Below are 54,503 nucleotides of genomic sequence, written 5' to 3'. Positions count from 1 at the left end.
ATCATGGCAGCCGTATCCCACGTCATGCGCATGCAGGACATGCCGCCGTAATGGTCCCAGACGGCGGCGGCAACCGTGCCGCCCGGACGCACGACGCGGGCCATCTCGGCCACCGCCTTGCCGGCCTCCGGCACGAAATGCAGCACCAGCAGGCAGAGCGCCCGGTCGAAGCTAGCATCCGCAAAGGGCAGCGCGCAGGCATCCGCCTGCCGGATCGTGACGCGCGGGTCCCGGTTGCGCCGGCTTGCCGCCTCCACGAAGACAGGCGAAAAATCGATGGCCGAAATCGCCTTCAGGCCGGCATGCCCGGCCAGCGTGAAGGTCAGGCTTCCCGTGCCGCAGCCGACGTCGAGAACGCTTTCGCCATCGCCGAGTCCGGCAAAATCGATGAAACCGGGCGCGAGCCTCCTGCTCCAGCGCCCCATCAGCTGCTCGTAACCCTCGGCACTTCCGACATTGAAACTCGACGGCATCGCAGTCTCTCCCTTCGAACGGGACAATGTCTGGCCCGAGTTTACGACCGCCCGACCGGCGCCGCAAGCTTTCGCTGGCCGGAAGCATTTGCCGGCGAGGCTCCGGTTTCGACGGCGGACTGCGCAAAGCAGGTCGCGCCGCAGACCGGACTGGCGCAAGCTATGGAATTTCGCGGCAGAATCTCATATCGGCAGCTCAAGATGGTATCGCGCGCATGGTTGCAATCGCACGACACCCGAATAATTAACTTGCCGATTTGTACCTTATACGGCACAAGAAGTGGCAATCAAGCGCTGGAAAGAGCATCAGGAACGGTCGAAACGCCGAAAGAAGTCGCAGAAGAGGAAAAACAAATGAGTGACCTGAATTCTTCCGTTGGCGGCACGCTTGAAGACTTCCTCGCAGAGCTCGGCGAAAAGGAAGAGGTCTATGGTGAGGCGATCAAGCGGGTTTTGACATGGCAGATCGAGGAAGCCCGGAAGGCACAATCGATCACCCAGTCGGAAATGGCCGCCAAAATGGGCACGAGCCGAACTCAGGTGAAAAGAGTGCTCGACCCTCGCAATGTGGCCGTTTCGCTTGAAACACTCGACCGGGCTGCCCGTTCGGTGGGAAAAAGGCTAAAGGTTGAACTCGTCGACGCCTGAAAGAGCTTGCCCCGGATGAAGCGCCGGATCGCAGATCTGCGATCCAACGATGACGATCCGGTCACGTCGAAGCTGCGCCGCATGGACGACCATCTTTTGCCTGATGGCGGTTCCCGCATAATTGCGCACTTTTGCTGGAATTGCTCTTTGTCTCACGCAATTCCGGACGCAAAACCGCTTCACACTTTTGCTGGAATTGCTTTTGCCTCCACGCAATTCCGGACGCAAAACCGCTTCACACTTTTGCTGGAATTGCTTTAGTTCATGAAGACGATGGCGCCGTTCAGCGCCGCGGCATAGGCGACCCACAGGCCGTAGGGCACGAACAGGGCCGACGACAGCCGGTCGCGTTTCCACGACAGGCCGATGAAGGCAAGGATGGTGAGCAGCAGCGGGAGGATGACCATCAGCCCCAGGCCTGGCGAGCGCAGGCCGAAAAAGGCCGGCGACCAGGCGAAGTTCAGCACAAGCTGGGCGATCCACGCGGTCATGACGGGCGAGCGCCGGCTGCGCGCATAGCTGCGCGCCCCGGCAATGCCGACGAGGATGTAGAGCACCGTCCAGACCGGGCCGAACAGCCGCTCGGGCGGGGTGAACCAGGGCTTGGCGAGCGACTGGTACCATTCGTCCGGCAGGTTGATGAGGCCGACGAGCAGCCCGCCGCCGAGCGACAGCAGAACGAAGAGCAGATAGGGGTCGAACCGGTGCAAGGAAAACCCCGTCATGCGTGACGGTTGAAGTGGCGTCCTGCGGCCGGCCGTCAAGGGCGCCGGCGAACGGCGGCGGCACGGGGCGGATGCGAAAAACGGCCTGCCGGGCGGCGTTCAGGCCGCCCGGCCTCTATTGGCCTCCCGGAGCCGAAAGCTGCTGCATGACCTGATCGAGGTTGAAGGTCGCCGGCCTCTGCCGGATCGGAAACTCATTGAAGCTTTCCAGCCATTTGGCGACGATCGCCTGCGACGGCACGACGAGAAAGGCGCGGTCGAACAGCCAGGTATCATATTCGATGGAACTGTCGCCGCGCTCGAACGGGTCGGAGCGCATGTTGAAGATCTTCGGCACCCGCAGGTTGGTGAATTCGTTGCGCCAGACGCCGATGCCCTCATGGTCCTGTTCCTTGAAGACCATTTTCCAGTCCATGACGCGCACGGCCACCAGCTCGCCGTCATCGTTCCAGAACAGGAATTCGCGGCGCGGCCCCTCGTTCACCTCGCCCCGGAAATAAGGCATCAGGTTATTGCCGTCGAGATGCACCTTGAAGGTCTTGGCGCCGGCCTGATAGCCGGCCTTGCACTTCCCGACGATATCGGGCTCGCCGGCGGCCGCGCAGAAAGTCGGGATCAGGTCGTAATGCGAGAACATGTCGTTATAGACCGTGCCGGGCTTGATGACGCCGGGCCAGCGGATGACCGTCGGTACCCGGTAGCCGCCCTCCCAGTTCGTCGCCTTCTCGCCGCGAAACGGCGTATTGCCGCCGTCTGGCCAGGTCATGACTTCCGCGCCGTTATCCGTCGTGTAGATGACGATCGTGTTTTCGCTAACGCCGAGATCGTCGAGCTTTTTCAGGAGCTGGCCGACGATGCCGTCGTGCTCCACCATGCCGTCGGCGTAGAGGCCCTTGCCGGTGACGCCTTGCGAGGACGCCTTCAGATGCGTGTTCACATGCATGCGGGTGGAATTGAAATAACAGAACCAGGGCTTGCCGCTCCTGTTCTGCCGGTCCAGGAAATCGAGCGCCGCATCGCAGAATTCCTGGTCCACGGTTTCCATGCGCTTTCTCGTCAGCGCGCCGGTATCCTCGATGCGGCCGTCGGCGAAGGAATGGATGACCCCGCGCGGGCCGAAGCGTTTGCGGAATTCCGGGTTCTTCGGGTAGTCGGGATTTTCCGGCTCCTCCTCCGCATTGAGGTGGTAGAGATTGCCGAAGAACTCGTCGAAGCCGTGATTGGTGGGCAGGAACTCGTCCTTGTCGCCCAGATGGTTCTTGCCGAACTGGCCCGTATTGTAGCCGAGCGATTTCATCAATTCGGCAACCGTCGGGTCTTCCGGCCGGATGCCGACATCGGCGCCGGGCAGGCCGACCTTGGTGAGCCCGGTGCGGATCGGCGACTGGCCGGTGATGAAGGCGGCGCGGCCCGCCGTGCAGCTCTGCTCGCCGTACCAGTCGGTAAACAGCGCGCCCTCCGCGCCGATGCGGTCGATATTGGGCGTCTTGTAGCCCATCATGCCGCGATGGTAGATGCTCGGGTTGAACCAGCCGATATCGTCGCCCATGATGACGAGGATATTCGGCTTGCCGCCGGCAGCGCCCGTCGCGGCCTGCTGCGCGCTCGCCGCCGGCGCGGTCGCCGAAACGGCGAGCGCCGCAAGCGCCAGCGAACTGCCGCCGAGCAGGATGTCGCGCCGGCGCACCGCGCCTGTCTCCTCCCTGCCGTCGTTGATGATTTCGTCCCTGCCGTCTTCGCTCATGGCGGTTCCTCCCTCGCCTGTTGCGGCCGTCCGGCCGGCACCCGAAGATGCGACTTGAGGGCACAGCAAGACAGATCGTTCGCCCGGCCGGAAGTACGTTACCGTAAACGGCCGGCGTAAACGCCGTTGCCAAACGGCCCGGACTGGCGGAAGCTCTGCCTGCAACGGGGCATCACGGCCATGACGACAGCGGCGAGCGCAAGGCATCAGGCAAGGCCCGGCAGCGCCGGCATCTGCCGCGGCTGCTGGGACCAGATGCATATGCCGATCCCGATCGGCGGCCCGCTTTCGCTGCCGCTGCGCGCCTTCGGCATCACCCGGAGCAAGATGAACCCGGATATCTGCACGATCTGCGAGCGCTCCTTCCAATATGTGAAGAAAAAGCGCCACATCACCTCCGGCGCCACCATCCTCTTTGCCGATATCCGCGATTATACCGGCCTTTCCGAGCGCACGGACGCCGCCGAACTCGGCCGCATCGTCAGCCTCTTCCAGACCCGCGCGGCAGAGGCGATCTGGGCCAATGACGGCATCGTCAACAAGCAGATGGGCGACGGGCTGATGGCGATCTTCAACTTTCCGATCAGGCGCCAGGACCATGCCGCCGCCGCCATCCAGGCCGGCAGGGATATCCAGCGATTCTGCGGCGAAGCGCTTGCCGAAATCGACCCCGGCCAGCCGCTCGGCATCGGCGTCGGCATCCATACCGGCGACGTGCAGATCGGCGAATTCTCAAGCTTCCACAGCGATTTCACCGCCATCGGCGGCGTCGTCAACCAGGCCGCAAGGCTGGAATCGCAGGCGGCGGCGGGCGAGATGGTGATCTCGTCCGAGGCAGCCCGCCAGGCGCCGGCGCTGGTGGCCGGAAGCGAGCCGCGCATGCTTTCGCTGAAAGGCATCGCGCAGCCGGTGGAGGCACGGGTTCTGCGGGCGGGCTGAGCGCGCAAAGCATCGCATGCCCTGCCCGTCCCCTCGCTTGCGAATGCCACAAAGCTCACCAAGCCTGCTGCGTCGGCATCACGAATACTTCGGCAATATCCATGTGCGACGGCGATTGCAGCGCAAACAGCACCGTATCGGCAATATCCCCCGCCTTCAGAAACTCCATCTGCGTCTTCAGCTCCTCCATCTGCCGGCGCACGGCCGGGTCCGAGATCTGCTCGAGAAGCTCGGTCTCGACGGCACCCGGCTGTACGCAGGTGACGCGGATATTGTGCTTTTTGCCGAGTTCGATGCGCATGCCATCAGACAGCGCGGTAATGGCGTGCTTGGTCGCGCAATAGACCGTGAGCCCCGCAAAGACCTTGCGGCCGGCAATCGACGATGTGTTGACGATATGGCCGGATTTCGCGGCAATCATGTGCGGCAGCACGGCGGCGGTGGTGTGGAGCACGCCCTTGATATTGACGTCCACCATCCGGTGCCATTCCTCCACTTTCAGCGCCTCGACATCCGAAAGCGGCATCAGGCCGGCATTGTTGAAGAGGATATCGATCGTGCCGAAGGCCTCAGCGAGCTTGGCGACGCCTGACGCAACCGAGGCGCTATCGACGACATCCATTTCAAGCGCAACCGCCTGCCCGCCATCGCGCTCGATCTCGGCAACCAGCGCTGCCAGCCGGTCTGCGCGCCGCGCCGCAAGCCCGACCTTGACGCCATTCTTCGCAAGCTTCAGCGCGGTCGCAGCGCCGATGCCGCTCGATGCGCCGGTGATGAGAGCCGTCTTTCCCTGGATTGACATGGTTTCATTCCCTTATCTGCCGCCCTTGAGACGGCTGGTTTCGACGGGAACAGGCTAGAAAGATCGCCGCGCGCCTTCGCTCGGCCGGTTGCTGAAACTGTCGGGGATTTGCTGTGAACGAGAGCCAGTCCGGCAAAACCGGGCAGCGCCCCGCGCCCGCAATGGCCTAGCCGCGATAATCGCGCGGGCTGACGCCGACCTGCCGGCGGAAGACCTGCGCGAAATGGCTGGGGCTGGAATAGCCGAGATCGAGCGCGATCTGGATGATGCTTTCATCCGTTTCGCGCAACAGCCGCCGCGCCTCGGCCATCTTGAGCTGGATGAAATAATCCGATGGCGAAAAACCGGTCGATTGCTTGAAGACGCGGGAAAAATGAAAGGCGCTGAGCTCGGCCGCAGCCGCGAGGCTTTCGAGACTGAAGGCCTGATCGAGCCCCGCCTCCATCATCCGCACCACCTTCTGCAGCTTGAAGGCCGGCAGCGCCCCGCGCCGGGCAGGCGCCGCGCTGTCCCGCTTGCCGTAGTGCCGCACCAGATGCACGGCGAGCGCCTGCGCAAGGCCCTGCACGACCATTTCGCTGGGCTCGGCAGCCTCCGTCAGCTCTTTCAGGACCATCTCCATCAACCCCGAAATCGCCTCGTCCCGCGCCCCCGAGACATCCGCCAGCCGAAACCGCTCCGCGCCCTCGCCGCCCAAGACCTCCGCTATCGCCCGCTGGTAGATCGGCAGCCCGAGATAGAGATGCATGACACAAAGCGCCTCGCCCGCACTCGTCTCCCATCGCAATTCATAGGGCGTCTCACTCTGCGTCAGATAAAAATCCCCCGCCGAAACCTCCACCGCCATCCACTCCCCGCCGATATCGCGCTCCTCGACGCGAGCCGAGCCGGAGACGATCCAGACCACAAGCGGCTCGGCAACGGCGGGTATGAGGAGATTGGTTTCGAGTGGCTGATGGGAGAGAAGCTGGACGGAAATGGTGCTCCATGCCGGGCCGTGGCTGCTGGCGAGAAGGCGGGCATGGATACGCTGGCTCAGGGCTTCGGGGGTGGATTTATGGGGCATTGCGAATTTCGGCTTCTGTATGCATCTTTGGATAAGACGACGTAGCACGTCTGCGAGCGAAACCTCCAACTGACAAGTAAGCGATACCGCACGCCCGCTAGATAGTCAGTCAATTGCTGCCCTGACGACAGCCGATCCTGATCCAGATGTACTTTAAAATTGTGTATTTTCCCACTTTGGCACTTAGGCGCGAAAAAGGTTGTGTGTCGGCAACCTGCAGATATTGTGAACTCAGTTTTTGCAGCTTACCAAAACAGTATTGGCGTTGAAGGTGAGCTTATGTCCAAGAAATTCTTTGATGAGCGGACCGATCAGTCCGAAGTGAAGGCGCGTATCGTACAGAAATATCTGTTCGTTTGGGCTAACGTTGTTATGGGCGCCGCAGAGCGAATGGGCACACCTATCGCCTATATCGATTTGTATGCCGGACCGGGACGATACAAGGATGGCGCAGCTTCAACTCCTCTTCTTATTCTTGAGCAAGCAATTGCAAATCCCCGAATTGCCAAGATGTTGGTTACTTACTTCAACGATGGCGACAGTGACAAAACACAGACATTGCAAGAGGAAATCGCAAAGCTCCCCGGCATTTCATCGTTGAAACACGCACCGACTGTCACTTGTGGTCCCGTGGATCAAGAGGCGGAAGTCTATTTCAACAAGACGAAGCTAGTGCCGTCGTTTTCTTTCATCGACCCGTTCGGTTACAAAGGCTTATCGCTGAAGATCGTCAATGGCGTAATCAAAGACTGGGGCTGCGATTGCGTTTTCTTCTTTAACTACAACAGGGTGAATGCTGGTATTTCAAATCCGGCGGTTTCTGGCCACATAGATGCGCTGTTCACCAAAGGAAGAGCTGATCGTTTGAGAGAAATGTTGCCCGGCAAGTCGCCAGAGTTGCGCGAAGCTCTCATACTGGAAGAACTCGCAGCTGAGATTAAGGCGTTAGGCGGAAAATTCGTACTGCCATTTACATTTAAGAATTCGAAGGGAACTCGGACTTCTCATAAATTGATATTCGTCTCAAAGAGCTTCAAAGGGTATGGGATCATGAAAGATATCATGGCGAAGGAAAGCTCAACAACCGATCAGGGTGTGCCCTCGCTGACTTATTCTCCAGCTGACGCAGATATGCCTCTGTTGTTTTCCCTGCAACGACCTATTGATGCATTACGCGGTGATTTATTGAAGAGTTTTGCAGGAAAAGAGGCGTCGCTCGATCAGATTTATGAGCGGCATTCCGTAGATACGCCGTACATCCGCAAAAATTACAGCGACCTTCTAACTGACCTCGAAAATGAAAAACTGATTGAGGTTTTTTCCACCACGGGTAAAAGGCGAAAGGGAACATTCCCAGAACATGTTCATGTAAGGTTCCCGAAGGACAAATAGATGGCCACCAATTCAGCGATTGAATGGACCGAGGCGACGTGGAACCCGGTCGCTGGTTGCACGATCATATCGCCCGGCTGCACGCATTGCTACGCTATGAGAATGGCTAGGCGCCTTGAAGCAATGGGACAGCCGAAGTACGCAGGCACCACTCGGATGTCTGGTGGACGAGCAAAATGGAACGGTGTCGTTCGAATTGACGAAACTTCGCTGGCGTTACCGAAAAGTTGGAAGACAGGCAGAATGATATTCGTCAATTCGATGTCTGACCTTTTCCATGAGAGCGTGCCTATAGATTTCATTAGACGTGTCTTTGATACTATGGTGGATGCGTCACAGCATACGTTCCAAATCCTCACTAAGCGCGCGGAGCGGCTGGAAGAATTATCCGAAGTGCTGAAATGGCCGGACAACGTTTGGATGGGTGTAAGTGTAGAGAGTGCAGATTATCAGTATCGGATTGATCATCTTCGCAGGACCGGCGCCAAAACGAAGTTTTTGAGCCTAGAGCCCTTGCTAGGACCGCTGGACAACTTGAACCTTCTAGGCATTCATTGGGCTATTGTAGGGGGAGAGAGCGGACCAAACGCGAGAGCGATGAGCCCTGAGTGGGTGCGCTCTATTCGGGATCAGTGCTTGGACGCTGACGTTGCTTTCCATTTTAAGCAATGGGGTGGCGTCAATAAGAAGAAAACCGGAAGAACGCTGGACAATCGAACATGGGACGAGTTTCCACGGCCTGCGCCTAGTGAATTTCACGAACGTACGACGATGTACACCTAGGACTGGAATTCCACACCTTTCTCTTGTCAGCGATTGCGTGTTGAGGTGCGACATTGGGGGGGCACAATACAGCTGCAGAAGCGCTAATTTTTAACTGCTTTGATCTCTCCAACCGCTTCCCTTTTTCGACACGCTTTCCACCCCCGAAAGTCCGTTTTCTAAGGTTTTTGAGCGATGGTGGGCGCCTCCTCCTACGCCGCTTTTGTCCGCGGCGTCTGCTTTTTGGGTAGCGAGTTACTGACCACTGCCACTGCCACTGCCACTGCCACTCTCACACCTCACTCCCCCACCACCCCTCCGGCCTTCTTCCACGCATCAATCCCACCCTCAATATGGCACGCGCTCCCCACCCCGGCATCCTGCGCCGCCTGCACGGCCATCGCCGACCGCTCCCCGAACGCACAGTAAAACACCACCCTTTTCCCCGTCGCCACCGCCAGCTCATGCAGCATCCCGCCGGCTGAGAGATTCTCCTGCAGGTCCGCATAGGGCGCATGCAGCGAGCCGGGGATGACCCCGTGCCGCTCCCGCTCGCTCCTCTCGCGCAGGTCCACGATGACAACATCGCTGCGCCCCCGTAAGCCCAGCGCCTCCTTCGCGCTCACCGCCCAGCCTTTTCGCGCAATCTCCTCCTGGTGCAGCCCGATATGGATGTTGGCGGGCACGGCGACGTCCATCATCTTGGGGTTGGGCAGGTGCAGGTTGTTCATCAGCTCGACATATTCGTCGATCGATTTCACCTGCAGGCGCGGGTTGAAGCGTTTTTCCTCGCCGATGGTGGAGACCGTGTCGCCCTTGTAGTCGTGGGCGGGGAAGAGCAGCGTTTCCTCCGGCAGGCGCAAGAGCTTGTTGAAGATCGAGTCGTACTGGGCGCGCGGGTCGCCGTTCTGGAAATCGGTGCGGCCGGTGCCGCGGATGAGCAGCGTGTCGCCGGTGAAGATGCGGTCGCCCATCAGGTAGGAATAGGAATCGTCCGTATGGCCGGGCGTGTAGAGCACGTCGAGGCTGAGGCCCTCGATGGTGACGCGGTCGCCTTCGGCAACGCGCATGGCCACGACATCGGCCTTGGTCTGCTCGCCCATCACGGTGATGCAATGGGTCTGGTCGCGCAGCGCGCCGAGCCCGGTAATGTGGTCGGCATGCAGATGCGTGTCGACCGCCTTGACCAGCTTCAGGTCCAGCTCGCGCACGAGCTGCATGTAGCGCTCCACCTTTTCCAGCACGGGATCGATAATCAGCGCCTCGCCGCCGCGCCTTGAAGCGATGAGATAGGTATAGGTGCCGGAAACACTGTCGAAAAGCTGCCGGAAAATCATGGTCGCCTCCGCTGCTGGGCCTCTCCGTCTTCTCCCGCGTTGCAAACCGCATCGGACCCCGCGCGCCGATGATAAGCTTGCGCCGGAAAAAGCGGAAGCAGCCGGCGGGCGCCGATCGCGGCTCTGCCCTCGCCCAATCGGAGTAGCTGACGCAGCGCAAGCCTCGCTTCCCCTTACGGCAGGCCCGGCCGCAAAGCGCAGGCCCGCGGGCGGCCGCGGCGCCCTGCCCGGCCGCCGGCGGCGCGGGCAGTTATAAATCCGCTCAAACACCCGTTTTTACTGTGCGAAATTTATGCAAATGCCCGGCCGCAAAGTACCGCCGGGCATTTATTAAGCAATGCCTGAAATAATACGCCGCGATTTAAAAAGTGAAATTGCGAAAGCGTCATTCCGGCCTACAATGCTCCACGCTGGATGCTGCAAAACCAGTGGAGAAGGGTTGCCCGAACTCCTAAGCGGGCGGCCCTTCTCCTTCCATAGCGCAAGCGCCGGCCTGTTTCTATTACATGCGTAACATCGCGAACGGGCATGGAAAAAATCCCCCAGGCGGACGGGGGCGGCACGGCGACATGGGCAAATGCCGGTTGAAGAACGCAATCCGCGCCCTAGAACCTCCCCGGAGGGGACGTGTGAGGGAATAGCGATGATCAGAGAGAAGATGTCGGCGGGCCAGACGCCGATGCAGGAAGAGGACGTCGCCCTTTGCCAGCGCGTTTACGAGCATATCTGCACGGCACGGCATATCGCCACCGACGGCGAACGGGAGGAACTGGCCATCCAGATCCTGCATTTCTACCAGCACGGGGTGAAAGACCAGGGCAGCCTGGAGCGGCTGCTTCTGTGAGCTGCGGACATGCCAGGGCGGCGCAGGCATGTCCGGTGATGTCGCCAGCCGGCGGCATCGCATAACTGCAGGGCGGGCGTATCCGGGTGCCCTGCAGTTACGCCCTCCGCCCTTGGGGCGGGCTTCGGGCAGCACGGTTGGGAGGCTGGGTGAGGCGCTGTTGGGGTGGTGGTGGAAGGGCCGTATCGGGTGGTGGAGGCTGCGGCGGTCTTTGCCGCCATGCCCGACGCCTGCTTTGGGCAGCCACGCTCCCCTCCCCACCCTCATCCCTGTGCTTGTCACAGGGATCCAGCCTGCCCAAGTCCTTGGGCAGGAGAGACTCATTTGCTTGCGGGATATGGGAGTCATTCACCGCGCGGACGCGCGGTGGCTGGATTCCTGTGACAGGCACAGGAATGAGGGAGGTTGGGGTGGGCTCTGGGTGAAAACGGGCAAGGTTGAGCATGTGGCTCCGCTCCGCGTGTCGGGCGCCTGACGGGGGAGCGCGGGCGCCAGCACACCTCCCTTCATTCCACCTGACGGGGCTGAGCCACGGGCGCCAGCACACCTCCCCTCATTCCACCTGACGGGGTGAGCAACACGCTCCAGCACATCCTCCCCTCATTGCCGTGCCCGTCACAGGAATCCGGCCAGCCCGCGTCCACCAGCCGAAACGCCCCCGCCCTGGCCGATCGCAAGCCGACCGCGCCCTGCGCCCCCGAACCCCGCGCGCATGGTTGACCTCCGCGCACGAGCCCTACCTAACCTTCCGGCAACATCTGAAGGAGGCTATGGTGACGGCACTCATTGAGGATTACGCGCTCATCGGCGATTGCGAAACGGCGGCGCTCGTGTCGAAAAGCGGCTCGATCGACTGGCTGTGTTTTCCGCGCTTCGATTCTCCCGCCTGTTTCGCCGCCCTGCTGGGCACCGGGGAGAACGGCTTCTGGTCGCTTGCGCCGGCGGGCCGATACGGCGCCACGCGCCGCTACCGCGACGACACGCTCATTCTCGAAACCGAGTTCCGCACGGAGACGGGAACGGCCGTTCTCACCGATTTCATGCCGCTGCGCGACGGCGCCAGCGACCTGATGCGCATCGTCGAGGGCAAGAGCGGCAGCGTCGCCTTCGCGATGGAGCTGAACCTGCGCTTCGATTACGGCCGCACCGTTCCCTGGGTCACGCGCGGCGAGGACGGCGGCATCGCCGCCATTGCCGGGCCGGACCGGCTGGTGCTCAATTGCGCCGTGCCGCTGCAAGGCCGCGGGCCGAGCACGGTCGGCGCCTTTACGGTCGCGGCCGGCGAGCAGCAGATCTTCACGCTCACATGGTCGCCCTCGCACCTGCCGCCGCCGGCGCCGCGGCAGGTGGAATATGCCCTGCCGGATACGGAGGAATTCTGGCTCTCCTTCGCCGCGAAATGCCCCACGGTGGGCCGCTGGACGCAGCAGGTCAAACGCTCGCTCATCACGCTGAAGGCGCTGACCTACATGCCGACAGGTGGCATCGTCGCGGCCGCCACGACCTCCCTGCCGGAAAAGATCGGCGGGCCGCGCAACTGGGACTATCGCTATTGCTGGCTGCGCGACGCGACGCTGACCCTGCTCGCCCTGATGAAGCTCGGCTATTACGATGAGGCCACCGCCTGGCGCCGCTGGCTGCTGCGCGCCGTCGCCGGGGCGCCGGCCCAGATGCAGATCATGTATGGCGTGGCCGGCGAGCGCAACCTTCTGGAATGGCAGGTGCCCTGGCTGAAAGGCTACGAGGGGTCCGCCCCGGTGCGCATCGGCAATGCGGCGGCCGAGCAGGTGCAGCTCGATGTCTATGGCGAGGTGGCCGACGCCATGCTGCAGGCCCGCAAGGGCGGCCTGCCGCCGCATCCGCGCGAGCGCGAACTGGCGAAGGCCATCCTGCCCTTTCTGGAAAAAGCCTGGCTGGAGCCCGACGAGGGCATATGGGAGGTGCGCGGCCGGCGCCAGCATTTCACCTATTCCAAGGTCATGGCCTGGGTGGCCTTCGACCGCGCCGTCCAGATCGCCGAGGCCGACGGCGAAGCCCACGCCGCCGCCCGCTGGCGCGCCCTCGCCGACCGCATCCATGCCGAGGTCTGCGAAAAGGCCTTCAACGCCGAACTCGGCTGCTTCACCCAGGCCTATGGCTCGACGGCGATGGATGCCAGCCTGCTGCATCTCGGCATGGTCGGCTTCATCGCGCCCGACGACCCGCGTTATGTCGCCACCGTGGAAATGGTGGAGCGCAAGCTGCTGCGCGACGGCCTGCTGCTGCGCTACGAAACGCAGGAGGTGGACGACGGCCTGCCGCCCGGCGAAGGCGCGTTCCTGGCCTGCAGCTTCTGGCTGGTCGACGCGCTGAACATGATCGGCCGGCGCGAGGATGCGCTCAAGCTTTTCGAGCGGCTGCTGGCGATCTGCAACGATGTCGGCCTGCTGGCGGAGGAATACGATCCGGCCGAGGGGCGCATGCTGGGCAACTTCCCGCAGGCCTTCAGCCATATCGGGCTGATCAACAGCGCGCTGAACCTGGCGCGGGCCGAGGGGCCGGCGGATCAGCGGGCGGCGTGATGGGGTGGGCCTGAAGAACGCACGGCGTAACGGTGAGGCACTGGCGGTCCCTCGACCTCCCTCATCTCTGTGCCCGTCACAGAGATCCAGCCGGCTTGCGTCTGCAAGCCGGGAAGACTCCTTGAAAACGTGCCCGGCATGGGGCATTTTTCAAAAGCCGGTGGGCCGCAAGATTCTTCCGCCGCATGGACACGCGGCTGCTGGCAGTCCCTCGACCTCCCTCATCTCTGTGCTTGTCACAGAGATCCAGCCGGCTTGCGTCTGCAAGCCGGGAAGACTCCTTAAAAACGTGCCCGGCATGGAGCATTTTTCAAAAGCCGGTGGGCCGCAAGATTCTTCCGCCGCGTGGACACGCGGCTGCTGGATTTCTGTGACAGGCACAGAAATGAGGGAGGTTGGGTTGATGCTCGCGCCCAAAGAGAGATTTGCGCCAGTGAGTAAAATTGCAATACCGCCCACCCCCACTATTCCAAAATCCGAACGATTCATTCGTTTCCCTTTTGTACTCTTTCCCCCTTCCATTTCGGCATGACTCCCGCCATATTCCGCGCATGGCAAGATCTCCGAAGAAATCCCCCGCCTCGACCGGTTTCGAGGAAGCCCCCCAATCGTCTTTTACAGGGACGCCCGTCGAGTGGAACGACAGGGATAAGCGAGTCCCGGCAGAAGACTCCGCCCCGCTCAGCGGCTCGGTGGCCGACTGGGTGAGGCAGCTCGAGGCGGATGCGGAGGCCGCCGGCATCGAAAGCCAGCGCGAAATCGCCTCCAGGGCGGGCAAGCATCGCAAGAAGGTGGAGAACGAAGCGCGCAAACACGCCGAGCAGATTGCAGGGGCGAAGCGCAGCGGCCAGGCGGCCGCCGCCGGTCGTCCGGCGCCCGCCACGGAGGCCAGCCCGAAGGGCGGTACGGCCGTGAGTGTGAACAGGAAGGCGACGGTGAGCAAGACGGCGCGCGGCGTCTCCATCGGCGGTTCCACCGACCCGAAGACGCGTGCCGCCGCCGGCCTCAACCCCGTGGCCGGCCTCGACATCTCGCTGGAGGATGCCGACAAGATCTCCCCCGGCGGCGTCACCGCCACGGTCGAGGCGCTGTCGAAGCTGATCGAGAGCGGCAACCCGCTGCACAAGAACGGCAAGATCTGGACGCCGCACCGCCCTGCCCGGCCGGATAAATCCGAAGGCGGCATCACCATTCGCATGGCCTCGGAATACAAGCCCGCCGGCGACCAGCCGACGGCGATCCGCGATCTCGTGGACGGGCTGCAGAGCGGCGAGCGCAGCCAGGTCCTGCTTGGCGTCACCGGCTCGGGCAAGACCTTCACCATGGCCAAGGTGATCGAGGAAACCCAGCGCCCGGCCCTCATCCTCGCGCCGAACAAGACGCTGGCCGCCCAGCTCTATTCCGAATTCAAGAATTTCTTCCCCGACAATGCGGTGGAATATTTCGTTTCCTACTACGATTATTACCAGCCGGAAGCCTATGTGCCGCGCTCCGACACCTATATCGAGAAGGAAAGCTCCATCAACGAGCAGATCGACCGCATGCGCCACTCGGCCACGCGCTCGCTGCTCGAACGCGACGATTGCATCATCGTCGCCTCCGTTTCCTGCATCTACGGTATCGGCTCGGTCGAAACCTATACGGCCATGACCTTCCAGATGAATGTCGGCGACCGGCTGGACCAGCGCCAGCTGCTGGCCGATCTCGTGGCCCAGCAATACAAGCGCCGCGACATGGATTTCACCCGCGGCTCCTTCCGCGTGCGCGGCGACACGATCGAGATTTTCCCGGCCCACCTGGAAGACGCGGCCTGGCGCATCAGCATGTTCGGCGACGAGATCGACGCCATCACCGAATTCGACCCGCTGACCGGCGCCAAGACCGGCGACCTGAAATCGGTGAAGATCTACGCCAATTCGCACTATGTGACGCCGCGCCCGACGCTGAACGCGGCGATCAAATCCATCCGCGAAGAGCTGAAGGGCCGCCTCGTGGAGCTGGAAAAGGCCGGCCGCCTGCTGGAGGCCCAGCGCCTGGAGCAGCGCACCCGCTACGACCTGGAAATGCTGGAGGCCACCGGCTCCTGCCAGGGCATCGAGAACTATTCGCGCTACCTCACCGGCCGCGACCCCGGCGACCCGCCGCCGACGCTGTTCGAATATGTGCCCGACAACGCCATCGTCTTCATCGACGAAAGCCATGTCACCATTCCGCAGATCGGCGGCATGTACCGCGGCGACTTCCGGCGCAAGGCGACGCTGGCCGAATACGGCTTCCGCCTGCCCTCCTGCATGGACAACCGCCCGCTGCGCTTCGAGGAATGGGACGCGATGCGCCCGGATACGATCGCCGTGTCGGCCACCCCCGGCGGCTGGGAAATGGAACAGGCCGGCGGCGTCTTCGCCGAACAGGTCATCCGCCCGACCGGCCTTATCGATCCGCCCGTGGAAGTGCGCTCCGCCCGCAGCCAGGTGGACGACGTGCTCGGCGAAATCCGCGAGACGGCCGCAAAAGGCTATCGCACGCTCTGCACCGTGCTGACCAAGCGCATGGCCGAGGACCTGACCGAATACCTGCACGAACAGGGCGTGCGCGTGCGCTACATGCACTCGGATATCGACACGCTGGAGCGCATCGAGATCATCCGCGACCTGCGCCTCGGCGCTTTCGACGTGCTCGTCGGCATCAACCTCTTGCGCGAGGGCCTGGATATTCCCGAATGCGGCTTCGTCGCCATTCTCGATGCCGACAAGGAAGGCTTCCTGCGCTCGGAAACCTCGCTGATCCAGACGATCGGCCGCGCCGCGCGCAACGTCGACGGCAAGGTCATCCTCTATGCCGACACGATCACCGGCTCCATGCAGCGCGCCATGGACGAGACGGCCCGGCGCCGCGAAAAGCAGATGGCCTATAACCAGGAGCACGGCATCACGCCCGAAAGCGTCAAGGCCAAGATCTCCGATATCCTCGACTCGGTCTACGAGCGCGACCATGTGCGCGCCGACATCTCAGGCGCTTCCGGCAAGGGTTTTGCCGATGGCGGCAACCTCGTGGGCAACAACCTGCAGGCCCATCTCAACGCGCTGGAAAAATCCATGCGCGACGCCGCCGCCGACCTCGACTTCGAAAAGGCCGCCCGCCTGCGCGACGAAATCAAACGCCTCAAGGCCGTCGAACTCGCCGCCATGGACGACCCGCTGGCGCGGGAGGAAGCCAAGTCGATGGAAGGCAAGAGCCGCGGCGGCTCCCCTTCTCCCCAGCGGGGAGAAGGTGCCCGCAGGGCGGATGAGGGGGCCACACCCACCTACTTCGCCAAGCCGGAACTCGACGAAATGGGCGGCCGCAACGCCCGCCCGATTCCCGCCGACGGCAAGACCCTCTTCCGCCGCAACACGCTGGACGAGATGACCGTGGGCCGCACCGAAAAGCCGGTGACGGGCCACGTGCCGGAAAAGCCGGACGCCGCCAAGGGCACGAAGCGGTTTTCGCCGCTGCTGGACGGCCAGCCGGATCGCGACGACGTGCGTCCGCTGGTGCGTGGGGAAACGGGTGTCGGGAGCTATGAGGACCCCGGCGAGCAGCGGCGCAAGGGGCGGACGAAGGGGAAGACGGGGCGGCCGGGGCGGTGAAAAAGGCGTTTCTTTTGCTGCTTACTAACGCCTGATGTCAACCCTCGCTTCGAACCCAAAAGGAACCGCAATCTTCACTGCCACCTGTGCTCCGTCCCTCCGGATCACTATTGCCAATCGACCCCAGAACTCGCAAGTAAGGCAGTCACCCTGCTCGACGCAATTATCTCCGTTGACAGCAGGACAACCATACCGTCCTATCCGCGCAGCTGCGATCCTAGTTTACAGCCTTCATTCCAACACGCTTATTCGATCGCAACAAGATTGCATCACCCTCCTGTGACATTAAGCCGAATGCCACTCCGCCAAGAGTTTTTACGAGACCACCTTCCTTCTTTGGAGATGGTATGTAATCAACACCAAAAACGGATTTAAATCCCTTTCTGAATGCCTCGTGATCCCGCACATGGTAGAACACAGGCCACTCCTGATAGGCTAATGCAGTTATTTCTCCATCTCGGCCGATCTTTTTCAAGAGTTTCACCGTCTCATCTACGTTTCCGCGCACTGCTGCCACGCAGCATTGAAAATTGCTCGCGGACGCTGACCAATCAACCGAGTCCAATATCTCCAAAGCTTCCTTTTCGTTTCCCAATAATTTACAAGAATTAGCGTGATTAACAATGAATATGCGATTGAATATATCAGTCCGCTTTCCTCTAAGGCTACGAGCGAATACCAAAAGATAATTTGCAAGCCGATATTCACCAATCTGTATCAACTCAAATGTCAACGTTGACAACATAGAATCTGCTAAGTCCTGCTCATCTGGCGCGATTTTTCGCCAGCAAACCTGCATTAATTTCACACCAAACTCAATTATCAGATCAAGTGCCTCGTGAAAATATTTAGGCCCAGCCCTCAATATATCTCCTTTTTTGATACCGTTATCTCTAACGTATTTCTTAGAAACCTTAGATAAATAAACGCCATTAACACATCCATTGTTATGCGCAAAAAGATTTCTTCTTTCAAATAGCTCCAAAAATCTATCTATATTCTTATGACCCTTTCTAATATTGTCGATACCAACCTTAGTCTCGAACCATTCGATTTGCTTCTCCGGGCCTTCTCGAAATATATTCTCAACTTCTTTATCGATAAACCTCTGCTTCGCAGATTCAATCGAATCAGCCTCAAGTATTTCAAGTAGAGAAACAGTTTTTTCTTTTGAAACAATAATACGTGGGTTCAGTTCAATTATGACCCTAGCAAATAATGAAAGTTGGTGCTCATAGCTGCTTACAATTCCCATAATAAGCATTTGAGGAATCTCACGGCCTACGATTTTTGAAGACTTCAATATATCTCTTATCTGCAGGAGGTCGGCCTTTCGCTCAACAGGCAAGCGGAAGATACGCAAGTTCTCTTTTTCGCTGACGGCGGTCCCATTTGTCTTAAGAAAATTGAGAAGCGCTTCCCGGGCGATACTTTCCGATATAAATGATCCAAGTCCTGCAAAAAAACGCAGAAATTCTATGTATCCCTTCATTGTGTCAGTAAAATCGGCGAACCGAGTTGCAAAAAGGGACTTCTTTCCTGTCTCTGCGTGCTGTATTTCCTTCTCTATCTTTTCAATCAAGACACCGTTATCAAAATCGCTCTCACCAAAATCGTTTTTGTCCGAATAAGAAAATCCAAATCCGCGCTCAACGTCCTCAAAAAAAGATACAAAGAATTCTGCTTTTCTGGCCATTTGCTCCCCCGAATCACATCTCTTCCTATTGTACCTTCAGCTAGCGGTTGAGTTGATCAGATAATTTAGCGCGACCTTCACTCATCCACTAAGACCACCAGCTACACCGTACACCCAATGCCAGACATCCGCATCGACCCCTTCCCCTCGCCCGCAGACCTGGCCGCCCTCTGGGCCGCCGCCTGGCAGGGCGCGCGCCCGCCGGATTTCGCCCGCATCCTGCCGCGCAGCCTTGCCCATCTCGGCGCTTATGACGAGGGGCGGCTGATCGGCTTCGTCAATGTCGCCTGGGGTGGCGGCATCCATGCCTTCCTGCTCGATACCTGCGTGCATCCGGACCTGCGCCGGCGGGGCATCGCCACCGCGCTGGTGAGCGAGGCCGTGCGGGTGGCGCGGGCGCGCGGGGCCGAGTGGCTGCATGTGGATTTCGAGCCGCATCTTCAGGGCTTTTACGCCGCCTGCGGTTTTGCGCCGACGGCGGCCGGGCTGATCCGGCTCGCCTAGTTTCGGCCGAGATTACGACAGAAGCGGCCGGTAGCCACCGCCCTCGCGCCGGGTCAGGAAGAAATGCAGCAGGTTGGCATAGCCGCGCGCATCGTCGATGGCGCGAAGTATATGCTCAACATGGCGACCGGGAGCAGCAATGCCGCCCACTCCCACACCTCAACCGCTCCGGAGATACGTTTTCACTACTGACCCCTACCGCAATCACACCCACTACAACCACGGTGAGAATCCGTGACAAGAAGTGACCCCAAACCCCTCAATTGTGGCGGGCATTCACCAGATTCGATGAACATATCCTGATGGCGGCTACACAGAGCCGCTTGATAGGAAAACGACTATGTCTACGCTTCGTAAGATCGCAGCAACGGGTCTTGTCTCCCTGACCCTTGCACTTGGCTCCCTCGCAACGGTAACGCCCGCGCTGGCGCATGGCGGCGGCGGTCACGGCGGCGGGGGGCATGGGGGCGGCAGCCACGCGGCGGGCGAACATGCGGGTCGGATGGGAATGGGCCGTTTCGCCGGGGAGGAATATCGCGGCGGGGCGTTTTTCCGCCACGACCGTTTCGACGGGCGGTTCAGGGATCGCGGCCCCGTCTTCTTCGGCAGCAACGACGATTACGACCGCTGCCAGTGGCAGTGGGTCGCCGCGCCCGACGGGCATACGATCCGCGACGAAATATGCTACTGAGCGAAGGCAGGCGCAGGCTCCCGCCGGCGCGGCGGTGACGGGCGCGGGCCGCAACCCGGCGCCCGCGCGGGCCTGAGCCGATCGCCCCGGCCTTGCCGCAGCCTTTCCTCGCGAAACGCTGCGGCGGGATCATCGCGGCCCTTGGGCCTCTCCCCGGCGCAGACGCCCGCCGGATCAAGCTTTGCGGTGCGCGCAGCGGCCCCTTCCGCCGCCCGCATGGACAGAAACGACCGACCGGACCGGATAGAAGCCCATGCCAGACATCCGCATCGACCCCTTCCCCTCGCCCGAAGACCTGGCCGCCCTCTGGGCCGCCGCCTGGCCGGGCGCGCGCCCGCCGGATTTCGCCCGCATCCTGCCGCGCAGCCTTGCCCATCTCGGCGCCTATGACGAGGGGCGGCTGATCGGCTTCGTCAATGTTGCCTGGGACGGCGGCATCCATGCCTTCCTGCTCGATACCTGCCTGCATCCGGACCTGCGCCGGCGGGGCATCGCCACCGCGCTGGTGAGCGAGGCGGTGCGGGTGGCGCGGGCGCGCGGGGCCGAGTGGCTGCATGTGGATTTCGAGCCGCATCTTCAGGGCTTTTACGCCGCCTGCGGCTTTGCGCCGACGGCGGCCGGGCTGATCCGGCTCGCCTAGAGCAATTCCAGCAAAAGTGGGAACCGGTTTTGCGTCCGGAATTGCGGGGAAAACAATAAGCTAGAGCATTGAAGGCGACTCCGTTTTCGCCGGAAATGCTCTAGTTTCGGCCGAGATCAGGACAGAAGCGGCCGGTAGCCGCCGCCCTCGCGCCGGGTCAGGAAGAAATGCAGCAGGTTGGCATAGCCGCGCGCGTCGTCGATGGCGCGGTGCGTGTGCTCCACGTTGCCCAGCCATTCGGCGGGATAATGCGGGATGTCGCATTCCCACGGCTTGCGCCCCGTCGCGCCCGCCACCAGCGAGAGGATGCAGAGCGGCGGATGGCGGAACAGCCGGTCGCCGATCCACGGCCCCTCGAACAGCGGCCGGCCGGTGAAGCGCTTCAGGTAATGGTCGATCCAGGGCGCGTCGAGCGCCACGGGATGGGCGGCGAAGATCGGCTCGGCGCCGAAGGACGAAACCCAGGAAACGAAGCGGGCCATGACATCGGCGGCCGGCTGCGGGTTCTCGCTCGCCGCCGCAAGCGCCTGCGGATGCGCCTGCCAGAAAGCCATGGTCACAGGGTCGCGCCCCGCCCCCTCCAGCGGCGCCAGCACGGCCTCGAACTCGCCGAGCGCCTTGCCGGCCTCCGACAGGGCGACGGAGGCAAAGGAGAGCATGGAATGCCGGCCCGGAACGGGGCCGTCGAATTCGCAATCGGTGACGATGTAGATATGCGGCACGCGGGCTTTGCTCCTGCTTCGGGGTTGGGCGAGCATAGCGGGATATTTGCCGCTTGCCACCGGGCTTTCTCCGCACGGTATTCGATGGGGTCGAGGCACTGTTGCGGTGGCGGTGAAAGAGCCGTGCCGGGTGGTGGAGGCTGCGGAAGGTCCTTGCCGCCATGCCCGACGCCGGCCCGGCGCCTGCTTTGGGTGGTGACGCTTCCCTCCCCGTGCCTGTGCCTGTCACAGGGATCCAGCCTGCCCAAGTCCTTGGGCAGGAGAGACTCGTTTGCCTGCGGCATATGGGAGTCATTCACCGCGCGGACGCGCGGTGGCTGGATTCCTGTGACAGGCACAGGAATGAGGGTGGTTGGGGTGGGCTTCGCGGCAGAGCGGTTGCAAGGGATGGGTGAGGCACTGTTGGGGTGGTTGGGGTGGGCCTTCCGGCAGAGCGGTTGCGAGGGCTGGGTGAGGCGCTGTTGGGGTGGTTGGGGTGGGCCTCCCGGCGGAACGGTTGCGGGGGATGGCTGAGGCATTGCTGGGTGGCGCTGAAAGGGCCGTGTCGGGTGGTGGAGGCTGCGGAAGGCCCCTGCCGCCATCCCCGGCGCCTGCTTTGGGCGGCGACGCTCCCCTCCCCACCCTCATCCCTGTGCCTGTCACAGGGATCCAGCCTGCCCAAGTCCTTGGGCAGGAGAGACTCGTTTGCTTGCGGCATATGGGAGTCATTCACCGCGCGGACGCGCGGTGGCTGGATTCCTGTGACAGGCACAGGAATGAGGGAGGTTGGGGTGGGCCTCCGGGCAGGACGGTGGCGAGGGATGGGTGAGGCACGGGAATGAGGTGGTTGGGGTGGGCCTTCCGGCAGAGCGGTTGCGAGGGATGGGTGAGGCGCTGTTGGGGTGAGCCTCCCGGCGGAACGGTTGTGAGGGCTGGGTGAGGCACAGGGATGAGGCGGTTGGGGTGGGCCTCCCCCACTGAGGCAACCGTGCGGCAGGGAGACTGCACGAGCTGTTGTGAGGAATCCACCCGACGCGTCCGCAGCCCCAAGAATTCTCTTGAAATACCGCACGCCCGCGGGCCATTCTTCAACCATGAAGGGTTATGTCTACATCCTCGCGTCGAAAAGAAACGGCACGCTCTATACCGGCGTCACCCGTGATCTGCCCGGCCGCCTCTTCGAGCATCAGAACGAGCTGACACCCGGCTTCACCTCCCGCTATGGCGTAAAGACCCTCGTCTGGTTCGAGGAGCACGACCTGCTGACGGCGGCGATCGTCCGTGAGAAGACGATCAAGAAATGGCCGCGGCGGTGGAAGCTCAATCTCATCGAGGCGAACAACCCGCAATGGGAGGATATTTCCTGGCATCTGATGGCGTTGTGAGCCTGCCTCTTCGGCCGCCCGTGGGCGCGCGACAGCCGTCAGGCGGGCCTCGACCCCTGCTTCACCGGGCCGCGATCGCGCCGCGCCGTCCTGTGTCGCAAATGTGATCGCCCGGCCGGCGCCTTGCCTCTTTTCAATCGCCGCGCGAGCGCCATTTCAACCCTGAGCCGCCGTCGGCGGTGCCGTTTCAAAACGGCCAGAGGGGAATGGCCGTCAAAAGAGGCGCGGTGCAAGGGAGCGCCGTGCCCGCCAAGTGCCTCAAGCCCGGAAAACCCCACCGGGCTTTTTCTTGGCCGCAGCACCCGGCGCAGCCTCACGCCTCCGCCATGCCGGCCATCCTGAGGCCCTGCAGAATCGGTTCGATCCGCTCGGGAAACCTCGCCGCCTGCCCCGCCCGGATGGCCGAAACGGTGACGCCGGGGGAGATCGCCAGCAGGCCCGCGAGGTGCCGTCGCGCCTCCTCCAGGCGGCCGAGCTGGGCGTTGGCGGCGATCAGCATCCAGAAACACGGGCCGTAGACGGCATTGGCGGCCATCGACTTGGTGGCCCAGGCCAGCGCCTGCCGCGGGTTGCCGCGCGCAAGCTCCACATGGGCAAGACCCGTCAGGTTCCAGTGCGCGCCGAGCCCGTTCGGGCTCAGCCGCTCGGCCCGCAGGAAATAGCTGACGGCGTCGTCGAGGCTGTCGCACAGCAGGCTTGCGACGCCGGCGAAATTCAGCACGTCCAGATTGTTCGGATTGAGCGTGACAGCCTGGCGCGTGAGCTCGAAACCGCGATCGTACTCCCGGAATGTCTGGATCAGCGTGTTGCCGCAGATGCCGGCGACGGCCGCGTCGCCGCGGCCGTTGGAAAGCGCGCGCTCGATGTAATCGGCGCATTGCGCCCGCTCGGCGGCCGCCCCTTGCCGCTTCCATCCGAGTGTGGCGCGCTGCATCAGCAGCATGACGCCGCAAGAGAGATAGAGCGCGTTGGCGGGCTCCAGCGCCACCGCCTTCTCGATCAGCGCAAGTCCGGCTGCGTTGCGCCCCGGCTCGCTGGAATAGAAGCTGCCCATCGCCTGCAGGTAGAGATCGTAGGCCTCGAGGCTTTCCGGCCGCTCCCGGCGCGAGCGGGCCACTTCCGCGCTCTTGATATGCGGCTCGACGATCGACACGACGCTTTCGGTGATGCGGTCCTGAAAATCGAAGACGTCCTGCGCCGAGCCGTCGTAATGTTCGGCCCACAGATGCGCGCCGCTGACGCCGTCCACCAGCTGCGCGGTGATCCTGAGCCGCGCCGCCGCCCGTCTTATACTGCCTTCCAGCACGTAGCGGACGCCAAGTTCGCGCGCCACCGCGCGCACATCGGCCGACCGCCCCTTGTAGACGAAGGAGGAATTGCGGGCGATGACGGCAAAGGAGCGGAAGCGGCTGAGCGCCGTGATGATATCCTCCACCACGCCGTCGGCGAAATATTCCTGTTCGATATCGCCGCCGATATTCTGGAAGGGCAGGACGGCAAGCGACGGCCACATGTTCTCGATGCCCTTCAGCGGCGCGGCCGGCCGGGCCGCCACCGCCCCGGCCGGTCGCCATGTCCAGATATGGATCGGCCGGTCGATGTTCTTCAGTTGCGCCGCGCCGCCGTCTTCGAAGACGGCATCGACGCGCCCCACGATGCTTTCCCTGACGATGGCGCTGATGCAGATGCCGCCGGGTGCCGCCAGCGCCTCCAGGCGCGCGGCGATATTGACCCCGTCGCCGTAGATGTCGCCGCCATCGAACCTGATATCGCCGATATTGATGCCGATCCGCAGCACGATCTGCGGCCTGCCGGCCTCCGGTGCCGGCCTGTCACCGGCCGCAGACATCTGCAGAAAAAGCGCGCATTCGACCGCATCGACCGCGCTGTCGAAGCACGCCAGCGCCCCGTCGCCCATCAGCTTGACGAGGCGGCCCTTGTGGCGCGCGATCGCCGGCTCCAGGACGGTTTGCCGGTGGCGCTTCAGGGCGCCAAGCGTCGCCGCCTCGTCGGCCGCCATCATGCGGGAATAGCCGACGACGTCGGCCGCCAGGACCGCCGCCAACCTCCGATCGATAGGATCATCCCGCATCGTGTCTTCTCCCGTTCGGAGAGCATAACGGCGATGCGCGCGCTCACCAAGACGCCTGGCAAGGGGCAGCGAGAAATGGCCGGCTGGACGGATGCAGGGCCGCCCAGGCTGGCCTCCCCAGTCCTTGCCCCTATTCCGCCGCCTCCCCGCGCTGCGGCTCCGCCTGGCCGATCTCTTCCAGCGGCTCCGGGATCTCCACCTCGTAGGAATATCCCTCCAGCATCGAATAGGTATGCTCGATCGTCTCGATCTGCTTTTCCGTCTTGCGGATGGCGTCGGCGATGGCTTCGCTGCGGGCGCGCATCATGGAGCCGAGCACGTCGGTCTCCGGCCGCCGGCCGAGGCGGTCTATGTGCTTGCGCACGCGGGCGCGGTGGCGTTCCAGTTCCAGGATGTGGAAGCGGCTCTTGACGATATCGTCGGAGAGCTTGCGGCGCATGGCGGCGACGGGATCGAAGCTGCCGGGCTCGCGCTCGTCGAGGATCACCTCGTTGACCAGCGATTCCAGCATCAGCACGCCCTCGAGATCCTTGGGGTCGGCCAGCTGCGGATCGTAGCCCGTATCGTCGTAGACGCGCCGGCGCACCGGGTCCTGCAGCAGTTCGTAGGCGATCTGCAGGCGGTTGAAATTGTCGACATCGCCGCCGGCATCCGGATGCGCGCCCTTGGCCGCCTTGCGCCAGGCAAGCCTGATCGCCTCGCCGCTGGCGTCGCGCTCCAGTCCAAGCATGGCATAGGGATCGATCACGCCGGCACTTCCTTCATTCACTGCTTCGTCCCTCCGAGACCTACCGGCTGGCTCGCGCCGCATCAAGCCCCGAAACACCCTGCCATAATTGCGGCCGCTCGGGACGAAATTGTGGAACGGCCGGATTTTCCCACAGGTGAAGGGTTAACGCGACGGGTTTTTCACAGGCCGCGCGAAATCGGCTCTGCGCAAGAGCCGGCAGCCGCAGGTGGCGTGCGGTCGCCAAAAAGTTGCATCCGCGCCCTCCATCCCGCAATGGCACAGGTTCATCAGGCCTGGCTAACGCTCCGCCAACCATTTGAATCGTCATCATTTCCCGCGACGCAAAAAGCCATGCCACAATATTGCCGCTTGCTTTTTGCCCGAAATGCTGGCACCAACTGACACACTCGGGCATTTCGCATGCCGGTGACTGGACTGAAGTGGTAATGTCGTGTCGGAGCGCCAATTCCGTGCAAGGCAGCGTGGGTGACGCCCTCGCGCGTAGATGTTCTTTCCCCGTACGTGACGTCTCGACTGACCCTTCGCGTCCGGCTTTCGGGCCGACACGCGAAAGCTAAAGCCGTCCGCCTCCCCTCCGCCGGGGGTGCGGTCAAACTGAAAAATGGGAAAAAGGACTATCCCCATGGCCACCAAGGGCACCGTAAAATTCTTCAACCAGGACAAGGGTTTTGGTTTCATCACGCCGGAAGGCGGCGCCAAGGACGTTTTCGTCCACATCTCCGCTCTCCAGGCTTCCGGCATCCAGTCGCTGCGCGAAGGCCAGCAGGTTTCCTTCGACACCGAGCCGGATCGCATGGGCAAGGGTCCGAAGGCCGTCAACATCCAGGCTTTCTGATCTGACTTTACTGCTTCAGGCAGGCGACGGCGCTCCGCAAGGGGCGCCGTTTTTCTTTGCGCCGGGCCGTTCGGGCGGGCTTGGAAGACTGCGCTCAACCGGGACCGAGATAGGTTCCGATATATTCCCCGCGCTTCCAGAGTTCGGCGCGCAGCAGCGCCGCGTGGCCCGCCGATGTCACCGGCCGCAGACACAGCATCCGGTCGGCGATCGCCTCTCCCGGCTGCAGGATCGCCTCGATGGCGGCGGCCTCCTGCGCGATCGCGCCATAATCGGGCAGCGCCTTCAGCCGCCGCTCCGCCACCCCCGCCGCCGCATGCAGCTTGCCGCCGAGCGCGACAAGCAGCGCATCGTCCCCGGCGGGCGCCGCCGGCTCCCCGCCCTGCCCGGATGGCTCGCTGCCGAGGCGCGTCTGGAGAAGGGGATTGTCGCTCGTTTCGAGCGGGCGGGCATGCATGCAAACTCTCCTGTTACACCGTCGCTGCCGTCTGAGGGTTGTACCTGCTCAGGCCGGGAACAATCAAGGAAATTATTCCTATCTTCGATCACGATCCACGCGAAAGGCGGATTTTCAAAGGCTTGACGGGCGCCGGAAGCCGCAAATATCCGGCCTCTCTCGGGCGGGCGCCCTTGCGGCGCGCCCGCGGCCGCGCTCAGGCGGGCTCGCCGTGGCGCTCCACCAGTTCGGCCCATTCCATCGCCGCGTGGCGGCCGAGCACCGTCCTGTCGTTTTCGATGACGGCGGCGATGCGGCGGAAGAGCTCGTCGGCAAAGGCTGCCGGGCGGCCGCATTCGCGGTTGCCGGCCCGGCGCAGCACGGTGCCCTCGGCAAGATGAACGGTCTCGACGCTGAACCCTTCCCGGTCGCCCGAAAGCTCGGCAAAGCCGTAGAGAAGCAGGCCGCTGTCGTTGCGGCCGAGCACGGGGATGGTGAGTTCGTCGAAATCGAAGCGGAGCGCAAGTGCATTCATCGGCCGGCGACCTCCTGATCGATGCGCGCGGCGCGCACAAGCTCGCCCTCGTGGCGGCCGGCAAGCAGGAAGACGAAGCCGGCGGCAGCCAGCAGGCCGGCCAGCGGCGCAAGCGTGCGGCCGGCATCGCGCCGGCGGGCGGCCTGCCCTTCGCTCCCTGGTTCAAACTCTCCCGATATCATGCGGCACCTCCTGCAACGGTTTCAGCGATGCGGGAGGATGCGATGCCGATGGTTGAGGCGTGGAATGGCGGGCTCAGGTCTGCAGCGCGCGAATATCCTTGGCGATATCGGCCAGATCGTTGTCGAGCTGGTGGTCGCGCCCCGGCAGCGAGCAGACGACCGCATCCGGAATCGCCCTGGCGTAAAGCTCGATATGGGCAAAGGGCACGGTATCGTCCTCGCTGCCGTGATAGATGAGCACCGGCAGCCCTTCCGGCAGGCCTTCGGAAAAATCCTCGCGCCCGGCGATCTCCCCGCTCTCCCAGCCGCCCGCGCCGATATAGGGCGGCGCAATCAGGATGACGGCGCCGGGCTCGAAGGCCGGCCAGTCCTCGGCCAGCGTGTGCACAAGCACGGTGCCCCCGAAGGAATGGCCGATCAGGATCGCGCCGTCTTCGAGGCTCCGGAACTCGGCGGTGACGGCGGCTTTCCAGGCCCCGTAATGCGGATCGCCCTCGTCCGGCATCGCCGGGTAGCGGATCGCATAGGCCGGGCCGAGCTCGCGCGCGAGGCTGTCGACGAGCTTGTTGTCCCACGCGTCATGCGTGGTTTCGCCGGCGCCCTGGATGAAGAGGATCTGTGTCGGCATGGAGGCCTTTCCGGTTGCGGTCAACAGGAGATGGGGCGCGGCGGCAACGGGGCAAGGCTGGCGGTGGCGACAATTGCCTTGTCGCACATCGGCCGCGGAACCGGCCGGCTGCATGGAGTCCTGATGGCGAATTTCCCGTGTATTGGCTCGCATGAGGCTAGGCGGCGACCGCCCTGCCTCGCCGCAGCATCACCGCGACGACGAAGCCGCAGAGCGCGCTGCCCCCGCCGACCAGAAACACGCTGCCATATCCGGCCCGGTCCGCCAGCACGCCGGCGAGCGGCCCCGTCAGCCCGTAGGCCAGGTCCTGAAAGGCCGAGAAGCCGCCGAGTGCGGTGCCGCGCAGGTGCGGCGCCACGAGATGCACGACCTCGCGGCCCATGGCCGGGAAGATCATCGAGCAGCCGAGGCCCGTCATGAAGGCGCCGACCAGCGCCACGGCCGGATCGGCCGCGCTCCAGATCAGCAGCTGGCCGGCCGCCTCGACCGCCAGCGACACGACGGCGACCGAAAGCCCGCCGTATCGGTCCGGCAGGTGGCCGAAGATGAGGCGCACGAGCACGAAGCCGGTGCCGAAGGCGCTCAGCCCGAGGCCGGCATGGTCCCAGCCGAGATCGCGGAAATAGAGGGTGAAGAAGGAGCCGATCGCGGCAAAGCCCATGCCCTGCAGGCAGACGATCAGCCCGTGCACCCAGATGCGGCCGAGGACGGCGGCAAGCGGCGGCCGCTCCCTGCCTGGATGGGCCGCAATCGCCGGCACGCCGCGGATCGCGACAAGCCCGAGGAGCGGCAGCACGGCGCTGACGGCCATCGTGCCGGCAAAGCCGAGACGATCGAGCAGGAGAAGGCCAAGCGGCCCGCCTAGGCCGAGCGCCCCGTAAATCGCCGCCCCCACCAGCGCCAGCACCCGGCCCGAGCGCTGCGGCCCGACAAGGCCGATGCCCCAGGCAATGACGCCGACGGCAACCAGGCTTTCGCCGAGCCCGATCAGCAGCCGCCCGGCCAGCAGGGTGGCAAACGCCGCAGCCGGCGCGCGCACGACGAGGCCACAGCCGAGCGACACGGCGGCACCCGCCGCATAGAAGAGCAGGCCGCGCCGCACGGCCACCGCCGCCCCCCTGCTGTCGGCAAGCCCGCCGGCATAACCGCGGGTGAGAATGGTGGCAAGAAAGGCAATGCCGACGCCAAGCCCGGCCCAGCCGTTGGAGAGCCCGAGCGTGCCGGTCACATGCACGGGCACGACGGGCAGCGCAATCGCGACGCAGAGATAGGAAACGAAGAGGATCGCGGTCAGCAGGTAGAGCCTGCCCTGCTCGCGATCGGCGGTAAGACGGAAAGCCATGAAAACCTCCAGGCTGTTCCTCGTCCGACGGGCACAAAAAAACGCACTCCGACCGGCAAGGATCGTTAAGTGCGTTGGTTGACGTCGAACGCTTACGGCCAGAGGACTGGCATGGACTGCGAGATACGGGATATGCGGGCGGGTGTCAACGGCGGGTCGGCGCGGCAGCACTGTCTCCCGATGCGACCTCTGCCAGTACCCGCCTCATGAACAGGCTTATGGGTGTCGCACTATAGGGCGCAAAAGGCTCACACGGCTCGTACCCGCCGCGACGATACAGCTGCTGTGCTTCTGTGTTGCGTGTTCCGACCTCAAGCAGCATGGTCCGCGCTCCGAGCGCCAGGGCCTGAGCTTCCGCTCGCCGGAGCAGCGCCATGCCGATACCCGCACCCCGCGCACCGGCATCCACGATCATGCGTTTGAGTTCCGTGGTGCCGTCACCTCGCTCAAACAGCACGCAAAGCCCGACCGCGCTTCCGGCGAGACGCGCGATGAGGACATGCGTGCCCGGTCCTGCGAGCGACTGCGCGGTAATCGGCCGGCGGTATTCACCGGGATAGAGTGCTGCGGCGACGGCATCCGACTGCGACAGAAGTGCCGAGACTTCGCTCTGCAACGCAGCTTCAATATTAACGGAAACTTCAAGCGTCACGCGGGTACTCGCTCGTCGACATCGGAAAGGCGCAAGGGAATACGGCTGCCGCACCTTGTCAACAGGCTCGCGCCCTCTGCGCTCCTAGCCGACCACCAGCGGCAGCAGCAGCCCCACCTGCGCCGATTTCATCACGGCGGCGTTGAAGCGCGAGCGGTCCACGAGCACGTCCCGTTTCTTCCCGAAGAACAGGCCGGCGAGCAGGTTGCGGGCCTTGATGCTTTCCAGTTCCAGCCGCCGCGCCAGCTTGCGCGCCCTGTCGAGCGGCAGGAAGACCAGGTCCTTTTCCGGGCGCAGGAAATCGGCGCTCTCGGCCTCGTCCTCCAGAAACCGCTGCTGGATGACCGGGGCCGGTTCGATCTGGTAGGCGGCAAGCCAGGAGCGGTGCCAGAAATGCGCGTCGATCAGCGAATAGTCCGTGGTTTCGGCCAGCATGCGTGCCGCCGCCGCCGGGCCGATGACGTAGCCCGCCAGCCCCACCCGGTTCTGGTAGACGCGGGTGGCGGCGAAGCGGCCGGCCGCGTCCTGCCAGGCGCGGCTGCGCTTGAGGATATGGCGGCGCGGGGCGAATTCGAGGTCGTAGACGCCGTTCCAGCTGTCCGCGCGCGCCTCGATCGCGGCGAGGACGGCGGCGATATCGTCGGAGAGCACCGCGTCGTCTTCGAGGATGAGCAGCTTTTGGCCGTGTTCGACCACGGCCTGCCAGGCCTTGCGGTGGGAAAGGTAGCAGGCAATGTCCTGCCGCCGCGTCGGGCTCGGCCAGTTGCTCGCCGCCCTCTGGCATTCCTCCGCCGAAAGCCCGGCGGCTTCGACCGCGTCGAGAAAGGTGAAAGGCAGGCCGAGTCCGGCCAGCTGCCGGATCTGGAACTCCCGCCGGACGTCCTCCGCCTTGCGGCTGATGATCAATATTTTCAAACGCGTTCCCTGGCGCTGCGCCCCTGCCGTCCCCGCGCAAACATATAGCTATGTTTCAATTCGAACAAAAGTGCGCCACCGGCGGCGCCACAACTTTTTCCGGGATGCGCCGGCTTTTTCAGGGATGCCGTCACTGCGGCCCCGTCACTGCGGCCCTGTCACTGCGGATAGAGCGTGGAAACGCGGCCGGCGAAATAATAGGCGACGATGCCGATCCATTCGCGCAGGCCGGTGCTGAGCAGCCCGGCATTGATGAGCGGATAGGCGACCGTCACTTTCAGGCCCTCCTTGCCCGTCGTGCGGTAATCGGCGACCCAGGGCGTCACCTCCATGCCGAGATTGCGGAAGATCGCCACCGCCCGCGGCATATGGAAGCCGGAGGTCACCAGCAGGCAATGGCCGAGGTTCAGCCGCTGCAGGATCGCCCGCACATTGACGGCATTCTCATAGGTATCGCGCGAGAGCGCGTCATATTCGACCCGGGCCGGATCGATATGGAAATCGTCGAACATGCGGCGGATGATATCCGCCTCCTTCATGGAAACGCCCTCGAGGCTGCCGTCGCCGCCGGACATGATGATCTTGGCGCCGGGATAGAGGCCGGCAAGCCGCACCGTCTCGATATAGCGGTCGCCGCCGTCGTCGAGATCGTAGCCGTCGCGCGCCCCGTCCACCTGGGTCGGAATGCCGCCGCCGAGCACGATCACGCAGGCGACATCGGCCGGGGGCGCCGGCCGCGGAAACCGGTCTTCCAGTTCCTGCACGACGAGCGCGCCGGCCGTGGTGTAGAAGGTCAGGAATACCAGCACCAGCGATACCAGCCCGACGGCGACGGCAAGCCGCCGGAAGGAAAGCAGCATCAGCAGGACGCTGAGCGCCATCAGGAGGAAGAGGACCGTCACCGGCTGGGAAACGAGCCAGAAAATCTTGGCGAAGAAAAACATGGGTGCAAACCGTCCTGCTGAAATGCGGCCACGAAAACGCAAACGGGGATTCGGGGCAAGGCCGGCTTTCGCTTATGCCCGATATCTGCGGCCGGTGCCGGGGGCCCTGCCGCAGATTGGCGGCCAGACCCCTCGCAGACCGGCGCCGGCCCCTACCGGCCGCCAAGCTCCTGCCCGACCAGCGACAGCCAGTAGCGCACGCCGTGCGCGATCGCCCTGTCGTCGAAATCATAGGCCGGGTGGTGCAGGTAGGCGCTGTCGCCGTTGCCGATCAGGATCATCGCGCCCGGCCGCTTTTCCAGCATGTAGGAAAAATCCTCCGCCCCCATCGACTGCTCGTAGGCCGCATCCACCCTGCTCTCGCCCGCCACGCGCGCGGCGGCCGCAACCACGGCCGCGGTCCGGCCGGGCTCGTTGACGGTGACGGGATAACCCGGCCGCCAGTCGATCTCGGCTTCCGTTTCGAAGAGTTTCGCCGTGCCCTGCACGATCTCGCGAAAGCGCTGCTCCACCGCCTTGCGCGTCTTGGCCTGCATGGTGCGGATCGTGCCGCCGAGGCGGGCCGAAGCCGGGATGACGTTCAGCGCCCTGTCGTTGCCGGCTTCGCTGAAGGTGACGGAGACGACGACCGGATCGAAGGGATCGGTAAAGCGCGAGGCGATCGATTGCAGCGCCGTCACCATATGGGCGCCGACGAGAACGGGATCGCGCGTCATGTTCGGCGAGGCCGCGTGCCCGCCCTTGCCGTTGATGGTGATGACGAAGCGGTCGGCGCCGGCCATGAACGGGCCGGCGCGGGTGGCGAAAGAACCGATCTCCAGCCCCGGCTCGTTATGCATGCCGTAGACCTCGTCGATGCCGAAGGTTTCGAGCAGACCTTCCTCGATCATCACCCGCGCCCCGCCGCCGCCCTCCTCCGCCGGCTGGAAGACCAGCACCACCCGGCCGGAAAAATCGCGGTTCTCCATCAGGCACCTGGCGGTCGCCAGCAGCATGGCCGTGTGCCCGTCATGGCCGCAGGCATGCATGCGGTTGGCATTGCGGGAGGCATAGGGAAGATTGGTCTCCTCCGACATCGGCAGCGCATCCATGTCGCAGCGCAGCGCGATCGTCTTGCCGGGCCCCCTCGTGCCCTCGATGACGGCCACGACGCCGCTCTTCGCAAGCCCGGTCGTGACCTTCTCGCAGCCGAATTCGGCAAGCTTGCCGGCAACGAAGGCGGCCGTCTCCGGCAGGTCGAACAGCAGTTCCGGGTTCTGGTGAATATGCCGGCGCCATCCCTTGGCCTCCTCGGCAACGGCTTCGATATTGCTCATGCTTGTATCCTCGTGACGGGTGCGGCCGCGCAGGGGAAGCGGCGGCCGAAGGTGGGTGGAGTGAGCCTAGCCGCTTGCGGGGTGCTTTGCCAACGGGGGATGGGGCGGATTGCGCAAGAAGGCCCCGTCGCCCCCGCCCGACGCCGGCTTTGGGTGGCGGCGCTTCCACCTCATCGCTGTGCCTGTCACAGGGATGAGGTGGTTGGGGTGGGGCTTCGGGCAGGACGGTGACGAGGGCTGGGTGAGGCGCTATTGGGGTGAGCCTTCCGGCAGGACGGTTGCGAGGGCCGGGCGAGGCACTGTTGGGGTGGCGCTGAAAGGACCGCGTCCGGTGGTGGAGGCTGCGGCGGTCTTTGCCGCCATGCCCGACGCCCGCTTTGGGCGTCGACGCCCCCTCCCCACCCTCATCCCTGTGCTTGTCACAGGGATCCAGCCTGCCCAAGTCCTTGGGCAGGAGAGACTCGGTTCCTTGCTGTATATGAGAGTCATTCACCGCGCGGACGCGCGGTGGCTGGATTCCTGTGACAGGCACAGGAATGAGGGAGGTTGGGGCGGGCCTCGCGGCAGAACGGCTGCGGGGCTGGGTGGGGCACGGGAATGAGGGAGGTTGGGGTGGGCCTCCGGGCAGAGCGGTTGCGAGCGCCGGGCGAGGCATTGCTGGGTGGCGCTGAGAGGGCCGTGTCGGGTGGCGAAGGCTGCGGAAGGCCCCTTGCCGCCATGCCCGACGCCTGCTTTGGGCGGCGACGCTTCCCTCCCCACCCTCATCCCTGTGCCTGTCACAGGGATCCAGCCTGCCCAAGTCCTTGGGCAGGAGAGACTCGTTTGCTTGCTGATTGAGAGAGTCATTCACCGCGCGGACGCGCGGTGGCTGGATTCCTGTGACAGGCACAGGAATGAGGGAGGTTGGGGTGGGCCTCCGGGCAGGACGATTGCGAGGGATGGGTGAGGCACGGGAATGAGGTGGTTGGGGTGGGCCGCGCGGCAGGACGGTTGCGAGGGCTCGGTGAGGCACTGCTGGGTGGCGCTGAAAGGGCCGTGTCGGGTGGTAGAGGCTGCGGAAGGCCCTTGCCGCCATGCCCGACGCCGGCTTTGGGCGGCGACGCCTCCTTCACTCTCCTCACACCCGTCACGACCACGGGAATCGCTTGGAGAAGCCTCAGCCGCTAGCCTTCGTCCCGCCCGCGGCTGCCCGTTCCAGCAGGGCCGCGGCAACCGTCTTTGCCGAGGCGAAGGCGGTCGTGTCGCCGGTGGCGTGGGAGAGCAGCAGCGCGCCCTGGAAAATCACGTTGAGCTGCTTTCCCAAAGCCTCCGGCTGCGCAAGGCCGGCCTTGCCGCAAAGCTCGGTGAACCTGGCCTCCGCCCGCGAGGCGGCGTGGCGGCCGAGGGCGACGATGCGTTCGTGTTTGCCGGCATATTCCTGCGCCGCCTTCAGGCCGAGGCAGCCGCGCGTCAGGATGCGCCTGTCCTGGCCGTGGCCGGTGTCGAAAAAGGCGACGATCTGTTGCTTCGGGTCGGAAATGCTGGAGACCGGGTCGAACAGTTCCTGCACGATGAAGGCGCCGTAAAGCACCAGCACGGCCTCGATCAGCTCCTCCTTGGAGGAGAAATATTTGTAGATCGTGCGCTTGGAAATGCCGCTGCCGGCCATGGCCGCGTCGATGGCGGTGGCGTGGAAGCCGCCCTCGTAGAAGCGGTCGAACGCCCATTCGACGATTTCGCGCTTCTTGCCGTCGATGTCCAGATTCTCGTGCCTCATCCGGGCTCCCCAACTGCTGACCGCTTTTCCAATAGCAAAGCCGGTTGACCAAGTAAACGGTTCGGTTTACATCTCCGCCCGCGGTAAACGATCCGGTTTGCCTCCATCGCCAACCTGTCGAGGTCATCATGTCCCTATCGAAGAAAGTCGTCCTGGTATCGGGCGCCAACAAGGGCATCGGCGCCGCCACCGTGCGCCGGCTGCTCAAGACCGATATCGCCAGAATCTACGCGGCGGCGCGCAATCCCGCCGCGCTGCCGGATTTCGGCGACGCCCGCGTCGTGCCGCTGCAGCTCGATGTCACCGATGCCGCCTCCGTGCGCAGGGCGGCCGAGACGGCCGGCGATGTCGACCTGCTCGTCAACAATGCCGGCACGATGGCCTGGGGCGACTGGATCACCAGCACCGACGCCATGGTCGAGGCCGACATGAACACCAATTTCTACGGCACGCTTGCCGTCATCCGCGCCTTCCTGCCGGCCTTCCTCGGCCGCGGCTCGGGCACGATCGCCAATGTCGTCAGCATTGTCGGCCTTGCCGCCACCGCGCCGATCTCCGGCTATTCGGCCTCCAAGGCGGCCCTGCAGTCGCTGACGCAATCGCTGCGCGCGACACTCGCGCCGAAGGGCGTTTCCGTCATCGGCATCTATCCCGGCCCGGTCGATACCGATCTTGCCGCCGCCGTGCCGCTTGCCAAGGTCACGCCGGAAGAGGCGGCGGAAAACATCGTGCTCGGCCTCGAAAAGGGCGACACCTACATTTTCCCCGATCCGCTGGCAAAGCAGATCGGCCACCTCTTCGCCACCGACGGCCACCAGCTGGAAGCGGCGATGAATATCGGCGGCTGAGCCGCGCCTTCCCGAAAATCACGGCGACGAACCCGGTGGCGGCCGAGCGGGGCCGCCGCCGCTGCCCCATCGCGGCCGGCATCCGGCCCGGCGCGACAAACCGAAAGGACGAACGAATGGGCGATCTTCTCGATCTGGTATTCGAGGCGCATGGCGGGCTCGACGAATGGCGCAAGGTCGCCTGCATCGATCTGCGCCTGACGATGCGCGGCGAGGCGGCGATCAAGCGCGGCGGCGGCCTCAAGGACGTGCAGGTCCGCATCGACACGCGCCGCCGGCGCACGCTGATCACCCCCTACCCGGCGCCCGGCCGCCGCGGCCTCTTTGCCGACGGCCGCGTGACGATAGAGACCGATGCCGGCGTGCCGGTCTCCGGCCTTGCCGAACCGCGCCAGTCCTTCGCGGGCTACGAGGTCTTCACGCCCTGGAGCCCGGAACAGTTTCTCTATTTCGTCGGCTATGCGCTCAACAACTACCTGACCATGCCCTTCCTGCTCGCCGAAAACGACGTCACCTGCGAGGAGCTTGCCCCGCACGAGGAACATGGCGAGACCTGGCGCGTGCTGAAGGCCACCTTCCCCGCCGGCCTGCATGTGCACTGCCCGGTGCAGACCTTCTATTTCAACAGCCAGGGCTATCTCGTGCGCAACGACTACGCCCCCGAAGTCAGCGGCGGCGGTGCCGCCTCGCACTATACCTACGACCACCGCTTCTTCGACGATTTCCTCTTCCCCACCCACCGCCGCGTCGTGCGCCGCGACGAGACCGGCCGCAGCCTGCTCTCCGCCCCGTCGATCTTCGTGCTCGACATCGGCCAGGTGGTGGTGACGCGGGGGTGAGAGGCAGGAAGGATTGCCGGTGGGCCGCGGTGCGTGGAGCCCCCGCCGGCATATCCCCGGCAACTACCAGTCGACCGCCGCCGGCTTGGGGACGCGCGCCATGATATCCGCAAGGCTCGTTCGCGCCAGCCGCGCCACCAGGAGCGCCTCGGCATCGTCGAGCGCCGCCTCCACGCTGCCGAGCAGCGCCCGCTCGATGGCGCAGCCCGGCGGGTTTTCCTCGCCCTCGATCTCCATGCGCAGGAAGCGCTCGCCGAGTGCGGCATAGACATCGGCAAGCGTGATCGCGTCCGGCGCGCGCGCCAGCAGCCAGCCGCCGGAATGGCCCTTTTCGGAGGAGACGAGGCCGCTTTCCCTCAGAAGCCCCAGCGTGCGGCGCACGACGACCGGGTTGGTGCCGCTGTGTTCGCCGATCTCGCCCGAGGTCAGCGGGCGCGGCGGCGTCAGCGCCGCCAGATGCGCCAGCGTGTGCAGCGCCAGGGAAAACCGGCTGTTTCGCTTCATCGATGCCATTCCTTCAATTATGTAACTTTTAATGTTGCGTGAATGACGCAACCCGTATAGTTACATGATAACATCAATTGGAACATTGTCATGGCCTCGATCGAAACACGCGCGCAATCGCCGGCCGCGGTGCTGGCGGCGATCTATTGCTTCAGCGCCGGCCCTGTCGGCTTCGCCATCCAGAAATACCTGACGGCCTGGTTCGGCCCGGCGGAAATCATCGCCGTGCAGATGACGACGGGTGCGGCGGCGCTGTGGGCCGTCTCGCTTTTCCTGCAGCGCCGGCCGGTCGCGCCCGCCGAAAGGTGGAAACCCTTCGCGATCGGCATTCTCCATCCCGGCATCTTCATGATCGCGTTCACGGCGGCAAGCCGCAGTCTCGATGGCGTCACCCTCATCCTGCTCAGCGCCTTCATGCCCGCCGTCGTCGGCCTCGCCGCAAGGCTCTTTCTGGGCGAGCCGCTGAAGGCCACCACCTTTTTCGGCATGGGCGTGGGTTTTGTTGGCCTGCTGCTCGTCATTTCCGAGCGGCAGGCCGGCGGGCAGAATTCGGCCGGCGGTTATCTCACCGCGCTCTCGGCGCTCGGCCTTGCCGCCTGCGGCCAGCTCGCCGGCCGGGCGCTGCATACACGCTCCGCCGTGCCGTGGACGGTCGTGGCGACCATGCAGGTTTCGGGTGCGGCCGCCGTCGCCTGGGCCGCAGCTCTCGTCACCGGCTTCGGCATGGGGCTTGCGGAGGCCGCGCGGCACTGGCCGTCCCTCGCCTATATCGGGCTGGTGGCAACGGCCGGCGGTTACTTCGCCTATAATTTCGCGCTGTCGAAAATGCCGGTGCTGCAGCTCGGCCTCCTCTCGTCCGTCGGCCCCGCCACCGGCGCCGTGGCGGCAGCGGTGATTTTCGACAGTCCGTTCGGAGCGCGCACCGCCGCGGGCGTGGCGCTGATCGTTCTCGGCACCGCGCTGCCGGGGTTGATTACGCTCGCGCGCGGCAGGACGGCGGCGCGTCCGGAGTGATCGCAGCCCGCCCCTTGCCCCACGAATTTACGCCGGCGTTTACGGTAACGTACTTCCCCGCCATATGCGCGATTGGTTAGGACTCCCCCCAAGCCGAGAAGCGGAAGCGGAGGGGTTTCTGTGAGACATCGCCAAAGCGAAAATCCGGGCCGGCGGCGCCTTCGTGCGGGAGCCATGATCGCCGCCGCCATTCTCGTCGCATCGGGCCTCGTCGCATCGGGCGCCCGGCGCGCAGAGGCCGCCGACGACCTCGTCATCGCCGTGCCGAACTGGCCCTCCGGCCAGGCGACGGCCAATATCCTCAAGGTCGCGATCGCAAGGACCTTCGGGCTGAAGGCTGAGCTGCGCCCGATGGGCGAGCTTACCGCCTTTGCCGGGCTCGAAAGCGGCGAGATCGACATTCACCCCGAAGTCTGGCGGCCGAACCTCGACGCGGCGATCGAAAAATATGTCGACGGCAGGAAGGCGGTGGTGCTGGCCAAACGCGCCGTCGCCGCCTGGCAGGGCCTCTGCGCCACCGAGGAGGCGGAAAAGGCCGATATCAGGAGCGTCAAGGACCTTTCCGACCCGAAGAAGGGCGCGCTGCTCGACACCGACGGCGACGGCCGCGGCGAACTCTGGATCGGCGCCGCCACCTGGACCTCGGCCGGCATCGAGCGCGTCCGCGCCATGAGCTACGGTTATGCCGGCAACCTGGCGCTGGTGGAGGCGGAAGAGGATGTCGGCATGGCCGCCGTCGATGCGGCTGTCGCCACCGGCCGGCCGATGGTCTTTGCCTGCTATGCGCCGCACAACGTCTTCGAGCTGCACAAGGTGACGCGCCTGCAGGAGCCGGCCTATGACGCGGCGCACTGGAAGATCGCCCCCGGCAGCGATCCGCAATGGATCGCCCATTCGAAGGCCGATGTCGCCTGGCCGCCGTCGAGCTTCCAGATCGCCTGGTCCGCCGCCTTCGGCGCCCGCCATTCCGACGTCGCCGCCTTCCTCGACAGGATAGACCTGACGCCGCAGGAAGTGACGCTGATGACCTATGCGCTGCAGGTGGAGCGCACGCCGCCGGCCGACTACGCGGAAAAATGGGTGGCCGATCATGCCGCCCGCATAAAAGGGTGGGCAAAGCCATGAGCCTGACATGGCAGAAAGCCGCGCTCGCCGCCCTTGCCCTCGGCCTTGCCTCCCATCTTGCCCTGGCCGCCGGCACGCAGATCTACGATCCGAAGACGCGCCAGTGGGTGGATTACGACAAGAACACGGCGCGCAAATATTACGCCCGCAACAAGCAGGTGCCGGATGCCTTCCGCCGGCAGGTCGTGACCTTCCGCACCGCCGAGGAGCCGGGCACGATCATCATCGACGGCAACCAGCATTTCCTCTATCTCGTCCAGCCCGGCGGCCAGGCGATCCGCTACGGCATCGGGGTGGGCCGCGAAGGTTTCGGCTGGGCCGGCATCGTGCGCGTCGGCCGCACCGCCGAATGGCCGACCTGGACCCCGCCCGCCGAAATGGTGGCCCGCGACCCGAACGCCGCCAAATGGGCGGCCGGCCAGCCGGGCGGCCCCGACAATCCGCTCGGCGCCCGCGCGCTCTATCTCTATGCCGGCGATGCCGACACGATCTACCGCATCCACGGCACGCCGGAATCCTGGACCATCGGCCTCGACGTGTCCTCCGGCTGCATCCGCATGAACAATGACGACATTATCGACCTGCATTCGCGCATCAAGGTGGGCGCCAAGGTCATCGTCCTGATGCAGGGCGCCGCCCTCTACAAGGGCGTTTGAGCGGAGGGCGTCTGAGCGGGCGCGGCTGGCGGCTTCAATCCGAAACGGGGGAAACAGAATGCGCATGTCCTTTGAGAGCCGGCCGCTCCTGGCCGCATGTCTTGGCGCCGTCGCCGCCGCACTCGCCGCCTGCCAGTCGTCCTCCCCGCCGCCCGACCAGATGTCGCGCACGGCGGTCGAGACCGCGCCGGCCGACCTGCAGCTGCTCTGCGCCGATGCGGTTGCCAAACAGGCCGGCCTCGACCGCGCAAAGATCCTGCCCACCAGTTCCCGCCCGGTCGAAGCCGGCGGCTTCACCGTCGACCTCGACGCCTCCGGCCGCAAATTCGCCTGCACGATCGACAGGACGGGCGTGGTGCGCAACGTTCAGGCGGTGTGACCGGGGCGGTTCGGGGTGAGCGTGGGGCCTCGGCGGGGGGGTGGCGCGGGTTGGCGGTTTGCCGCTGGCGTTGTGCCGTGCGGCACCCCCCTCTGTCCTGCCGGACATCTCCCCCACAAGGAGGGAGATTGGCTGGGGGCGCCGGTTTCCCCAAACAATGACCGTTTCAAACTGCTCGACGTCAGTGAGATGCGAAGGTCAAGCCACGAGTCGATCTCCCCCCTTGTGGGGGGGGGCCGAAGGACGGGTCGAGACCCGTGGCTCGACCCCGGTAGTCCGGCAGGACAGAGGGGGGTGCCCCAATCCGCAGCGCACAATGGTATCATACAGCCCGGCAGCCCCGAACAGCGAAAGCCGCGCAATCGCCCCGAAAGAGCCCCGCCCCTATTCCCCGGCCGGCTGGATGCTCGGATAGGCGGCCCCGGCTTCGCCGCCCAGCCGTTCCAGCATGATCTCGATCAGCGCCCGCACCTTGGCCGGCACATGCGGCCCCGGCGGGCGCACCACGTAGATTGCGCCCTCGTCGAGATAATAATCGACCAGCAGCGGCACCAGCGTGCCGCGGCGGATCTCGTCGGCGACGATGAAGGAGGGCAGTTCGGTGACGCCGAGGCCGGCCAGAACCCAGCTCAGATGCACTTCGGCATTGTCGGTCGAAAGCCGCCCGCTCGGGCGGATCGACACCATGCGCTCGCCGGCGCGGAAGCGCCATTCCGGCGTGCTGCGGCCGGAATAGATGATGCAATCGTGCGAGAGCAGGTCTTCCGGCCGCTCCGGCCGGCCGTGGCGGGCGATGTAATCGGGGCTGGCGACGATGAAGGGGCGCACCGGCGCGATGCGCCGCGCAATCAGCGACGGGTCGCGCAGCTCGAACAGGCGGATGGCCGCGTCGTAATGTTCGTTGATGAGATCGACCGCGCGGTCGGAAAAGGACACGTCGAGTTCGAGGCGCGGATGGCGGCCGGCAAGCTCGGTCAGGATCGGCCCGAGATAACGCTGGCCGAAGGCGAGCGGGGCGGCAAGCCGCAGCCGCCCGGTGACATCGCCGCCGGCATAGGTGGCGACCGCGTCGCGCGCGTCGTCCAGCTCGGCCAGGATGCGCCCGCAGCGCGCCTTGAATTCGAGCCCGGCTTCCGTGGCGCTGATGCCGCGCGTGCTGCGGTTGATGAGCTGCGCGCCGAGATCGCTCTCCATGCGCGCGATGCGCCGGCTGACGATCGATTTCGACACGCCGAGGCTCTGGGCCGCGCGGTTGAAGCCGCCGCTTTCGACCACCGCCACGAAACTCCTGATATCGTCCAGATCGATCATCCGCGTTCCACTGGACGCAACACCCTGTTGCCGCAAGCGGGCATTGTGCCGCCCTTCCCCTCGCTTTAACCTCGGTTCACTCTATTCGGCCCGATGGCTACTATCATGACGGATATGGCGCCGCCAGTGGCGGCCGGAGGCGGACGCGTGCCCGATGACGGGGTGCGCCCGCAACGGGCAGGCATGCCGCAGGCAGAGCGTTGCCCCTCCTGAAACATTCGGGCTGGAAAAGGCGGGCCGCGAGCGCGGCCCCGAACCGATTGGCGCAGCATATCAGGAAGAGCACATGGCCGACACGCCGACAGCAAGGAGCCTCCCTGCCCGATGGAGCGAGGCGGGGCGCAGAGAAGCCTCTGCCGCGCCGGCGCCGATCGTCGTCTTCCGGGGCGGCGCCGAGGCCGGGCCGCCGGCCGCCCGCCCGCGCGGGCAATCCCGCCACGGCGCCCTCATCCATTCGCTCCCGGTCCCGGTGCTGCAGCTCGACGCCACCGGCCTGTGGGCGCTCTTTTCCGCGATGAAGGCCAGGGGCCATGCCGAAAGCCTGTTTGCCAACGGCATGTGGCAGGGCGGCATTTCCAAGGCCGGCCTCTTCGTCGCCGATGCCAACGAGCCGGCCGTCTCGCTGCTGCAGGCCTCCGCGCCCGGCGACCTGACGGGGCCGGCGAGCTACCTGTTTGCCGCCTCGCCCCACACCCTGCAGCGGCTGCTGCGCGCCTGGTCGGAGGGAGCGAGACTCTTCAGCGAGCCGATGAAGATGCGCAATTTCCGTGGCGCCACGCTGGAGGTCAAGCTCTCGGTCGCCTTGCCCGCGCCCGCCTTCCCCTCTCAGGACGGGTGCGAACCCCTGCTCGTCGTGCTTGAGGACGTCACCGGCCGGCGACCTGCGAGCGAACTTGCGGGCGACCACGCGCCCGACCCGCTGCATACGGCGCGGCTTGCCACGCTCGGCCGCTTCGCCACCTCGATCGCCCATGAGGTGAACCAGCCGCTGGCGGCCATCGTCACCGATTGCGAAACGACCATGCGGCACCTGGCGCGCGACGAGCCGAACCTCGCCAAGCTCGGCGAACTGGCGGCGCGCATGGCCGCCAGCGCCAGGCGGGCGAGCGAGATCGTCAGGCGCGTGCGCGCCATGGCGAGCGGCCGCACGAACACGCCGGTCCCGCTCGATCTCAACGAGATCGTGGGCGAGGCGCTCGCCTTCCTGCGCCACGAGACGGACATGCACGCAATCACGCTCTCCACCGATTGCCGGCCGGGCCTGCCGGCCTTCCGCGGCGACCGCGTGCAGATGCAGCAGGTCGTCGTCAACCTGCTGGTCAATGCCGTCGAGGCCGCCGTCAGCAGCGGCAGGCGCCCGCCCCGCATCGAGATCGCCACCGGCGAGGCCAGGGGCAGGCTGGAATTTTCCGTCCGCGACAGCGGCGACGGCATCGCCGCGGCCGACCTCGCCCGCATTTTCGACTGCTTCTACACGACCAAGGAAGACGGCGTCGGCGTCGGCCTCTCCATCTGCCGGTCGATCATCCTCCACCACGGCGGCGAGATCACCGCCGCCAATGCCGGCGACGGCGGCGCGGTGTTTCGCTTTTCGCTGCCGGTCGGCGAGCGGGGGGATGGATAGCGCTGGGGGTTTTGTTGGGCGGTGTCGGATCCGGCAGGACAGAGGGGGTGCTCCACGCCGCAACGCTCAATACTATCAAACACCTGCCAGAAAACCCGCCGAACCGCCCGCCCCCATCAAGCCCCCACTTTCCGGTAGGCGGCAACCGTCATCCACACGGCCGACAGCAGGAAATAGAACGCGCCGAAGCCCGCATAAGGCGCAATGTCGAGAATGCCGGGCACTGCCGTGCCCAGCGCCCGGCTGATCATGAAGCCGCCGGCGAGCGTGGATTGGGCGCCGCTGAGCACCATCACCCATTGGGCGCCGTAGCTGCGCCAGCGCCGCACGGCGGCGGAAAGCTGCAGCAGGCCGGACAGGATGGCCCAGAGGCCGAAGACGCCGAGCACGGCATGGGTGCTGTTGGCGACGGCGACCGCGACCGCAAGCGTGGTGATCGTGCTGACGGCGACGTTGAACGCCTGGGCGGGATTGGCCTTCAGCCCGCCATTGGCGCGCGCGTCCACGAGATTGGCCGCCGCGTCCCAGGCGGGATAGAGGACGAGCAGCGCCGAGACGATCGCCGGCTGGCCGGAAAAGACGACGGCGGCGGCGACCCAGCCGACCGAAAAGACCGCGCGGACGAAATAATAGGACCGCAACCAGCTGGACGGGGCGGAAGGTTGGTTCTGCATGACGGGCTCCTTGTTTGCCTTTTATCTTCCTACTAGTAGGTAGATCAATTTACGGAGTCAACCCGCCCGCGGCCCGCCCTGCCCGCAGCCGCAACACAAGCGCGTGAGCGTGCCGAGCTTGACAGCCTTCCTACCCGAAGATAGGCAGGCGGCATGGAACAGACGACTTCGGAAAAGATCCTCGACATCGCCCAGTCCCTCGTCATCGCGGGCGGCTATAACGGCTTCAGCTATGCCGATATTTCCGAGGCGGTCGGCATCCGCAAGGCGAGCATCCACCACCATTTCCCCACCAAGGCCGAGCTGATGCAGGTCCTGGTCGACCGCTACACGCAGCGCGCCCGCGCCGGCCTGAAGGCGATCGGCGCGCATGTGCCGGACCCCGCCGGGCAGCTGCGGGCCTATCTGGCCTATTGGGAAAAATGCATCCTCGACGCCTCGCAGCCCTTCTGCGTCTGCGCCATGCTGGCCGGCGAAATGCAGATGCTGCCCGCCCCCGTGGCCCTGCTCGTGCAGGCCCATTTCGAGACTCTGGCGGCCTGGCTGGCATCGGCGCTGAAGGCCGGTCAGGACGCCAGACTCTTGCGGCTGGACAAAACGCCCGAGGAGGAGGCCGACATGCTGATGGCCTGCGTCCACGGCGCCATGCTGTCCGCCCGCGCGCTCGGCAATCCCGGCCTGTTTGCGGCAATCGTCGGCCCGCAGCTTGAAAGGCTCAAGGCGTAAGCGCGCCCATATCTGCCGGCTCTTAATGCGCGAGCAGCAGCGGCAGCTGGCAATCCTCGACCATCCTGCGGGTGACGCCGCCGAACAGGCTCTGCTGCCATCTCGGGTGGTTGTAGGCGCCCATGACGATCAGCTCTGCGCCGGTGTCCACCGCATGTCTGGCGATGATCGCGTCGGCGCTTTTTCCTTCGCTCGAAAGGCGGTCGACCTGCACCTTGACCCCGTGGCGCGCGAGAAAGGCCGCAATGTCGGCGCCCGGCTCTTCGCCGTTCACGCCCATGCGCGCGACCGGATCGACCATGGTCACATGCACGAGCCCGGCCCTTTCCAGAAGATCGAGCGACTGGCGGGCGGCCCGCGCCGCCTCGTTGCTGGAATCCCAGGCCAGCACCGCGGCCTTCGGCGGCGCGGCGAAGGCATGCCCGCCGCGATTGATCAGCACCGGCGTCGGCGCCTGGAAAAGCGCGCCATCGAAGATCCGCCTGCGGAAGTCCGCGTCGTCTGCCGCCTCGCCTCCCAGAAGCACGATATCGGCATAGAGGGCGCGCTCGGCGATATCCTCGTCGGCCCATGCGAATTCCGTGTAGAGATCCTGAACCTCGAACGAAAGGTCGCGGCCGGACAGCGCCGCCTTGATCTTCTCCGCCGCCGCGGCAAGTTCGTCGATCTCCCTGCGCCTCTCGTCCAGCCAGCTGGTGGAGACGACGTCGTATTGCCCGAACGACGGCGCCGCGCCGATGGAAACGACAAGCGCGGTCAGATGCGCCCCATGGGTGGCGCAGAACCCCGCCGCGCCTTCCAGATCCCGCTCGTAGCTGCTGCTTTTGAGAATGCTCAGAACTGTCGTAATGGCCATGATGGCTGCCCTCCGTGATGGACATCGCCACGGTAGCGATCCGGCCGGGGGCGGTCTTTGACATCGGTCAACAGGGATTTTTGGCGACATGCGCCGCCGCGTGAGAAAACCGCAGGAACGGTCGGGCGCGCCGGCGAGGAAGCGCCCGACTTCCCGCTTTATTGCCGGCGGCTGGGCTTCTTTCCCGAGGTGGCGGAGCACGAGACGGTCGCCGACCTCTTCCTGCCGCTGAAAGAGAGCAATTCCAGGAAAAGCGGGAACCGGTTTTCCGTCCGGAATTACGAAAAAACAACAGGATAGAGCGCTTCCCCCGATTCCGTTTTCGCCGGAAGCGCTCTAGCGGCGGCTCAATGGCACAGCGCAAGGGCGCGCAGGCGCCCTTCGCTCCTCTGCGGGCGGCGACGGTCCACCGAGAGAATGTCGATCAGGTCGGTGAGCCGGAACCGGTGTTCGACGCCGCCGACATCGATGAAAAGCTCGCCGCCGCTGATGTGTAAACCGACGGCGACGAAGTTTCTCTCTTCGCCCTCATCCAATACCGAAACAATAAACAGAGGCCCCTCCCTCTTTCGTCTATTCCTTTTTATAGAGTAAATCGGTGAATGCTTTATTATTAGCAGTTAATAATAATTTCTATTCAAGAGATTGCAATCTTTCCCTGCGCGGCCGGAAAACGCGGGGGGCACGCGCAGGCTCAGCTCCCGCCGGCCGGCCGCTCGGCGGCGGACGCCCGAGCCGCCTTGCCCCGGTTGACCAGCAGGCGCGACAGCACGTTGCGTTTCCTGCTGCGCGGCACGAGCTCTATGTCGCTGACCAGCCTGGCGCCGCCCTCGCGCCGCTCCAGCGTGATCTTGCGGCTGTGGAAGACTTCGAGTTCGGCCCGGTGGGCGACGCTGACGATGGTGACTTTCGGCAATTCGCGGATCAGCATCTCCATCATCCGGTCCTGGCTCTTCTCGTCGAGCGCGGAGGTGGCCTCGTCGAGCACGATGATATCGGGATCGTGCAGCAGCAGGCGGGCGAAGGCGAGGCGCTGTTTTTCGCCGCCCGACAGGATCTGGTCCCACGGCGCCTCCTCCTCCAGCTTCTCGTTGAGATAGCCAAGCCCGACCGTGTCGAGTGCCGCGCTGATCTCAGCGAGCGGCCAGCCGTCGGCGGCCTTGGGATAGGCGACGGCCCGGCGCAGCGTGCCGGAGGGAATGTAGGGCCGCTGCGGCAGCATGAACAGGCGCCTTCCGGGATGGAAATCGACGCTGCCGTGGCCCCAGGGCCAGAGGCCGGCAATGGCGCGCACCAGCGTGCTCTTGCCCGAGCCGGATTCGCCCGAGACCAGCACCCGCTCGCCGGGCTCGATCTCCACCTGCGTTTCCGTCACCACGGCGGTACCGTCGTCCAGCGATACGGCAAGGTCGTTCAGCGCAAGCACCGCCTCGCCCTGCGTTTCGCCGCGCTGGATGCGCCCCAGCGCATCGCTCTTTTCGGCCCGCTCCAGCCCGTCGAGCGACATCATCAGCGAGGCGACGCGGCGCGCGCAGGCGTTCCAGTCGGCAAGGCGCGGATAGTTGTCGACCAGCCAGCCGAAGGCGGTCTGCACGATGGCGAAGGCGGATGCCGCCTGCATCACCTCGCCGAGCGTCATGCTGCCTTCGAGGAATTTCGGCGCGCAGAGCAGCACCGGCACGACGGGCGCAACCAGCATCGACCCGTGCGAGACGAAGGTCGTGCGCATATATTGCCGGGCAAGCTGCGCCCACTGGCCGAGCACGTTGGAAAAGGTGCGGTCGAGATCGTTGCGCTCCTCCTCCTCGCCGCCGAGAAGCGCGATGCTCTCGCCGTTTTCGCGCACATGCGTCAGCGTATAGCGAAACTCCGCCTCCATCTGGTTCTTGACCTCGGAGACCGCGACGAACCGCCGGCCGATGACGGCGATGGTGGTCGAGGTGATGGCGGCGTAGAGCACGGCGGTAACGACGAGGAAGCCGGGAATGGTGACGCTCGTGCCGCCGACCGGCAGGGTGAGCGCCCCGCCGATCGCCCAGAGAACGACGATGAAGGTGGAGGCCGAGAGGAAGGCCGAGATGACGCCGGCGGTGAAATCGACGGGCGATTCGGTGGCGATGCGCAGGTCTTCGGAAATGCGCGCCTCCGGGTTCTTGTGGTCGCCGCCGATGAGGTTCAGCTGGTAATAGCGCCCGTTCGCCAGCCAGCGGGCGATGAGGCCGCGCGCCAGCCACTTGCGCCAGCGCCGCTGGATCATCATGCGCACATAGACCTGGCTGGTGACGAGCACGACGCTGCCGGCCACGAGCGGCAGGAAGACGGCGCCGAGATAATAGACGGTGGCCGCGTCATGCCGCTCGATGGCGTCGAATATGGCGCGGTTCCACTTGTTGATGCCGTACTGGAAGCCGACATTCATGCAGATCATCGCCACGAGCCCGACCGTGAAGGGCCAGGCGAACCCGTCCCCGCCCCGGCCCCAGAAGCCGCGCGCGCTGATCCAGAACCGTTTCAGCAGATATTTCTTGCGCGCCCGCTCCGCCTCTTCCGGAGTCAGGCCCGGATCGGGTTCGATCATGTCGGGCGGCGGCCCGGCCTCGACGGCCGGCGCCTGCGCCGGGGGCGATACATCGGCACCATCTGCCTCGGCGCCGCCGACCGATGTGGAAGGAATTTTTGCGTCGGTCATGAGCGCGAAAACGGCCAAGGGGCCGAAAGGTTTCATGCGGGCGCGATCGGGCCGGCCTGCGCCGCGGAAAAACCGGCCCGGCCCGGCGGCGGGCCTGCCCTAGCCCTTCTGGTCCGTGCGCCCGTCCAGCCGCAGCCGGCCGTCGAGCGCAAGCCCGATCCGCCCGCGGCCGAGCCGCTGCAGGCGCACCGGCAGCGCCTTTTCGTCCAGCCGGCGACGCAGAAGCAGCAGGCGGGTTTCGAGATTGTCCTTGAAGTCGGGCAGTTTCAGCGTCGCGTCGAGGCGGATTTCGCGGTTGGTGAATTCCAGCCGGCCGCTTTCCAGATGTTTCTCCAGCATCGAGGCGAGCAGCCGGCCGGCCACGCCCTTGATGACATATTCGCCGTCGATGAAGATGCTGTCGTCGAAGCGGTGATGCACGACATGGATGGAACGTTCGGGCGGCGGAGCCTCGCTTGCCGCCGTCCTTGCCGGCTCGCTGTCGAGCGACAGGACCTCGCTGAGCGCCAGCGACGTCGCCGCCTGCCGCGCGACGATCGAAAGCGCCGCCTCGTCCTCTCCCGAAAAGGCCAGCCGTTTCCGGCACTCGACGAAGAGCACGCCGCGCAGCGCGCCGGCGGCAATCATCGGCACGGCGATCTGGCTCATCGCGTCGGGCATGCCCGGCAGCGGGATGGAGCGGGTGCGGTCCTCGTCGGCGGCCGAATCGCGCACGGCCGCGCCGAAGCGGCGGATGCGGCTCATGTCGCTGACCTTGACCAGCCGCCCGCCGCCGGCCGCAGCGCCGATGACGCCCTCTCCGACCGGCACGTCCGAGCCGATGCCCGAATGCTCGTAGCCGAGGCTGCCGATGGTGACGAGCTGGCTGCGCTCCTCGTAAAGCTGCAACAGCAGGCTCTGGCCGAAGCCCAGATGGTCGCGGATGCCGGCAAGGGTCGCATCGACGATGCCGTCGGCATCCGCCTGCGCGCCGATCGCCTCGACGATGGCCGCGGCGGCGGCGATCCTGTCGCGCTCCGGCTCGTCCGGCTCCGCCGTCGCGACCTGCGAGGGGATCGCGTCGATGCGTATCACGCGGAAAACGTCGAGATTGCGCAGCTTCATGATGCCGGCCATGCCGACCTGGGCGCTGCTGGCATCGAGCTGCAGCGACAGATGATCGAAGAGCGGCCCCTCGTCCACCGAATAGGCGAAGACCACTTCGAGCCGGAACTGCGCGGCGTTGCGCGCATCGACCAGCAGCACGGCGGCATGCGGGTTGAGCCGGATATTGGCGGCCGTCTTGGCGAAGAACTGGTTCGACAGCGCCACATGCCGGTCGTCCACCATCGCCACATGCGAGAGATAGGAAATGTTCGGCAGGCCCTCGGCATCGGCCGTCGAGATGATCGAGGGAATGACGCCTTCGAAACAGGCCGAGAGATCGGAGAGCTTGAGGCTCATGGCGCGGCACTCCAGATGCGGCTGCCGGCCTGTGCGCCCGGCGTCTGCACGAAGATCGCCGCCGCGTGCAGCGTGACGACCACGGCCTGCCGGTTGCCGAGGACGGGCATGATGAGCTCCGGCAGCAGGCCGAGCTTCATCTGGGTGGAAACGACATCGACGATGTAGCGGTCCGAACGCTCCATCTCCTCGCCCGTGGCCGGCCGCAGCTCCGCCCGTCCCTTGACCTGGTAGGAAACGTAATCGGACGGGCGGGTGAAGGTGGCCGCCGCCTTGCTGTTCTGCCTGAGATTGGCGATCGTCTGCGGCCATTGCCACTCGGAAACGACGATCGAGACGGTCTGGCGCTCGCGGCATGTCCAGGCGCCGGCGCCGCGGGCAATTTCCGGCCGGCCGGCCGCGCTCGCCGTGCCGATGATCTGCATCACCGGGCTCTCCATGAAAGCCGCAATATCCTCCTGAAACATGCCCTTCCTCAAAATGCGCTGCCCGCTCCACTTAGGCAGGTTTTAGGATTTTCGCCAACCGGCTTAGTGAGCTTTTAGGAAACGGCGGCCGGCAAATTCGCTAGAGGGCCTGCACCGCAAACGGAGCAAGCCATCTCATGTCCGACACATCCATCCTCACCATGCCCGACAACAGGGTCGCCGTGATCGGCGCCGGGCCGGCCGGCCTTGCCGCCGGCCGCTGGCTGATCGCCGCCGGCCTGGAACCCGTCATCTTCGAAGCCTCCGCCCGCCTCGGCGGCCAGTGGAACCCGGCGGCGGCAACCAGCGCCACCTGGCCCGGCATGCGCACCAATACCAGCCGCGTCATGACCGCCTTTTCCGATCTCGACCATGCCCCCGGCAGCCACACCTACCTGCGGCAGGAAGAGATGCTGGACTATCTGGAACGCTACGCCCTTTCCTCCGGCCTGATGCCGCATCTGAGGCTGAAGACGCGGGTGGAGCGGCTGGAGCGCGCCGGCGCCGTCTGGCTCGTCCGCTCCGGCAGCGATGCCGGCAGCCGCGTCGAGGCCTTCTCCCGCGTCGTCGTCGCGACCGGCCGGCAGGCCCTGCCCGACGTTCCCGACATCGCCGGGCTTGAGGGTTTCACCGGTTCGCTCGGTGCGGCCCACACCGCCCAATATGCCGGCGCCGAACGCTATCGCGGCCGCAGCGTGGTCGTTGCCGGCTGCTCGGTCAGCGCGCTCGAAATCGCCACCGATATCGCCCAGGGCGGAGCGGCCAGGGTCGTCGTCACCAACCGGAGACAGCGCTACGTCCTGCCCAAGCTGATTGCCGGCGTGCCGACCGACCATGTGATGTTCAACCGCGCCGCCGCACTGATGGAACGCGTGCTGCCGCCGGAAATGCTGGCCGAAGGGCTGACGATGAAGATCCGCCAGCTGGCGGGCTCGCCCGGCCAGTTCGGCGCGCCGGAGCCTTCGGGCAATGCCTTTGCCGCCGGCATTTCACAGTCGCAGGGCTTCCTGCCGGCCGTTGCCGAAGGCCGCATCGAGGTCAGGCCGTGGATGGAACGCATCGAGGGGCAGACCGTGCATTTGCGCGACGGCAGCAGCGTGCGGGCCGACGCCATCCTCTTCGGCACCGGCTACCGCATGTCCATGCCCTGGCTTTGCGAGGAGCTTGCCGGCGCAATCGGCCTCGATGCCTATGGCGTCGATCTCTTCGACCATACGTTCCATCCGGATCTGCCGGGCCTTGCCTTCCTCGGCCTCTTCGATCTCGTCGGCCCGGCCTTCCCGGTTCTGGAGCTGCAGGCCCGCTGGGCGGCGCTCTGCCTTCGCGAGCCGGCGGCGCTGCCGCCGCGCGACGCAATGCTTGCCTGCGTCAGCCGCAGCCGCGCCACGCGCTGCGGCCCGGTCAGCCTGCCGATGCATGCCGCGGCCCTCGTCTTTGCCCGCCACGCCGGCGTCGAGCCCGATCTCGCCCGCTGGCCGCAGCTGAAGCGCGCCCTGCTCTTCGGGCCGCTGTCGCCCGCCTCCTTCCGCCTGCAGGGACCGCACGCGCTGGCCGATGCCGCCGCAAGGGTCGAGGCGCAGGCCGCCGAATTCGGCGCCATCACCTCGCCCGATTTCACCGCCGAGGAACTGGCGATCCGCGATCTCCTGGCCCTCGACCCGCTTCAGGCCGCCGTCTGAAGCCCCTCCCACAGCAAACCTCACGAAAAGGAACCGCCGCCATGAACCTTCTGCGCCTTCTTGCGCTCGCAGCGCTGGCCGCAATGCCCGCCTTCGCGCAACAGCCGGCACCCGCCCCTTCGGGCGCCTATGTCTCCGATCCCGCCCATACGAGCCTGACCTGGAAGATCGGCCATTTCGGCCTGTCGAACTATACGGCGCGCTTCACCGGCATTGCCGCCGAACTGGCCTGGAACGCCGAAAATCCGGCGGCCTCGACGCTGACAGCCACGATCGATCCCGCCTCCGTGCGCACCGATTTTCCCTTCCCCGAAGTCGAGGATTTCGACGGCAAGATCGGCAAGGGCAGCGATTTCCTGGCCGGCCAGCCGATCCGCTTCGTCTCCACCGCGATCGCCGTCACCGGCCCGAAGACCGGCAAGGTGACGGGCGACCTCACCTTCCGCGGCCAGACGCATCCGGCCGTGCTCGACGTCACCTTCAACGGCTCGATGGCCGAGCACCCGATGGAAAAGGCCCCGAAGCTCGGCTTTTCCGCAACGGCAACGATCAGGCGCAGCGACTGGGGCCTCGGCATCTATCTGCCGGTGCTGAGCGACGACGTGACGATCCTCATCGAGACCGAGTTCGCGCCGCCGAAGAAGGCCGTGAACTGAGGCCGGGGCATCGGCGGCGGGCGGGCCTTGCGGCAAAAGCTTCGCCCGCCCGCGGTCGTCACATGCCCTCCAGCAGCCGGAACGCGATCAGCCACATGACGAAGGCGATGACGGTTTCGAGGATGCGCCAGGCGGCCGGCCGGGCGAAGATCGGCCGCAGCCAGGCCGCGCCATATCCGAGCGTGAAGAAGAACAGGAAGGAGCCGGTCGCGGCCCCCGCCGCAAAGGCCGCCTGATGGCCGGCAAAACGCGTCGAGATCGAGCCGAGCAGGATGACGGTGTCGAGATAGACATGCGGGTTGAGCCAGGTGAGCGCCAGGCACATGGCCATGGTGCGGCCGAAGCCCGCGCCCGCCCCGCCGGCCACGTCCAGCGCGCCGGCGGAGCGCACCGCCGAAAACAGGCTTCTTGCCCCGTACCAGAGCAGGAAGGCCGCCCCGCCATACCGCATGACCGGATCGAGAACGGGCATGAGGGCGACCACCTGCGCCAGGCTGGTGACGCCGAGCACGATCAGGACCGCGTCCGACAGGGCGCAGGCCAGGCAGACGGCAAACACATATTGCCTGCGCAGCCCCTGGCGCAGGATGAAGGCGTTCTGCGCGCCGATCGCCACGATCAGGCTCAGCCCGGCGGTCATGCCGGTGAAATAGGTCGTAAGGTCCATGATATCAGGGCTTTCCGTCTCTTTGCTCACGCACTCCCTAGACGGATGGCTGACATTAGGCTAATTAATCATCCTTACGTTAATGAAGCGCAACTTAACTTGATCGACTATCCCGCCCTTCGCGTCCTGCATGCCGTGGTCCAGACCGGAAGTTTCGAAAAGGCCGCAGCCCTGCTCAATGTCACGCCCTCGGCCGTCTCCCAGCGCATCCGCCAGCTGGAAGAGCGCGTCGGCGCCGCCCTCGTGGTGCGCGCAACGCCCTGCACGGCGACGGAAAAGGGCGACTGGCTCTGCCGCCACATGGAAAATGTCGGCATATTGGAAAGCGAGCTGCTGGAGCACCTGCCGGCCCTCAGCGACCGCGACAGTCCTCAAGAGCGCGTCACCCTGCAGATCGCCACCAGCGCCGACAGCCTCGGCACCTGGTTCCTGGAGGCGATGGCGGATTTTTCGAAAAGCTCGAACTACCTGCTCAACATTTCCGTCGACGACCAGGACCACACGGCCGAATGGCTGGAGCGCGGCCGCGTCATCGCCGCCGTCACCAGCATGGAAAAGCCGGTCGCCGGCTGCCGCCGCTATTCGCTCGGCGCGCTGCGCTACCACGCCACCGCCAGCCCCGAATTCGTCCGCCGCCATTTCCCCGACGGGGTGACGAAGGAAGCGCTCGCCCGCGCCCCGTCGCTGACCTTCAACCAGAAGGACCGTCTGCAGGCGGAATGGATCCGCCGCACGCTCGCAACCGAGATCAACGTGCCGACCCACTGGCTGCCCGCCACCCAGGGCTTCCTCGACGCCGCCCTGCTCGGCATGGGCTGGGGCATGAACCCGATCCAGCTCACCCGCGACCACATCGCCGCCGGCCGCCTCGTCGAACTCATCCCCGCCACACCGCTCGATATCGTCCTCTACTGGCAAATCAGCCGCCTCGCCGCCGACCGGCTGGCGGCGCTGACGCGCACGGTAATCGACGTAGCACGCCGCTCGCTGGTCAGCGCCGACGTGCTGGACCTGCGCCACCGCGCCGGCTGACGGGCAAGGCCACCAACGCATCCTTCCCTCGTTGCTGTGACAGGCACAAGAATGAGGTGGTTGGGGTGGGCCTCCCGGCAGGACGGTTGCGAGCGCCGGATGAGGCGCTGCTGGGGTGAGCCTCCGGGCAGAACGGTTGCGAGGGCTGGGCGAGGCACTGCTGGGTGGCGCTGAAAGGGCCGTGTCGGGTGGTGGAGGCTGCGGAAGGCCCTTTGCCGCCATGCCCGACGCCCGCTTTGGGCAGCGACGCTCCCCTCCCCACCTCATCCCTGTGACAAGTGTAAAGCCCGGAAACATACCTGACAGATGTTCGGAGACATACCTGACAGTCAGTCCTGGCTTTTGAGGTTGATTTTTGCGACCTGCGTTGCGCCGAAGAAGACGCCGTAGA

At 65.0% G+C, this 54,503-nt stretch carries 55 protein-coding genes (1 of these 55 running past the window's edge); 26 read left to right on the top strand and 29 right to left on the bottom strand.

All coding sequences use genetic code 11. The features are described 5' to 3' along the window. Nucleotides 1-473, bottom strand: the 5' portion of a protein-coding gene (locus ACFPWW_RS10895) for a class I SAM-dependent methyltransferase (protein ID WP_377311644.1). Its footprint begins 331 nt before the window's first position; only the first 473 of its 804 coding nucleotides appear in the window; its start codon is at nt 471-473; its stop codon lies off the left edge, out of view. A 201-nt stretch (nt 474-674) separates the two neighbouring features. On the opposite strand from ACFPWW_RS10895, the gene ACFPWW_RS10890 reads away from it, so the two are divergent. Together ACFPWW_RS10890 and ACFPWW_RS10885 are read left to right on the top strand one after the other, a co-directional pair. Then, complete coding sequence (locus tag ACFPWW_RS10890) at nt 675-1,121, top strand: helix-turn-helix domain-containing protein (RefSeq protein ID WP_377311643.1); 447 nt, start codon at nt 675-677, stop codon at nt 1,119-1,121. Nucleotides 1,122-1,136: 15 nt separating this feature from the next. Then, a complete protein-coding gene (locus ACFPWW_RS10885; RefSeq protein ID WP_377311642.1) occupies nt 1,137-1,382 on the top strand; it encodes a hypothetical protein in 246 nt (81 codons plus the stop codon). On the opposite strand, the gene ACFPWW_RS10880 is transcribed toward ACFPWW_RS10885, so the two are convergent. Then, entirely contained in the window at nt 1,379-1,831 is a 453-nt protein-coding gene (locus ACFPWW_RS10880) for a TspO/MBR family protein (protein WP_377311641.1), read from the bottom strand. The genes ACFPWW_RS10885 and ACFPWW_RS10880 overlap by 4 nt on opposite strands. A 130-nt stretch (nt 1,832-1,961) precedes the next feature. After that, nucleotides 1,962-3,590, bottom strand: a complete 1,629-nt coding sequence (locus ACFPWW_RS10875; protein WP_377311639.1) for an arylsulfatase — start codon at nt 3,588-3,590, stop codon at nt 1,962-1,964. 180 nt (nt 3,591-3,770) lie between these two features. Here ACFPWW_RS10875 and ACFPWW_RS10870 point away from each other — a divergent pair, with 180 nt between their 5' ends. After that, nucleotides 3,771-4,529: an adenylate/guanylate cyclase domain-containing protein gene (locus ACFPWW_RS10870; RefSeq protein ID WP_377311638.1), complete on the top strand. Its 759-nt coding sequence runs from the start codon at nt 3,771-3,773 to the stop codon at nt 4,527-4,529. Nucleotides 4,530-4,584: 55 nt separating this feature from the next. Here ACFPWW_RS10870 and ACFPWW_RS10865 read toward each other — a convergent pair whose 3' ends face one another. Both ACFPWW_RS10865 and ACFPWW_RS10860 read right to left on the bottom strand, forming a co-directional pair. Then, nucleotides 4,585-5,331 carry an SDR family oxidoreductase gene (locus ACFPWW_RS10865; RefSeq protein ID WP_377311637.1) on the bottom strand — a complete coding sequence of 249 codons (747 nt, stop codon included), beginning with the start codon at nt 5,329-5,331 and terminating at the stop codon, nt 4,585-4,587. 166 nt (nt 5,332-5,497) lie between these two features. Continuing rightward, entirely contained in the window at nt 5,498-6,397 is a 900-nt protein-coding gene (locus ACFPWW_RS10860; RefSeq protein ID WP_377311636.1) for a helix-turn-helix domain-containing protein, read from the bottom strand. 279 nt (nt 6,398-6,676) lie between these two features. On the opposite strand from ACFPWW_RS10860, the gene ACFPWW_RS10855 reads away from it, so the two are divergent. Beyond that, nucleotides 6,677-7,789, top strand: a complete 1,113-nt coding sequence (locus ACFPWW_RS10855) for a three-Cys-motif partner protein TcmP (RefSeq protein WP_377311634.1) — start codon at nt 6,677-6,679, stop codon at nt 7,787-7,789. Further along, complete coding sequence (locus ACFPWW_RS10850) at nt 7,790-8,572, top strand: DUF5131 family protein (RefSeq protein ID WP_377311633.1); 783 nt, start codon at nt 7,790-7,792, stop codon at nt 8,570-8,572. Between the two features lie 278 nt (nt 8,573-8,850). Here ACFPWW_RS10850 and ACFPWW_RS10845 read toward each other — a convergent pair whose 3' ends face one another. Further along, a complete protein-coding gene (locus tag ACFPWW_RS10845) occupies nt 8,851-9,888 on the bottom strand; it encodes an MBL fold metallo-hydrolase (RefSeq protein ID WP_112564176.1) in 1,038 nt (345 codons plus the stop codon). 643 nt (nt 9,889-10,531) lie between these two features. Here ACFPWW_RS10845 and ACFPWW_RS10840 point away from each other — a divergent pair. From ACFPWW_RS10840 to uvrB, 3 genes are all read left to right on the top strand, one after another. Further along, complete coding sequence (locus tag ACFPWW_RS10840; protein WP_112564178.1) at nt 10,532-10,732, top strand: hypothetical protein; 201 nt, start codon at nt 10,532-10,534, stop codon at nt 10,730-10,732. Nucleotides 10,733-11,505: 773 nt separating this feature from the next. Beyond that, entirely contained in the window at nt 11,506-13,293 is a 1,788-nt protein-coding gene (locus tag ACFPWW_RS10835; RefSeq protein WP_377311653.1) for a glycoside hydrolase family 15 protein, read from the top strand. 551 nt (nt 13,294-13,844) lie between these two features. After that, on the top strand, nt 13,845-16,922 hold the full coding sequence (gene uvrB / locus ACFPWW_RS10830) for an excinuclease ABC subunit UvrB (RefSeq protein ID WP_377311631.1): 3,078 nt from the start codon (nt 13,845-13,847) through the stop codon (nt 16,920-16,922). Between the two features lie 217 nt (nt 16,923-17,139). Here uvrB and ACFPWW_RS10825 read toward each other — a convergent pair whose 3' ends face one another. After that, nucleotides 17,140-18,618 carry a hypothetical protein gene (locus ACFPWW_RS10825; protein WP_377311630.1) on the bottom strand — a complete coding sequence of 493 codons (1,479 nt, stop codon included), beginning with the start codon at nt 18,616-18,618 and terminating at the stop codon, nt 17,140-17,142. A gap of 117 nt (nt 18,619-18,735) precedes the next feature. On the opposite strand from ACFPWW_RS10825, the gene ACFPWW_RS10820 reads away from it, so the two are divergent. Further along, nucleotides 18,736-19,122 carry a GNAT family N-acetyltransferase gene (locus tag ACFPWW_RS10820; RefSeq protein ID WP_377311629.1) on the top strand — a complete coding sequence of 129 codons (387 nt, stop codon included), beginning with the start codon at nt 18,736-18,738 and terminating at the stop codon, nt 19,120-19,122. A gap of 12 nt (nt 19,123-19,134) precedes the next feature. Here ACFPWW_RS10820 and ACFPWW_RS10815 read toward each other — a convergent pair whose 3' ends face one another. Continuing rightward, complete coding sequence (locus tag ACFPWW_RS10815) at nt 19,135-19,272, bottom strand: hypothetical protein (protein WP_377311628.1); 138 nt, start codon at nt 19,270-19,272, stop codon at nt 19,135-19,137. A 190-nt stretch (nt 19,273-19,462) separates the two neighbouring features. On the opposite strand from ACFPWW_RS10815, the gene ACFPWW_RS10810 reads away from it, so the two are divergent. Together ACFPWW_RS10810 and ACFPWW_RS10805 are read left to right on the top strand one after the other, a co-directional pair. Beyond that, nucleotides 19,463-19,813 (top strand): hypothetical protein, encoded by a 351-nt coding sequence (locus ACFPWW_RS10810; RefSeq protein WP_112569363.1) that lies wholly within the window; start codon nt 19,463-19,465, stop codon nt 19,811-19,813. A 253-nt stretch (nt 19,814-20,066) separates the two neighbouring features. Next, nucleotides 20,067-20,453, top strand: a complete 387-nt coding sequence (locus tag ACFPWW_RS10805; protein WP_377311627.1) for a GNAT family N-acetyltransferase — start codon at nt 20,067-20,069, stop codon at nt 20,451-20,453. 116 nt (nt 20,454-20,569) lie between these two features. Here the strand turns inward: ACFPWW_RS10805 and ACFPWW_RS10800 are convergent, their stop codons facing one another. Beyond that, on the bottom strand, nt 20,570-21,175 hold the full coding sequence (locus tag ACFPWW_RS10800; RefSeq protein ID WP_377311625.1) for an exonuclease domain-containing protein: 606 nt from the start codon (nt 21,173-21,175) through the stop codon (nt 20,570-20,572). A 1,073-nt stretch (nt 21,176-22,248) separates the two neighbouring features. Between ACFPWW_RS10800 and ACFPWW_RS10795 the strand changes: the two genes are divergently transcribed. Next, nucleotides 22,249-22,539: a GIY-YIG nuclease family protein gene (locus ACFPWW_RS10795; protein WP_377311624.1), complete on the top strand. Its 291-nt coding sequence runs from the start codon at nt 22,249-22,251 to the stop codon at nt 22,537-22,539. A 313-nt stretch (nt 22,540-22,852) separates the two neighbouring features. Here the strand turns inward: ACFPWW_RS10795 and ACFPWW_RS10790 are convergent, their stop codons facing one another. Both ACFPWW_RS10790 and ACFPWW_RS10785 read right to left on the bottom strand, forming a co-directional pair. Continuing rightward, entirely contained in the window at nt 22,853-24,631 is a 1,779-nt protein-coding gene (locus tag ACFPWW_RS10790; RefSeq protein ID WP_377311623.1) for an adenylate/guanylate cyclase domain-containing protein, read from the bottom strand. Between the two features lie 130 nt (nt 24,632-24,761). Continuing rightward, nucleotides 24,762-25,361: a J domain-containing protein gene (locus ACFPWW_RS10785; RefSeq protein ID WP_112573152.1), complete on the bottom strand. Its 600-nt coding sequence runs from the start codon at nt 25,359-25,361 to the stop codon at nt 24,762-24,764. A 643-nt stretch (nt 25,362-26,004) separates the two neighbouring features. Between ACFPWW_RS10785 and ACFPWW_RS10780 the strand changes: the two genes are divergently transcribed. Beyond that, on the top strand, nt 26,005-26,217 hold the full coding sequence (locus ACFPWW_RS10780; protein WP_007818490.1) for a cold-shock protein: 213 nt from the start codon (nt 26,005-26,007) through the stop codon (nt 26,215-26,217). A 94-nt stretch (nt 26,218-26,311) separates the two neighbouring features. Here ACFPWW_RS10780 and ACFPWW_RS10775 read toward each other — a convergent pair whose 3' ends face one another. The 10 genes from ACFPWW_RS10775 to ACFPWW_RS10730 form a co-directional block, all read right to left on the bottom strand. Then, the gene (locus ACFPWW_RS10775) at nt 26,312-26,674 is read right to left on the bottom strand and encodes a hypothetical protein (protein ID WP_112756179.1); all 363 of its coding nucleotides are present in this window, start codon (nt 26,672-26,674) and stop codon (nt 26,312-26,314) included. A gap of 196 nt (nt 26,675-26,870) precedes the next feature. Further along, nucleotides 26,871-27,188, bottom strand: coding sequence for a hypothetical protein (locus ACFPWW_RS10770; protein ID WP_377311622.1), 318 nt, complete (start codon nt 27,186-27,188; stop codon nt 26,871-26,873). Continuing rightward, nucleotides 27,185-27,370, bottom strand: a complete 186-nt coding sequence (locus ACFPWW_RS10765) for a hypothetical protein (RefSeq protein ID WP_377311621.1) — start codon at nt 27,368-27,370, stop codon at nt 27,185-27,187. Before ACFPWW_RS10765 ends, ACFPWW_RS10770 begins: the two co-directional genes overlap by 4 nt. Nucleotides 27,371-27,443: 73 nt before the next feature. After that, nucleotides 27,444-27,998: an alpha/beta fold hydrolase gene (locus ACFPWW_RS10760; protein WP_377311619.1), complete on the bottom strand. Its 555-nt coding sequence runs from the start codon at nt 27,996-27,998 to the stop codon at nt 27,444-27,446. A gap of 157 nt (nt 27,999-28,155) precedes the next feature. Continuing rightward, nucleotides 28,156-29,340: an arabinose transporter gene (locus ACFPWW_RS10755; protein ID WP_112756186.1), complete on the bottom strand. Its 1,185-nt coding sequence runs from the start codon at nt 29,338-29,340 to the stop codon at nt 28,156-28,158. 145 nt (nt 29,341-29,485) lie between these two features. Further along, entirely contained in the window at nt 29,486-29,992 is a 507-nt protein-coding gene (locus ACFPWW_RS10750) for a GNAT family N-acetyltransferase (RefSeq protein ID WP_377311617.1), read from the bottom strand. 84 nt (nt 29,993-30,076) lie between these two features. Beyond that, nucleotides 30,077-30,907: a glycosyltransferase family 25 protein gene (locus tag ACFPWW_RS10745; protein WP_377311616.1), complete on the bottom strand. Its 831-nt coding sequence runs from the start codon at nt 30,905-30,907 to the stop codon at nt 30,077-30,079. A 158-nt stretch (nt 30,908-31,065) separates the two neighbouring features. Then, a complete protein-coding gene (locus ACFPWW_RS10740) occupies nt 31,066-31,851 on the bottom strand; it encodes a YdcF family protein (RefSeq protein ID WP_377311615.1) in 786 nt (261 codons plus the stop codon). 152 nt (nt 31,852-32,003) lie between these two features. Next, the gene (locus tag ACFPWW_RS10735; RefSeq protein WP_113414798.1) at nt 32,004-33,167 is read right to left on the bottom strand and encodes a M20 aminoacylase family protein; all 1,164 of its coding nucleotides are present in this window, start codon (nt 33,165-33,167) and stop codon (nt 32,004-32,006) included. A gap of 1,156 nt (nt 33,168-34,323) precedes the next feature. Continuing rightward, on the bottom strand, nt 34,324-34,923 hold the full coding sequence (locus ACFPWW_RS10730) for a TetR/AcrR family transcriptional regulator (protein WP_112755120.1): 600 nt from the start codon (nt 34,921-34,923) through the stop codon (nt 34,324-34,326). 128 nt (nt 34,924-35,051) lie between these two features. On the opposite strand from ACFPWW_RS10730, the gene ACFPWW_RS10725 reads away from it, so the two are divergent. Together ACFPWW_RS10725 and ACFPWW_RS10720 are read left to right on the top strand one after the other, a co-directional pair. Further along, entirely contained in the window at nt 35,052-35,771 is a 720-nt protein-coding gene (locus ACFPWW_RS10725) for an SDR family oxidoreductase (RefSeq protein WP_112705391.1), read from the top strand. A 116-nt stretch (nt 35,772-35,887) separates the two neighbouring features. Then, on the top strand, nt 35,888-36,610 hold the full coding sequence (locus tag ACFPWW_RS10720) for a hypothetical protein (protein ID WP_377311613.1): 723 nt from the start codon (nt 35,888-35,890) through the stop codon (nt 36,608-36,610). 63 nt (nt 36,611-36,673) lie between these two features. Here ACFPWW_RS10720 and ACFPWW_RS10715 read toward each other — a convergent pair whose 3' ends face one another. After that, nucleotides 36,674-37,114, bottom strand: coding sequence for an RrF2 family transcriptional regulator (locus ACFPWW_RS10715; RefSeq protein WP_377311612.1), 441 nt, complete (start codon nt 37,112-37,114; stop codon nt 36,674-36,676). 90 nt (nt 37,115-37,204) lie between these two features. Here ACFPWW_RS10715 and ACFPWW_RS10710 point away from each other — a divergent pair, with 90 nt between their 5' ends. From ACFPWW_RS10710 to ACFPWW_RS10695, 4 genes are all read left to right on the top strand, one after another. After that, nucleotides 37,205-38,128, top strand: coding sequence for a DMT family transporter (locus ACFPWW_RS10710; RefSeq protein WP_377311611.1), 924 nt, complete (start codon nt 37,205-37,207; stop codon nt 38,126-38,128). A gap of 174 nt (nt 38,129-38,302) precedes the next feature. Next, nucleotides 38,303-39,253 (top strand): glycine betaine ABC transporter substrate-binding protein, encoded by a 951-nt coding sequence (locus ACFPWW_RS10705; protein ID WP_377311652.1) that lies wholly within the window; start codon nt 38,303-38,305, stop codon nt 39,251-39,253. Beyond that, nucleotides 39,250-39,909: a L,D-transpeptidase gene (locus ACFPWW_RS10700; protein WP_377311610.1), complete on the top strand. Its 660-nt coding sequence runs from the start codon at nt 39,250-39,252 to the stop codon at nt 39,907-39,909. Before ACFPWW_RS10705 ends, ACFPWW_RS10700 begins: the two co-directional genes overlap by 4 nt. Nucleotides 39,910-39,967: 58 nt before the next feature. Continuing rightward, complete coding sequence (locus tag ACFPWW_RS10695; protein WP_112573590.1) at nt 39,968-40,288, top strand: hypothetical protein; 321 nt, start codon at nt 39,968-39,970, stop codon at nt 40,286-40,288. 384 nt (nt 40,289-40,672) lie between these two features. Here ACFPWW_RS10695 and ACFPWW_RS10690 read toward each other — a convergent pair whose 3' ends face one another. Continuing rightward, on the bottom strand, nt 40,673-41,599 hold the full coding sequence (locus ACFPWW_RS10690; protein WP_113500351.1) for a LysR family transcriptional regulator: 927 nt from the start codon (nt 41,597-41,599) through the stop codon (nt 40,673-40,675). A gap of 286 nt (nt 41,600-41,885) precedes the next feature. Between ACFPWW_RS10690 and ACFPWW_RS10685 the strand changes: the two genes are divergently transcribed. Then, nucleotides 41,886-43,223 carry a sensor histidine kinase gene (locus tag ACFPWW_RS10685; protein WP_377311609.1) on the top strand — a complete coding sequence of 446 codons (1,338 nt, stop codon included), beginning with the start codon at nt 41,886-41,888 and terminating at the stop codon, nt 43,221-43,223. A gap of 116 nt (nt 43,224-43,339) precedes the next feature. Here ACFPWW_RS10685 and ACFPWW_RS10680 read toward each other — a convergent pair whose 3' ends face one another. Beyond that, entirely contained in the window at nt 43,340-43,897 is a 558-nt protein-coding gene (locus tag ACFPWW_RS10680) for a DUF308 domain-containing protein (RefSeq protein ID WP_377311608.1), read from the bottom strand. A 153-nt stretch (nt 43,898-44,050) separates the two neighbouring features. On the opposite strand from ACFPWW_RS10680, the gene ACFPWW_RS10675 reads away from it, so the two are divergent. Beyond that, nucleotides 44,051-44,623 (top strand): TetR/AcrR family transcriptional regulator, encoded by a 573-nt coding sequence (locus ACFPWW_RS10675; RefSeq protein ID WP_377311607.1) that lies wholly within the window; start codon nt 44,051-44,053, stop codon nt 44,621-44,623. Between the two features lie 22 nt (nt 44,624-44,645). On the opposite strand, the gene ACFPWW_RS10670 is transcribed toward ACFPWW_RS10675, so the two are convergent. Further along, entirely contained in the window at nt 44,646-45,479 is an 834-nt protein-coding gene (locus ACFPWW_RS10670; RefSeq protein ID WP_377311606.1) for a universal stress protein, read from the bottom strand. A 57-nt stretch (nt 45,480-45,536) separates the two neighbouring features. Here ACFPWW_RS10670 and ACFPWW_RS10665 point away from each other — a divergent pair, with 57 nt between their 5' ends. Further along, nucleotides 45,537-45,779: a hypothetical protein gene (locus ACFPWW_RS10665; RefSeq protein WP_377311654.1), complete on the top strand. Its 243-nt coding sequence runs from the start codon at nt 45,537-45,539 to the stop codon at nt 45,777-45,779. A gap of 50 nt (nt 45,780-45,829) precedes the next feature. Further along, nucleotides 45,830-45,976, top strand: a complete 147-nt coding sequence (locus tag ACFPWW_RS10660; RefSeq protein WP_377311604.1) for a hypothetical protein — start codon at nt 45,830-45,832, stop codon at nt 45,974-45,976. A gap of 197 nt (nt 45,977-46,173) precedes the next feature. On the opposite strand, the gene ACFPWW_RS10655 is transcribed toward ACFPWW_RS10660, so the two are convergent. The 3 genes from ACFPWW_RS10655 to ACFPWW_RS10645 form a co-directional block, all read right to left on the bottom strand. Beyond that, complete coding sequence (locus tag ACFPWW_RS10655) at nt 46,174-48,168, bottom strand: ABC transporter ATP-binding protein/permease (RefSeq protein ID WP_377311603.1); 1,995 nt, start codon at nt 48,166-48,168, stop codon at nt 46,174-46,176. Between the two features lie 99 nt (nt 48,169-48,267). Next, entirely contained in the window at nt 48,268-49,611 is a 1,344-nt protein-coding gene (locus ACFPWW_RS10650) for a GAF domain-containing protein (protein WP_377311602.1), read from the bottom strand. Next, nucleotides 49,608-50,078: a pyridoxamine 5'-phosphate oxidase family protein gene (locus ACFPWW_RS10645; protein WP_112758672.1), complete on the bottom strand. Its 471-nt coding sequence runs from the start codon at nt 50,076-50,078 to the stop codon at nt 49,608-49,610. Before ACFPWW_RS10645 ends, ACFPWW_RS10650 begins: the two co-directional genes overlap by 4 nt. Before the next feature lie 137 nt (nt 50,079-50,215). On the opposite strand from ACFPWW_RS10645, the gene ACFPWW_RS10640 reads away from it, so the two are divergent. Both ACFPWW_RS10640 and ACFPWW_RS10635 read left to right on the top strand, forming a co-directional pair. Continuing rightward, a complete protein-coding gene (locus ACFPWW_RS10640) occupies nt 50,216-51,757 on the top strand; it encodes a flavin-containing monooxygenase (RefSeq protein ID WP_377311601.1) in 1,542 nt (513 codons plus the stop codon). A gap of 41 nt (nt 51,758-51,798) precedes the next feature. Further along, entirely contained in the window at nt 51,799-52,413 is a 615-nt protein-coding gene (locus tag ACFPWW_RS10635) for a YceI family protein (RefSeq protein ID WP_377311599.1), read from the top strand. Nucleotides 52,414-52,471: 58 nt separating this feature from the next. Here ACFPWW_RS10635 and ACFPWW_RS10630 read toward each other — a convergent pair whose 3' ends face one another. Next, nucleotides 52,472-53,080 (bottom strand): LysE/ArgO family amino acid transporter, encoded by a 609-nt coding sequence (locus ACFPWW_RS10630; protein WP_377311651.1) that lies wholly within the window; start codon nt 53,078-53,080, stop codon nt 52,472-52,474. Between the two features lie 99 nt (nt 53,081-53,179). Here ACFPWW_RS10630 and ACFPWW_RS10625 point away from each other — a divergent pair, with 99 nt between their 5' ends. Beyond that, complete coding sequence (locus tag ACFPWW_RS10625; RefSeq protein WP_377311598.1) at nt 53,180-54,112, top strand: LysR family transcriptional regulator ArgP; 933 nt, start codon at nt 53,180-53,182, stop codon at nt 54,110-54,112. Nucleotides 54,113-54,503: the final 391 nt, after the last annotated feature.

The sequence above is a fragment of the Rhizobium sp. GCM10022189 genome, assembly GCF_042656325.1.
In the GTDB taxonomy this organism is placed as follows: domain Bacteria; phylum Pseudomonadota; class Alphaproteobacteria; order Rhizobiales; family Rhizobiaceae; genus Rhizobium.
Note: the sequence above shows the minus strand (reverse complement) of the source record. Positions and strands in the feature narration are given on the sequence as shown.

What these genes read in the sequence shown, in the direction of transcription:
- ACFPWW_RS10890 (WP_377311643.1), top strand. Translation starts at nt 675, where the DNA reads ATGGTATCGCGCGCATGGTTGCAATCGCACGACACCCGAATAATTAAC.
- ACFPWW_RS10885 (WP_377311642.1), top strand. Translation starts at nt 1,137, where the DNA reads ATGAAGCGCCGGATCGCAGATCTGCGATCCAACGATGACGATCCGGTC.
- ACFPWW_RS10875 (WP_377311639.1), bottom strand. Translation starts at nt 3,590, where the DNA reads ATGAGCGAAGACGGCAGGGACGAAATCATCAACGACGGCAGGGAGGAG.
- ACFPWW_RS10870 (WP_377311638.1), top strand. Translation starts at nt 3,771, where the DNA reads ATGACGACAGCGGCGAGCGCAAGGCATCAGGCAAGGCCCGGCAGCGCC.
- ACFPWW_RS10865 (WP_377311637.1), bottom strand. Translation starts at nt 5,331, where the DNA reads ATGTCAATCCAGGGAAAGACGGCTCTCATCACCGGCGCATCGAGCGGC.
- ACFPWW_RS10860 (WP_377311636.1), bottom strand. Translation starts at nt 6,397, where the DNA reads ATGCCCCATAAATCCACCCCCGAAGCCCTGAGCCAGCGTATCCATGCC.
- ACFPWW_RS10855 (WP_377311634.1), top strand. Translation starts at nt 6,677, where the DNA reads ATGTCCAAGAAATTCTTTGATGAGCGGACCGATCAGTCCGAAGTGAAG.
- ACFPWW_RS10850 (WP_377311633.1), top strand. Translation starts at nt 7,790, where the DNA reads ATGGCCACCAATTCAGCGATTGAATGGACCGAGGCGACGTGGAACCCG.
- ACFPWW_RS10845 (WP_112564176.1), bottom strand. Translation starts at nt 9,888, where the DNA reads ATGATTTTCCGGCAGCTTTTCGACAGTGTTTCCGGCACCTATACCTAT.
- ACFPWW_RS10840 (WP_112564178.1), top strand. Translation starts at nt 10,532, where the DNA reads ATGATCAGAGAGAAGATGTCGGCGGGCCAGACGCCGATGCAGGAAGAG.
- uvrB (WP_377311631.1), top strand. Translation starts at nt 13,845, where the DNA reads ATGGCAAGATCTCCGAAGAAATCCCCCGCCTCGACCGGTTTCGAGGAA.
- ACFPWW_RS10825 (WP_377311630.1), bottom strand. Translation starts at nt 18,618, where the DNA reads ATGGCCAGAAAAGCAGAATTCTTTGTATCTTTTTTTGAGGACGTTGAG.
- ACFPWW_RS10820 (WP_377311629.1), top strand. Translation starts at nt 18,736, where the DNA reads ATGCCAGACATCCGCATCGACCCCTTCCCCTCGCCCGCAGACCTGGCC.
- ACFPWW_RS10810 (WP_112569363.1), top strand. Translation starts at nt 19,463, where the DNA reads ATGTCTACGCTTCGTAAGATCGCAGCAACGGGTCTTGTCTCCCTGACC.
- ACFPWW_RS10805 (WP_377311627.1), top strand. Translation starts at nt 20,067, where the DNA reads ATGCCAGACATCCGCATCGACCCCTTCCCCTCGCCCGAAGACCTGGCC.
- ACFPWW_RS10795 (WP_377311624.1), top strand. Translation starts at nt 22,249, where the DNA reads ATGAAGGGTTATGTCTACATCCTCGCGTCGAAAAGAAACGGCACGCTC.
- ACFPWW_RS10790 (WP_377311623.1), bottom strand. Translation starts at nt 24,631, where the DNA reads ATGCGGGATGATCCTATCGATCGGAGGTTGGCGGCGGTCCTGGCGGCC.
- ACFPWW_RS10785 (WP_112573152.1), bottom strand. Translation starts at nt 25,361, where the DNA reads ATGCTTGGACTGGAGCGCGACGCCAGCGGCGAGGCGATCAGGCTTGCC.
- ACFPWW_RS10780 (WP_007818490.1), top strand. Translation starts at nt 26,005, where the DNA reads ATGGCCACCAAGGGCACCGTAAAATTCTTCAACCAGGACAAGGGTTTT.
- ACFPWW_RS10775 (WP_112756179.1), bottom strand. Translation starts at nt 26,674, where the DNA reads ATGCATGCCCGCCCGCTCGAAACGAGCGACAATCCCCTTCTCCAGACG.
- ACFPWW_RS10770 (WP_377311622.1), bottom strand. Translation starts at nt 27,188, where the DNA reads ATGAATGCACTTGCGCTCCGCTTCGATTTCGACGAACTCACCATCCCC.
- ACFPWW_RS10765 (WP_377311621.1), bottom strand. Translation starts at nt 27,370, where the DNA reads ATGATATCGGGAGAGTTTGAACCAGGGAGCGAAGGGCAGGCCGCCCGC.
- ACFPWW_RS10760 (WP_377311619.1), bottom strand. Translation starts at nt 27,998, where the DNA reads ATGCCGACACAGATCCTCTTCATCCAGGGCGCCGGCGAAACCACGCAT.
- ACFPWW_RS10755 (WP_112756186.1), bottom strand. Translation starts at nt 29,340, where the DNA reads ATGGCTTTCCGTCTTACCGCCGATCGCGAGCAGGGCAGGCTCTACCTG.
- ACFPWW_RS10740 (WP_377311615.1), bottom strand. Translation starts at nt 31,851, where the DNA reads ATGTTTTTCTTCGCCAAGATTTTCTGGCTCGTTTCCCAGCCGGTGACG.
- ACFPWW_RS10735 (WP_113414798.1), bottom strand. Translation starts at nt 33,167, where the DNA reads ATGAGCAATATCGAAGCCGTTGCCGAGGAGGCCAAGGGATGGCGCCGG.
- ACFPWW_RS10730 (WP_112755120.1), bottom strand. Translation starts at nt 34,923, where the DNA reads ATGAGGCACGAGAATCTGGACATCGACGGCAAGAAGCGCGAAATCGTC.
- ACFPWW_RS10725 (WP_112705391.1), top strand. Translation starts at nt 35,052, where the DNA reads ATGTCCCTATCGAAGAAAGTCGTCCTGGTATCGGGCGCCAACAAGGGC.
- ACFPWW_RS10720 (WP_377311613.1), top strand. Translation starts at nt 35,888, where the DNA reads ATGGGCGATCTTCTCGATCTGGTATTCGAGGCGCATGGCGGGCTCGAC.
- ACFPWW_RS10715 (WP_377311612.1), bottom strand. Translation starts at nt 37,114, where the DNA reads ATGAAGCGAAACAGCCGGTTTTCCCTGGCGCTGCACACGCTGGCGCAT.
- ACFPWW_RS10710 (WP_377311611.1), top strand. Translation starts at nt 37,205, where the DNA reads ATGGCCTCGATCGAAACACGCGCGCAATCGCCGGCCGCGGTGCTGGCG.
- ACFPWW_RS10705 (WP_377311652.1), top strand. Translation starts at nt 38,303, where the DNA reads ATGATCGCCGCCGCCATTCTCGTCGCATCGGGCCTCGTCGCATCGGGC.
- ACFPWW_RS10700 (WP_377311610.1), top strand. Translation starts at nt 39,250, where the DNA reads ATGAGCCTGACATGGCAGAAAGCCGCGCTCGCCGCCCTTGCCCTCGGC.
- ACFPWW_RS10695 (WP_112573590.1), top strand. Translation starts at nt 39,968, where the DNA reads ATGCGCATGTCCTTTGAGAGCCGGCCGCTCCTGGCCGCATGTCTTGGC.
- ACFPWW_RS10690 (WP_113500351.1), bottom strand. Translation starts at nt 41,599, where the DNA reads ATGATCGATCTGGACGATATCAGGAGTTTCGTGGCGGTGGTCGAAAGC.
- ACFPWW_RS10685 (WP_377311609.1), top strand. Translation starts at nt 41,886, where the DNA reads ATGGCCGACACGCCGACAGCAAGGAGCCTCCCTGCCCGATGGAGCGAG.
- ACFPWW_RS10680 (WP_377311608.1), bottom strand. Translation starts at nt 43,897, where the DNA reads ATGCAGAACCAACCTTCCGCCCCGTCCAGCTGGTTGCGGTCCTATTAT.
- ACFPWW_RS10675 (WP_377311607.1), top strand. Translation starts at nt 44,051, where the DNA reads ATGGAACAGACGACTTCGGAAAAGATCCTCGACATCGCCCAGTCCCTC.
- ACFPWW_RS10670 (WP_377311606.1), bottom strand. Translation starts at nt 45,479, where the DNA reads ATGGCCATTACGACAGTTCTGAGCATTCTCAAAAGCAGCAGCTACGAG.
- ACFPWW_RS10660 (WP_377311604.1), top strand. Translation starts at nt 45,830, where the DNA reads ATGGCACAGCGCAAGGGCGCGCAGGCGCCCTTCGCTCCTCTGCGGGCG.
- ACFPWW_RS10655 (WP_377311603.1), bottom strand. Translation starts at nt 48,168, where the DNA reads ATGACCGACGCAAAAATTCCTTCCACATCGGTCGGCGGCGCCGAGGCA.
- ACFPWW_RS10650 (WP_377311602.1), bottom strand. Translation starts at nt 49,611, where the DNA reads ATGAGCCTCAAGCTCTCCGATCTCTCGGCCTGTTTCGAAGGCGTCATT.
- ACFPWW_RS10645 (WP_112758672.1), bottom strand. Translation starts at nt 50,078, where the DNA reads ATGTTTCAGGAGGATATTGCGGCTTTCATGGAGAGCCCGGTGATGCAG.
- ACFPWW_RS10640 (WP_377311601.1), top strand. Translation starts at nt 50,216, where the DNA reads ATGTCCGACACATCCATCCTCACCATGCCCGACAACAGGGTCGCCGTG.
- ACFPWW_RS10635 (WP_377311599.1), top strand. Translation starts at nt 51,799, where the DNA reads ATGAACCTTCTGCGCCTTCTTGCGCTCGCAGCGCTGGCCGCAATGCCC.
- ACFPWW_RS10630 (WP_377311651.1), bottom strand. Translation starts at nt 53,080, where the DNA reads ATGGACCTTACGACCTATTTCACCGGCATGACCGCCGGGCTGAGCCTG.